The sequence below is a fragment of the Streptomyces sp. NRRL B-3229 genome (genome assembly GCF_000719505.1).
Taxonomy (GTDB): Bacteria; Actinomycetota; Actinomycetes; order Streptomycetales; family Streptomycetaceae; genus Streptomyces; species Streptomyces griseorubiginosus.
Window position 1 is genome coordinate 1 of sequence record NZ_JOGP01000002.1, and the last position, 57,671, is coordinate 57,671.

The 57,671-nt window shown below is 69.8% G+C and carries 46 protein-coding genes and 1 tRNA gene (1 of these 47 running past the window's edge); 20 read left to right on the forward strand and 27 right to left on the reverse strand.

Annotation, left to right across the window (positions count from 1 at the left end; genetic code table 11):
- Positions 1 to 108 precede the first annotated feature (108 nt).
- Positions 109 to 1,422 (forward strand): glycoside hydrolase family 36 protein, encoded by a 1,314-nt coding sequence (locus tag IF54_RS0103030; protein WP_030314168.1) that lies wholly within the window; start codon positions 109 to 111, stop codon positions 1,420 to 1,422.
- Positions 1,423 to 1,582: 160 nt separating this feature from the next.
- Here IF54_RS0103030 and IF54_RS0103035 read toward each other — a convergent pair whose 3' ends face one another.
- The 4 genes from IF54_RS0103035 to IF54_RS0103050 all read right to left on the reverse strand — a co-directional run bounded on the left by IF54_RS0103035 (position 1,583) and on the right by IF54_RS0103050 (position 6,402).
- Positions 1,583 to 3,028, reverse strand: coding sequence for a GH1 family beta-glucosidase (locus IF54_RS0103035; RefSeq protein ID WP_030314169.1), 1,446 nt, complete (start codon positions 3,026 to 3,028; stop codon positions 1,583 to 1,585).
- Positions 3,029 to 3,140: 112 nt separating this feature from the next.
- Positions 3,141 to 4,049: a carbohydrate ABC transporter permease gene (locus tag IF54_RS0103040; protein ID WP_020140908.1), complete on the reverse strand. Its 909-nt coding sequence runs from the start codon at positions 4,047 to 4,049 to the stop codon at positions 3,141 to 3,143.
- 11 nt (positions 4,050 to 4,060) lie between these two features.
- Positions 4,061 to 5,077 carry a carbohydrate ABC transporter permease gene (locus tag IF54_RS0103045; protein WP_030314172.1) on the reverse strand — a complete coding sequence of 339 codons (1,017 nt, stop codon included), beginning with the start codon at positions 5,075 to 5,077 and terminating at the stop codon, positions 4,061 to 4,063.
- Positions 5,078 to 5,082: 5 nt separating this feature from the next.
- The gene (locus IF54_RS0103050) at positions 5,083 to 6,402 is read right to left on the reverse strand and encodes an ABC transporter substrate-binding protein (protein WP_030314174.1); all 1,320 of its coding nucleotides are present in this window, start codon (positions 6,400 to 6,402) and stop codon (positions 5,083 to 5,085) included.
- Between the two features lie 363 nt (positions 6,403 to 6,765).
- Between IF54_RS0103050 and IF54_RS0103055 the strand changes: the two genes are divergently transcribed.
- Positions 6,766 to 7,821, forward strand: coding sequence for a LacI family DNA-binding transcriptional regulator (locus IF54_RS0103055; protein WP_030314181.1), 1,056 nt, complete (start codon positions 6,766 to 6,768; stop codon positions 7,819 to 7,821).
- Positions 7,822 to 7,992: 171 nt separating this feature from the next.
- Here the strand turns inward: IF54_RS0103055 and IF54_RS0103060 are convergent, their stop codons facing one another.
- Entirely contained in the window at positions 7,993 to 8,889 is an 897-nt protein-coding gene (locus IF54_RS0103060) for an SDR family oxidoreductase (protein WP_030314183.1), read from the reverse strand.
- A 169-nt stretch (positions 8,890 to 9,058) separates the two neighbouring features.
- Here IF54_RS0103060 and IF54_RS0103065 point away from each other — a divergent pair, with 169 nt between their 5' ends.
- Complete coding sequence (locus IF54_RS0103065; protein ID WP_037819207.1) at positions 9,059 to 9,934, forward strand: LysR family transcriptional regulator; 876 nt, start codon at positions 9,059 to 9,061, stop codon at positions 9,932 to 9,934.
- A gap of 52 nt (positions 9,935 to 9,986) precedes the next feature.
- Here the strand turns inward: IF54_RS0103065 and IF54_RS0103070 are convergent.
- The 4 genes from IF54_RS0103070 to IF54_RS0103085 all read right to left on the reverse strand — a co-directional run bounded on the left by IF54_RS0103070 (position 9,987) and on the right by IF54_RS0103085 (position 12,862).
- Positions 9,987 to 10,059, reverse strand: a tRNA-His gene (locus tag IF54_RS0103070).
- A 120-nt stretch (positions 10,060 to 10,179) separates the two neighbouring features.
- On the reverse strand, positions 10,180 to 10,782 hold the full coding sequence (orn, locus tag IF54_RS0103075) for an oligoribonuclease (RefSeq protein WP_037819210.1): 603 nt from the start codon (positions 10,780 to 10,782) through the stop codon (positions 10,180 to 10,182).
- Positions 10,783 to 10,934: 152 nt separating this feature from the next.
- On the reverse strand, positions 10,935 to 12,161 hold the full coding sequence (locus tag IF54_RS0103080; protein ID WP_030314187.1) for a helix-turn-helix domain-containing protein: 1,227 nt from the start codon (positions 12,159 to 12,161) through the stop codon (positions 10,935 to 10,937).
- A gap of 386 nt (positions 12,162 to 12,547) precedes the next feature.
- Positions 12,548 to 12,862 (reverse strand): hypothetical protein, encoded by a 315-nt coding sequence (locus tag IF54_RS0103085; RefSeq protein WP_030314188.1) that lies wholly within the window; start codon positions 12,860 to 12,862, stop codon positions 12,548 to 12,550.
- A gap of 344 nt (positions 12,863 to 13,206) precedes the next feature.
- Between IF54_RS0103085 and IF54_RS0103090 the strand changes: the two genes are divergently transcribed.
- Positions 13,207 to 13,734, forward strand: a complete 528-nt coding sequence (locus tag IF54_RS0103090; protein WP_030314189.1) for a universal stress protein — start codon at positions 13,207 to 13,209, stop codon at positions 13,732 to 13,734.
- Positions 13,735 to 13,954: 220 nt separating this feature from the next.
- Here IF54_RS0103090 and glmS read toward each other — a convergent pair whose 3' ends face one another.
- Positions 13,955 to 15,772, reverse strand: a complete 1,818-nt coding sequence (gene glmS / locus IF54_RS0103095) for a glutamine--fructose-6-phosphate transaminase (isomerizing) (RefSeq protein WP_020140898.1) — start codon at positions 15,770 to 15,772, stop codon at positions 13,955 to 13,957.
- A gap of 14 nt (positions 15,773 to 15,786) precedes the next feature.
- Complete coding sequence (locus tag IF54_RS0103100; RefSeq protein ID WP_030314191.1) at positions 15,787 to 16,044, reverse strand: hypothetical protein; 258 nt, start codon at positions 16,042 to 16,044, stop codon at positions 15,787 to 15,789.
- 165 nt (positions 16,045 to 16,209) lie between these two features.
- Here IF54_RS0103100 and IF54_RS0103105 point away from each other — a divergent pair, with 165 nt between their 5' ends.
- A complete protein-coding gene (locus IF54_RS0103105) occupies positions 16,210 to 17,772 on the forward strand; it encodes a purple acid phosphatase family protein (protein ID WP_030314193.1) in 1,563 nt (520 codons plus the stop codon).
- 135 nt (positions 17,773 to 17,907) lie between these two features.
- Here IF54_RS0103105 and IF54_RS0103110 read toward each other — a convergent pair whose 3' ends face one another.
- The 10 genes from IF54_RS0103110 to IF54_RS0103155 form a co-directional block, all read right to left on the reverse strand.
- Positions 17,908 to 19,680, reverse strand: coding sequence for an IucA/IucC family protein (locus tag IF54_RS0103110; RefSeq protein ID WP_030314195.1), 1,773 nt, complete (start codon positions 19,678 to 19,680; stop codon positions 17,908 to 17,910).
- A complete protein-coding gene (locus IF54_RS0103115) occupies positions 19,677 to 20,249 on the reverse strand; it encodes a GNAT family N-acetyltransferase (protein WP_030314197.1) in 573 nt (190 codons plus the stop codon). The genes IF54_RS0103110 and IF54_RS0103115 overlap by 4 nt, the downstream gene beginning before the upstream one ends.
- Positions 20,246 to 21,523, reverse strand: a complete 1,278-nt coding sequence (locus IF54_RS0103120) for a lysine N(6)-hydroxylase/L-ornithine N(5)-oxygenase family protein (RefSeq protein WP_030314198.1) — start codon at positions 21,521 to 21,523, stop codon at positions 20,246 to 20,248. Before IF54_RS0103120 ends, IF54_RS0103115 begins: the two co-directional genes overlap by 4 nt.
- Positions 21,507 to 22,949, reverse strand: a complete 1,443-nt coding sequence (gene desA / locus IF54_RS0103125) for a lysine decarboxylase DesA (protein ID WP_030314199.1) — start codon at positions 22,947 to 22,949, stop codon at positions 21,507 to 21,509. The genes IF54_RS0103120 and desA overlap by 17 nt, the downstream gene beginning before the upstream one ends.
- Before the next feature lie 142 nt (positions 22,950 to 23,091).
- On the reverse strand, positions 23,092 to 23,901 hold the full coding sequence (locus tag IF54_RS0103130; protein ID WP_030314201.1) for a siderophore-interacting protein: 810 nt from the start codon (positions 23,899 to 23,901) through the stop codon (positions 23,092 to 23,094).
- A gap of 92 nt (positions 23,902 to 23,993) precedes the next feature.
- Entirely contained in the window at positions 23,994 to 25,040 is a 1,047-nt protein-coding gene (locus IF54_RS0103135; protein ID WP_030314203.1) for an ABC transporter substrate-binding protein, read from the reverse strand.
- Between the two features lie 131 nt (positions 25,041 to 25,171).
- Entirely contained in the window at positions 25,172 to 26,332 is a 1,161-nt protein-coding gene (locus tag IF54_RS0103140; protein ID WP_030314205.1) for an acyl-CoA dehydrogenase family protein, read from the reverse strand.
- Between the two features lie 7 nt (positions 26,333 to 26,339).
- A complete protein-coding gene (locus IF54_RS0103145) occupies positions 26,340 to 27,260 on the reverse strand; it encodes a hydroxymethylglutaryl-CoA lyase (RefSeq protein WP_030314207.1) in 921 nt (306 codons plus the stop codon).
- The gene (locus tag IF54_RS0103150; protein ID WP_030314210.1) at positions 27,260 to 29,185 is read right to left on the reverse strand and encodes an acetyl/propionyl/methylcrotonyl-CoA carboxylase subunit alpha; all 1,926 of its coding nucleotides are present in this window, start codon (positions 29,183 to 29,185) and stop codon (positions 27,260 to 27,262) included. Before IF54_RS0103150 ends, IF54_RS0103145 begins: the two co-directional genes overlap by 1 nt.
- 6 nt (positions 29,186 to 29,191) lie before the next feature.
- Positions 29,192 to 30,823, reverse strand: a complete 1,632-nt coding sequence (locus IF54_RS0103155) for a carboxyl transferase domain-containing protein (RefSeq protein WP_030314212.1) — start codon at positions 30,821 to 30,823, stop codon at positions 29,192 to 29,194.
- Positions 30,824 to 30,920: 97 nt separating this feature from the next.
- On the opposite strand from IF54_RS0103155, the gene IF54_RS0103160 reads away from it, so the two are divergent.
- From IF54_RS0103160 to IF54_RS0103170, 3 genes are all read left to right on the forward strand, one after another.
- Entirely contained in the window at positions 30,921 to 31,514 is a 594-nt protein-coding gene (locus tag IF54_RS0103160) for a TetR/AcrR family transcriptional regulator (protein ID WP_030314213.1), read from the forward strand.
- A gap of 106 nt (positions 31,515 to 31,620) precedes the next feature.
- Positions 31,621 to 32,778, forward strand: a complete 1,158-nt coding sequence (locus tag IF54_RS0103165; RefSeq protein WP_030314215.1) for an acyl-CoA dehydrogenase family protein — start codon at positions 31,621 to 31,623, stop codon at positions 32,776 to 32,778.
- A gap of 34 nt (positions 32,779 to 32,812) precedes the next feature.
- Positions 32,813 to 33,679, forward strand: a complete 867-nt coding sequence (locus IF54_RS0103170) for an acyl-CoA thioesterase (protein WP_030314217.1) — start codon at positions 32,813 to 32,815, stop codon at positions 33,677 to 33,679.
- A gap of 48 nt (positions 33,680 to 33,727) precedes the next feature.
- Here the strand turns inward: IF54_RS0103170 and IF54_RS0103175 are convergent, their stop codons facing one another.
- Together IF54_RS0103175 and IF54_RS0103180 are read right to left on the reverse strand one after the other, a co-directional pair.
- Positions 33,728 to 34,516: a phosphatase gene (locus IF54_RS0103175; protein ID WP_030314219.1), complete on the reverse strand. Its 789-nt coding sequence runs from the start codon at positions 34,514 to 34,516 to the stop codon at positions 33,728 to 33,730.
- A 70-nt stretch (positions 34,517 to 34,586) separates the two neighbouring features.
- The gene (locus IF54_RS0103180) at positions 34,587 to 36,245 is read right to left on the reverse strand and encodes a PucR family transcriptional regulator (RefSeq protein WP_199821173.1); all 1,659 of its coding nucleotides are present in this window, start codon (positions 36,243 to 36,245) and stop codon (positions 34,587 to 34,589) included.
- Between the two features lie 121 nt (positions 36,246 to 36,366).
- Between IF54_RS0103180 and IF54_RS0103185 the strand changes: the two genes are divergently transcribed.
- The 7 genes from IF54_RS0103185 to IF54_RS40880 all read left to right on the forward strand — a co-directional run bounded on the left by IF54_RS0103185 (position 36,367) and on the right by IF54_RS40880 (position 46,537).
- Positions 36,367 to 37,812: a sodium:solute symporter gene (locus IF54_RS0103185; RefSeq protein ID WP_030314225.1), complete on the forward strand. Its 1,446-nt coding sequence runs from the start codon at positions 36,367 to 36,369 to the stop codon at positions 37,810 to 37,812.
- Between the two features lie 34 nt (positions 37,813 to 37,846).
- Complete coding sequence (gene speB, locus IF54_RS0103190) at positions 37,847 to 38,815, forward strand: agmatinase (RefSeq protein ID WP_030314227.1); 969 nt, start codon at positions 37,847 to 37,849, stop codon at positions 38,813 to 38,815.
- Entirely contained in the window at positions 38,812 to 40,503 is a 1,692-nt protein-coding gene (locus tag IF54_RS0103195) for a thiamine pyrophosphate-binding protein (RefSeq protein WP_030314229.1), read from the forward strand. The genes speB and IF54_RS0103195 overlap by 4 nt, the downstream gene beginning before the upstream one ends.
- Positions 40,504 to 40,621: 118 nt before the next feature.
- Complete coding sequence (locus IF54_RS0103200) at positions 40,622 to 41,899, forward strand: AAA family ATPase (protein WP_030314232.1); 1,278 nt, start codon at positions 40,622 to 40,624, stop codon at positions 41,897 to 41,899.
- A complete protein-coding gene (locus tag IF54_RS0103205; protein WP_030314234.1) occupies positions 41,899 to 42,579 on the forward strand; it encodes an RloB family protein in 681 nt (226 codons plus the stop codon). The genes IF54_RS0103200 and IF54_RS0103205 overlap by 1 nt, the downstream gene beginning before the upstream one ends.
- A gap of 96 nt (positions 42,580 to 42,675) precedes the next feature.
- Positions 42,676 to 45,297, forward strand: a complete 2,622-nt coding sequence (locus IF54_RS0103210) for a type I restriction-modification system subunit M (protein ID WP_030314236.1) — start codon at positions 42,676 to 42,678, stop codon at positions 45,295 to 45,297.
- On the forward strand, positions 45,287 to 46,537 hold the full coding sequence (locus IF54_RS40880) for a restriction endonuclease subunit S (RefSeq protein ID WP_078851866.1): 1,251 nt from the start codon (positions 45,287 to 45,289) through the stop codon (positions 46,535 to 46,537). Before IF54_RS0103210 ends, IF54_RS40880 begins: the two co-directional genes overlap by 11 nt.
- Positions 46,538 to 46,596: 59 nt before the next feature.
- Here the strand turns inward: IF54_RS40880 and IF54_RS0103220 are convergent, their stop codons facing one another.
- Entirely contained in the window at positions 46,597 to 46,818 is a 222-nt protein-coding gene (locus IF54_RS0103220) for a DUF397 domain-containing protein (protein WP_037819287.1), read from the reverse strand.
- Complete coding sequence (locus IF54_RS0103225) at positions 46,811 to 47,605, reverse strand: helix-turn-helix domain-containing protein (RefSeq protein WP_030314243.1); 795 nt, start codon at positions 47,603 to 47,605, stop codon at positions 46,811 to 46,813. Before IF54_RS0103225 ends, IF54_RS0103220 begins: the two co-directional genes overlap by 8 nt.
- Before the next feature lie 553 nt (positions 47,606 to 48,158).
- Between IF54_RS0103225 and IF54_RS0103235 the strand changes: the two genes are divergently transcribed.
- The 3 genes from IF54_RS0103235 to IF54_RS0103245 all read left to right on the forward strand — a co-directional run bounded on the left by IF54_RS0103235 (position 48,159) and on the right by IF54_RS0103245 (position 53,028).
- On the forward strand, positions 48,159 to 48,512 hold the full coding sequence (locus IF54_RS0103235) for a hypothetical protein (protein WP_030314246.1): 354 nt from the start codon (positions 48,159 to 48,161) through the stop codon (positions 48,510 to 48,512).
- 159 nt (positions 48,513 to 48,671) lie between these two features.
- The gene (locus IF54_RS0103240) at positions 48,672 to 52,244 is read left to right on the forward strand and encodes a type I restriction endonuclease subunit R (RefSeq protein WP_030314247.1); all 3,573 of its coding nucleotides are present in this window, start codon (positions 48,672 to 48,674) and stop codon (positions 52,242 to 52,244) included.
- A 58-nt stretch (positions 52,245 to 52,302) separates the two neighbouring features.
- Positions 52,303 to 53,028 carry a M48 family metallopeptidase gene (locus tag IF54_RS0103245; RefSeq protein WP_234438907.1) on the forward strand — a complete coding sequence of 242 codons (726 nt, stop codon included), beginning with the start codon at positions 52,303 to 52,305 and terminating at the stop codon, positions 53,026 to 53,028.
- 49 nt (positions 53,029 to 53,077) lie between these two features.
- On the opposite strand, the gene IF54_RS0103250 is transcribed toward IF54_RS0103245, so the two are convergent.
- The gene (locus IF54_RS0103250; protein ID WP_030314249.1) at positions 53,078 to 53,884 is read right to left on the reverse strand and encodes an endonuclease I family protein; all 807 of its coding nucleotides are present in this window, start codon (positions 53,882 to 53,884) and stop codon (positions 53,078 to 53,080) included.
- Between the two features lie 200 nt (positions 53,885 to 54,084).
- Entirely contained in the window at positions 54,085 to 56,301 is a 2,217-nt protein-coding gene (locus tag IF54_RS0103255; RefSeq protein ID WP_030314250.1) for an ArnT family glycosyltransferase, read from the reverse strand.
- A 143-nt stretch (positions 56,302 to 56,444) separates the two neighbouring features.
- Here IF54_RS0103255 and IF54_RS0103260 point away from each other — a divergent pair, with 143 nt between their 5' ends.
- Entirely contained in the window at positions 56,445 to 57,287 is an 843-nt protein-coding gene (locus tag IF54_RS0103260; protein WP_030314251.1) for a serine hydrolase, read from the forward strand.
- Between the two features lie 157 nt (positions 57,288 to 57,444).
- A protein-coding gene (locus IF54_RS0103265) for an esterase-like activity of phytase family protein (protein WP_030314254.1) crosses the window boundary here: on the forward strand, positions 57,445 to 57,671 show its 5' portion. The gene runs 802 nt beyond the window's last position; only the first 227 of its 1,029 coding nucleotides appear in the window; the start codon lies at positions 57,445 to 57,447; the stop codon falls past the right edge of the window.

Sequence of the window (57,671 nt, forward strand, 5' to 3'; positions counted from 1 at the left end):
CGATCCCCACCCTGATCGTCTACTTCGTCCTCCAACGCCAGTTCGTCAGCGGACTGACCCTCGGCGCCAACAAGGGCTGACCACCACCCCGTTCGAAAGAGAACCACCGTGCCCCACCCCTTCACTCCGGTCGCCTCCGTGCCCGTCGACCCGCGCGGGGCCCGCGTCCACGAGGAGGGCTGGCAGTCCTGGAGCCCCAGTGGCGCGTACGCCCTCGGCGACAAGCCGTACCGCCCGACGAACGACAACTGGGCGACGGTCTGCTACCGGCCGGGCGTCACCGTCCCGGAGGGCGTCTTCCAGGGCGAGGGGCTGCTGGCGCTCGACCCGGGCGACGGGTCGCCGGTACGGCTGTGGGCGGCGCCGGAACCGACCCGTGCGGTTCCGTCGATCCGCCTGACCGTCGACGGCAGCCACGCCGAGGTCACCGCCGACGGCCCGGTCAAGGAGTTCACGGGCACGGACGTCCAGGCGACGCTGGCCGAGTGGGCCGCCGGGCTCGGGGTCGAGGCCCTCCGTCCGGCGCCCACCGTCTGGTGCTCCTGGTACGAGTACTTCACGGAGGTCACCGAGGACGACATCCACGAGAACCTGCGTGCGATGGACACCCTCGACCTGCCGATCGACGTCGTCCAGATCGACGACGGCTACCAGAAGGCCCTCGGTGACTGGCTCACCCTCTCGGGCCGCTTCCGCTCCCGCGAGGGCATCGCCGACGCGATCCGGGCGCGGGGCCGCAGGGCCGGCATCTGGACCGCGCCCTTCCTCGTCGACCCGGCGAGCGACCTGGCCGCCGAGCACCCCGACTGGCTGGTCGAGGACCTCAGCGGCGGCTTCCTGCATGCCGGCCGCAACTGGGGCCACGACCTGTGCGTCCTGGACACGACCCACCCGGAGGCCGCGGCCTACCTGGCGGACGTCTTCCGGACGCTGCGGTCCGAGGGCTACGACTACTTCAAGGTCGACTTCCTCTACGCGGGCGCCCTGGAGGGCGTACGGCACACCGACGCGGACGGTCTCACCGCGTACCGCGACGGCATCCGGCTGATCCGCGAGGCCATCGGCCCGGACGCCTACCTGCTCGGCTGCGGTGCGCCGATCCTGCCCTCCGTCGGCCTGTTCGACGCGATGCGGGTCAGCCCCGACACGGCCCCGCACCGCCGCCCCGAGGCCGGTGACTTCAGCCAGCCCGGCCAGGACCCGGCCGAGTTCACCGGCGTCGGCCGCCAGTGGCAGCACGGCGTCCTGTGGGTCAACGACCCCGACTGCCTGATGGCCCGCCCGGCCGTGGAGACCCGCGAGCGCTGGGCCGCCCACGTGCAGGCGACCGGCGGACTGATGGCCTCCAGCGACCGGCTGCTGTCGCTGGACCAGTGGGGCGTGGAGACGACCCGCCGGCTGCTCGGAGGGGACGGGCGATGACCCCCGCGGGCATCGCCCACGGCGGCGACCAGAACCCCGAGCCGTAGCCCGAGGACGTCCGTCACGGGAGGAGGCGAGCCGCTGTCGCGGCTCGCCGAATGCGCCGGGGCGCGGCACCCCCCTCGGCTGCCGCGCCCCGGCTCCCCCGGCTCCGTGGTGGCTAGACGCCCTGGGTCTCCTCCACCTCCGGGAGGGTGCCCGTGCGGGCTGCCCGGCCGTACCACAGGGCACTGGACTTGGGTGTCCGTTCCAGCGTCGTGTAGTCCACGTAGATCGCGCCGAAGCGCTTCTCGTAGCCGTACGCCCACTCGAAGTTGTCCATCAACGACCAGAGGTAGTAGCCGCGGACGTCCGCGCCGTCGGTGATCGCGCGGCGGACCGCGGCGAGGTGGCCGTGCAGGTAGGCGATCCGCTCCGGGTCGTGGACGCGGCCGTCGGGGTCGGGCTTGTCGTCGTAGGCCGCGCCGTTCTCGGTGATGTAGAGGGGGAGACCGGGGGCCTCGCGGGTGTAGCGCATGATCAGGTCGTGCAGCCCGGTCGGGTCGATCGTCCAGCCCATCTCCGTACGCTCGCCCGGCGTCTGGTGGAACGTGACGTCGTCCGCGCCCGGCCACGGGGAGTGGTCGCTGCTGCCGTGGCCGTCGGCGCGCGGCCCGCTGGCCGTCGGGTCGGCGGCCGACACCAGCGCGGGCGTGTAGTAGTTGAGGCCCAGGGCGTCGAGCGGCTGGTTGATCAGCTCCAGATCGCCGGCCTCCACGAACGACCAGTCGGTGATCGACTCCGTCGCCGCGAACAGCGTCTGCGGGTACGCCCCGTGCAGGATGGGGCCGTGGAAGATCCCGCTGGCGAGGTCGTCGATCTTCCGCGCCGCGGCCAGGTCCGCCGGGTCCTGCGAGAAGGGCCTGACCGCCGCGGAGTTGAGGCTCAGCGCCACCGAGTTGCGGGCCGGCATGGAGGCGCGCAGGGCCGAAGTGCCCAGGCCGTGCGCGAGGTTGAGCGTGTGCGCGGCCCTCAGCGAGGCCGCCGGGTCGGTACGGCCCGGTGCGTGCACCCCGGAGGCATAGCCCAGGAAGGCCGCGCACCAGGGCTCGTTGACGGTGATCCACTGCTCCACCCGGTCACCGAGCGCCTCGCCCATGATCTGCGCGTACTCGGCGAAGCGGTACGCGGTGTCGCGCTCCGGCCAGCCGCCCGCGTCCTCCAGCTCCTGCGGCAGGTCCCAGTGGTAGAGCGTCACGGCCGGCTTGATGCCGTGCGCGAGCAGCTCGTCCACCAGCCGCCGGTAGAAGTCCAGCCCCCGCTGGATCGCCGGGCCCCGGCCGGTCGGCTGCACCCGGGACCAGGAGACCGAGAAGCGGTACGCCGTCAGGCCCAGGTCGGCCATGAGCGCCACGTCGTCGCGGTAGCGGTGGTAGTGGTCGACAGCGATGTCACCGTGGTCGCCGCCGGCGGTCTTGCCGGGCGTGTGGCTGAAGGTGTCCCAGATGGAGGGCGTACGGCCGTCCTCCCGCACCGCCCCCTCGATCTGGTACGAGGAGGTCGCGGCACCCCAGAGAAAGGAGGGGGGGAAGGTCACCGGGGTCTCCGGAGATGCGGAATCGGGCATGGAAGCGCTCCCATCGGAGGTCGTGAGACCGACTGGTAGAGGGCGAGGAGGAGAGGAGAAGAGAGGGGCGGGGGCCGGAGCGGCGTCGGTCCGGCCCCCGGGGAAGCCGAGGTCAGCCCTTCACGGCACCCTGCATGATGCCGCCCACGATCTGCTTGCCGAAGATCGCGAAGACGATCAGCAGCGGCAGCGTGCCCAGCAGCGCGCCCGCCATGATCAGGGACTGGTCCGGGGTGTAGCCCCGGCCGAGCTGCGCGACCGCGACCTGCACGGTCGGGTTGCCGTTCTGCGTCAGCACCAGGAACGGCCACAGGAAGTCGTTCCAGGTCTGCACGAACATCAGCATGCCGAGGACGGCCATCGCAGGCCGGGCGGCGGGGAACACGACGTGCCACACCACCCGCCAGCTGCTCGCGCCGTCCACCCGGGCCGCCTCGATGATCTCGTCCGGCAGCGCCTGGATCAGGTACTGCCGCATGAAGAACACCCCGAACGCGCTCACCAGCGACGGCAGGATCACCGCCTGGAGCTGGTCCGTCCAGTCGAGCTTGGCGACCATCATGTACAGCGGGATCACGCTCAGCTGCGGCGGCACCATCATCGTGCCGATGACGATCAGCATCATCGCGCCGCGGCCCCGGAAGCGCAGCTTGGCGAAGGCGAACCCGGCGATCGTGGACAGGAAGACGATGGTCAGCGCCGACACACCGGCCACGAACGTGGTGTTGATGAACGCCTCGCCCAGATTGGCGTCGTTCCAGGCGATGTCGAGGTTGTGGAAGAGGTTGCCGCCGAACCAGAACGGCGGCGGGGTCTGCGCCAGCCGCTGGTTGTCTCGCGAGGCGGCGATCGCCGTCCATACCAGCGGCAGCAGCGAGCCGATGGTGAACAGGGCGAGGATGACGTACGCGATGGGTCCCGCGTGCATCTGCCCGCCCGCACGCGCCGACTTGGGCCGGCGCACCCGCTTCGGGGGCGGGGAACCCGCGTCCGCCGCGGGTTTCGTCAGGGTCGTCGTCACGGCCGGTCTCCTTAACTACTGGCGCGCAGCCGGCGCGAGATGACGTAGTTGACGATCCCGATCACGATGAGGATCAGGAACATCGTCCAGGCGATCGCGGAGGCGCGGCCCAGGTGCATGTTCACCCAGCCCTGCTCGTACAGGTACAGGCCGAGCGTCTGGAACTGGTGCTCCGCGCCGCCGGACGCACCCTTGTTGGCGTCGAACAGCAGTGGCTCGCCGAACACCTGGCTCGCCCCGATCGTCGAGACGACGACGGTGAACAGGATCGTCGGCCGCAGCGAGGGCAGGGTGACGTGCAGGAACTGCTTCCAGCGGCTGGCCCCGTCGAGGGCCGCCGACTCGTACAGGTCCTGCGGGATCGCCTGCATCGCCGCCAGGTAGATCAGCGCGTTGTAGCCGGTCCAGCGCCAGATGACGATCGACGAAACCGCGATCTGCGAGGGCCACTTGTCGTTCTGCCAGTCGATGGCGTCGACCCCGACGAAGTGCAGAGCCCAGTTGATCATGCCGTAGTCGCGGCCGAAGAGCAGCACGAACACCAGCGAGGCGGCGGCGATCGAGGTCGCGTACGGCGCCAGCATCACGACCCGGTAGAAGGTCGACGCGCGCAACTTGTAGTTGAGGATGTGCGCCAGGCCCATGGCCATCGCCAGCTGCGGGACGGTGGAGATGATGCCGATGGTCAGGGTGTTCTTCGCCGCGTTCCAGAAGAAGTCGTCGTCGAAGATGCGCGTGTAGTTGCGCATGCCCGCCCACTGCATGTCCGTGGGATCGGTCAGCTCGACCGTGTGCAGCGAGGCCCAGCCCGTGTAGATCAGCGGGAACAGACCGAAGGCGAGGAACAGCAGGAAGAACGGCGAGACGAACGCGTACGGGCTCCAGCGCATGTCCCGCTGCCAGCGGCGGGACAGCCGGGCCCGGCGCCGCTGCTCCTTCTCGTCGGGTACGGCGTCCGCGGGCGGGCGGCCCGGGGCCGCGCCCCCCTCCTCGAGGGGGAGCGCGGCGGTGTCGTGCCGGGTGGCCATACCGGTCACTTCTCCAGGTTGTTGTCGATGGTCTTGGTGGCCGTCTCCCAGGCTTCCTTGGCCGACTTGCCCTTCGTGACGAGGATGACGCCGTTGTCGGTCAGACCCTGCTGGATGATCTGGTCCTTCGGGCCGATCACCTGCGTCGGAATGGCCTTGGCGGCCTCGGCGAAGATCTTGCCGATGGGCGCGTCACCGGTCATCGTGTTCTTGGCGCCGGTGACCTGGGGCAGGTCGTAGGCGGCGGTCGAGCTCGGGAAGCTGCCCTGCACGCTGAACAGCTTGGCCTGCTGCTCCGGCGCGGTCAGCCAGGTGATCAGCTTCTCCGCCTCCTTCACGTGCTTGCCGTTCTTGGGCACGGACAGGAAGGTGCCGCCCCAGTTGCCGGACTTGGGCGCGGCGGCCACGTCCCACTTGCCGGCGGAGTCGGGCGACGACTTGCCCTTGAGGTAGCCGAGCATCCACGGCGGGCACGCGATCGCGGCGAACTTGCTCTTGGCGATCGTGGTGTCCCAGGCCGGCTGGAACTGCGTCTGCGCTCCGACCAGCCCCTCCTTGGCGGCCTTCGCGGTCAGGTCGAAGGCGTTCTTGATCGCCGGGTTGGTCTTGTAGATGACCTCGCCGGAGGCGTCGTAGTACTTGTCCTTCTCACTGCTGACGATCGCGTTGAGCAGACCGCCGGGCGAGTCCATGAAGGTGGTGCCCGCGGGGGCCTTCTTCTTGTAGGTCTCGCCCGCGGCGACGAGCTTGTTCCAGTCGCCCGCCCACAGCTTGCCGACCGCCTCGCGGTCGCTGGGCAGACCGGCCTGCTCGAAGAGGTCCTTGCGGTAGCAGATCGCCATCGGGCCGATGTCGGTGCCGAGGCCGATGGTCTGGCCGTCCTTGGTGGTGGCCTGCTGCCACTTCCAGTCAACCCACTTGCTCTTGTCCACCCCGGCGACCTTGGACATGTCCACCAGCTTGTCCGCGTTGGTGGAGACGACCTCGGCGATGTTGCCGACCTCGATGGCCTGGACGTCCTGGAGACCGCTGTTGGTGGTGAGGTGGTTGACGAGAGCGGGGTAGTAGTTCTCGTTCCGCTCGACCACGTTCTCCTGGATCTTGATGTTCGGGTTGAGCTTCTCGTACTCCTTGTAGAGTCCGGCCTCCTTGAAGCCCTGCGTGCCGAACAGACCGAGGGTGATCGTGGTCTTGCCGCCGCCCGACGACGAGCCGTCGTCGTCGCCGCCGTCGTCGGCACAGCCGGCCAGCAGCCCGGCGCCCAGCGATGCGACAGCCGCGAGGACTACCGCCCTGTTGCGGGCGGATCGGGTATGTGCTCGCATTGCGTCCTCCTGTTGCCCTGACGTGCCGACCCCCCGGCCAACTGCGTTGTTGGGCCCGTTCGTTCTAGCTGCGGCTCGGGCGGGGAACGTGCGGGAAATGTATGTGTCAGGTACCGTGGGAGCGCTCCCATCGGTGATGTGTTGAAGGTTCGCGGGTCCGGGCGGGGGTGTCAAGGGAGTCGACGCGGAGAGATGCGTTCAGTTATCAGCCTGTTAACTGGACCGGCCCGACCCGCCCGGCGCTCAGGGGCGGGCACTTCGGCCCGGACCTGGGCCGGGGGCTGAGCCCCCGCGACCGTCACTGGAGCAGGCGGGGCTGTTAAATTCCAGGCCAGCGCAAGACAACGGCGGAAGGCGGAGCCCATGGCAAGCCACGGAGCGCGGAGCCGGAGCGGGGGCCGGCCCACCCTCGAGGAGGTCGCCGCGCGCGCCGGCGTCGGCCGGGGCACCGTTTCCCGGGTGATCAACGGTTCGCCCCGGGTCAGTGACGCCACCCGTGCCGCGGTCGAGGCGGCGGTGGCGGAGCTCGGGTACGTCCCGAACACGGCCGCGCGCGCCCTGGCGGCCAACCGTACGGACGCGATCGCGCTGGTGGTGCCCGAGCCGGAGACCCGGTTCTTCGCCGAGCCGTACTTCTCGGACATGCTCAAGGGCGTCGGCGCGGAGATCTCGGACACCGAGATGCAGCTCCTGCTGATCTTCGCGGGTAGCGACCGCGAACGCCAACGGCTGGCCCAGTACCTCGCCGCGCACCGGGTCGACGGCGTCCTGCTGGTCTCGGTCCACGCCGACGACCCGCTCCCCGACCTGCTGTCCCAGCTGGAGATCCCCGCGGTGATCAGCGGCCCGCGCTCGGCGGGGGAGACGCTGCCCTCGGTGGACTCCGACAACTACGGAGGGGGCCGCTCCGCCGTGGAGCACCTGCTCGCGGGCGGCCGCCGCGCGATCGCCCACATCACCGGCCGCCTCGACGTGTACGGCGCCCAGCGCCGCGTCGACGGCTACCGCGACGCGCTGCTCGACGCGGGCCACGAGGTGGACGAGCGCCTGATCGAGCCCGGTGACTTCACGGAGGAGGGCGGCCGCCGCGCGATGACGAAGCTGCTGGCCCGCCGCCCCGACCTGGACGCCGTCTTCGCCGGCTCCGACGTCATGGCGGCGGGCGCCCGCCAGGTGCTGCGCGAGGAGGGCCGCAGCATCCCCTCGGACGTGGCATTGATCGGCTACGACGACTCCGCCATAGCGCGCCACATGGACCCGCCGCTCACCAGTGTCCGCCAGCCCATCGAGGAGATGGGCCGCCGCATGATCGACCTGCTCCTCTCGGAGATCGCCGACCGCCGCCCGGCGGTGTCCCGGGGCCTGGAGCGCAGGCAGGTCGTCCTGGCGACGGAACTGATCCACCGGACGTCGTCCTGACACGGGCCAGGCCGCCCCGAGCCGCCTAAAGAGGTTGAACGCAAGGATCACTCAGGTCCGGACGCGGGCGGGGTCCGGCGTTCCGTCCGCGAACGGGCACGCCGGCTCTTTCGCGAACGGTACGGCGGTGTGCGGGAGTTGACCGGGGTGTCGCGGCCGGTGTCGTGGTGCTCAGCTCGTCCTGAAGTAGTGGCCCGCCTCCAGGTCCGGGATCAGGGCGGGGTGCTCCGGCTGCCAGCCCAGCAGCTTGCGGGTGAGTGCGGCCGAGGCGCGCATGTCGATCGCGGCGAAGCGGCCGAGCCAGCCGAAGTGGTCCGTCGCGTTCTCGGCGGCCACCTTCGCGACCGGCACGTCGAGCCCCCGCCCGATGGTCTCGGCGATCTCCCGGAACGGCACCCCCTCGTCGCCGATCGCGTGCAGCCGTACGCCGGCCGGCGCCTGCTCCAGGGCGAGCCGGAACAACCGGGCCGCGTCCAGGCGGTGGACGGCCGCCCACTGGTTGGTGCCGTCGCCCACCATGGCCGAGACACCCTTCTGCCGTGCGACGTCGATGAACATGGGCACGAAGCCGTAGTCGCCCTCGCCGTGCACGCTCGGCGGAAGCCGCAGCACCGACGAACTCACCCCGCGTCCGGCCAGTGCGAGCGTCGCGGACTCCGAGGCGTGCCGGTGCTTGGCGGGGGAGTCCGGGTCGGCCGGGTCCTCCTCGGTGCCGACGTGCCCCGGCGCGGTCAGCAGTCCCGAGGTGACCACGAGAGCCTTCCCGGTGCCTGCGAGCACCTCGCCCATGGCCTCTATCGCCCGCAGATCGGCCTCACCGGAGGCGGCGAGGTTCGTGAAGTCGTGGATGAAGGCCAGGTGGGCGACGGCGTCGGCCGCCTCGGCGCCCCGGCGGAGACTGTCGAGGTCGTCCAGATCGCCGCGGTGCACCTCCGCCCCGGCGGCCCTCACCGCCTCGGCCGACCGGTCCGAACGGGCCAGGCCGAGAACCTCGTGCCCGGCGTCGAGGAGTTCGCGGGTGACGGCGGAACCGATGAATCCGGAGGCGCCGGTGACGAATACACGCATGAGGGTCCTTCGCGGTGACGAGTGATGTTTCCAGCGCCTCCAGCGTGCGAAGGAGAGCCAGGGCCGGTCCAAAGCCTGTTTCGCATCGCGCAATACACATCAGGCATCACCCCAGGTGAGATGCCCTGCAAGGCGCCGGACGCCGTCGAGGCGGGCGTACGCTTCCGGCATGACCGACCTCGATCTGCGCCTGGTCCGGTACTTCACCGCCGTCGCCGAGCACCGGCACTTCGGCCGGGCCGCCGAAGCGCTGCACATCACCCAGCCGTCCCTGAGCCGGCAGGTCCGCCGTCTGGAGCAGCAGCTGGGCGCGCGGCTGCTGGAGCGGACCCCGCAGGGCAGCCGGCTCACCGAGGCGGGGGAGGTCTTCCTGCCCCGGGCGAAAGCGCTGCTGCGGTCGGCCGGACAGGCGGCCGCGCTGACCCGGGCGGCGGCCGAGCCGAGCCGGATCACCGTGGGCTACACGGCGGGGATCATCGTCACCCCGGCAGTGCGCGAACTGCGGGTACGTTTCCCGGAGGCCGACGTCTCCAGCGTGCACGTCGACTGGGGCGACCGCCGGACGGCCCTGGCCGACCACAAGGTCGACGCGCTGGTGACCCGGCTGCCCTTCCCGACGGACGGGGCCCATGTGACGGTCCTCTACGACGAGCCCAGGGTGCTGCTGCTCCCGGTCGGCCACCGTCTGGCCGGCAAGGAGTCCGTCACGCTCGACGACATCGCGGACGAGCCGATGATCAGGGTGGCCGACCCGGACTGGAACGCGTACTGGCGCATCGACCCCCGCCCGGACGGCAGCCCGGCACCCGACGGCCCTCTGGTCACGGCGCTGGAGGACAAGTTCGAACTCGTGGCCTCCGGACAGGCCCTGGCCATCATGGCCTCACCTCGCCCGGGCGCCCTTCGCCCCGATCTGACGGTGGTCCCGCTGGAGGGCGTCGACCCGGCCCACGTCGTCCTGGCGACCCGGGCCGGCGACCGAGGCCGACTGCTCACGGCGTTCCGCAGGGCGGCCCGGACCCGTCTTGAGGCGACTGGCTTCTGAAACGGCCTCAGCCGGTGACCCTGTCTCCAGGATCACCGGCTGAGGTGATGAGGGTGAGTGACGGGACTCGAACCCGCGGCCACCTGGACCACAACCAGGTGCTCTACCAACTGAGCTACACCCACCATGTTCGGCTGTCCGGGTTTCCCCGACCGGCCGAGAAAAAGTGTACAGGGTCCGAAGGGGTGCTCGCGCCCGCGTTAATCGCGCAGGCCGCGGGCCTCCACTGAGCAGGCCGCGCGCCTCTACTGCGCAGGCAGGACGTGCTTCGCGGCGATCGTCTTGGCGGTGTCGGAGTCCGGCCCGGGCTGCGGGACGAAGATCGCCTCGCGGTAGTAGCGGAGCTCCGCGATGGACTCGCGGATGTCGGCGAGGGCGCGGTGGTTGCCGTTCTTCTCCGGGCTGTTGAAGTAGGCCCGGGGGTACCAGCGGCGGGCGAGCTCCTTGACGGAGCTGACGTCCACGATGCGGTAGTGGAGGTAGTCCTCCAGGGTGGGCATGTCCCGGAGCAGGAAACCGCGGTCGGTGCCGACGGAGTTGCCGCACAGGGGGGCCTTGCCGGGCTCCTTGACGTGCTCGCGGACGTAGGCGAGGACCTGCTCCTCGGCGTCGGCGAGCGTGGTGCCGCCGGACAGCTCGTCGAGCAGCCCGGACGCGGTGTGCATCTGACGCACCACCTCCGGCATCGTCTCCAGCGCCTGGTCCGGCGGGCGGATGACGATGTCCACACCGTCGCCGAGGATGTTCAGCTCGGAGTCGGTGACGAGGGCGGCAACCTCGATGAGCGCGTCGTCGGACAGCGAGAGGCCGGTCATCTCGCAGTCGATCCACACCATGCGATCGTTCATGCGACCACCCTAAAGCTGAGGTCGGCTTTTGGGATGCCCGGTGTCGGGGTCGGCGTACCAGGGGGCTGCCGCCCCCTGGACCCCCGCTTCGGCCTGAACGGCCTCGTCCTCAAACGCCGGACGGGCTGAAGTGCCCGCCCGGCGCCGAGAAGTCACGCTCCGCTGCGCTGCCCCGGCAGGCTCGCCCGGCCGCCGACGTACAGCTCGCGGCCGTTCTCCGACGGCGGGCCCACGGAGGCCGGGGTACGCCGGGTCTGGAGCGGTACCGGGCCGCCCTCCGGGTGCAGCTGCACCGGCGGACCGGGCGGGGGACCCGTGGGTCCTCCCACCGGACCGTCGCTGTCCACGGGCCGCTCGCCCTGCGGCCGGCGCGCCCGGTACGCGGCCCGGTAGGCCGCCGGGGACGAGCCCAGCTGCCGCCGGAAGTGCCCGCGCAGCGCCACCGGGGAGCGGAAACCGCAGCGCCCCGCGACCTCGTCCACCGAGTAGTCCGAGGTCTCGAGCAGCCGCTGCGCCTGGAGCACCCGCTGGGTGATCAGCCACTGGAGAGGGGCCGAACCCGTCAGGGAGCGGAAGCGGCGGTCGAACGTACGACGGCTCATGTACGCGCGCGCGGCGAGCGTCTCCACGTCGAACTGCTCGTGGAGGTGCTCCAGCGCCCAGGCGACGACCTCGGCGAGCGGGTCGGCGCCGATCTCCTCCGGTAAAGACCTGTCGAGGTAGCGCTCCTGACCGCCCGAGCGGCGCGGCGGGACCACCAGTCGGCGGGCCAGCGCGCCGGCCGCCTCGTTGCCGTGGTCCGTCCGCACGATGTGGAGGCAGAGGTCGATGCCGGCCGCGGTACCGGCCGAGGTCAGTACGTCGCCGTCGTCCACGAAGAGTTCTCGTGGGTCCACGTGCACCGACGGGTAGCGCTTGGCCAGCGTCGGCGCGTACATCCAGTGGGTGGTCGCGGGGCGGCCGTCCAGCAGGCCCGCTGCGGCCAGCACGAACGCGCCGGTGCACAGGCCCACGATGCGGGCACCCTCCTCGTGCGCCCGGCGCAGTGCGTCGAGTGCCTCCTCCGGAGGCGGTGAGGTGATCGAGCGCCAGGCCGGCACGACGACCGTGCCCGCGCGGGAGATCGCCTCCAGGCCATGTGGCGCGGTGAGTTCCAGGCCCCCTGTGGTCCGCAGCGGGCCTTCTTCACCGCCGCACACCAAAAGTCGGTAGCGCGGTACGCCGGCGTCCTGGCGGTCAATCCCGAACACCGACAACGGTATGGAACTCTCGAAAATGGGGCCGCCGCTGAACAGCAGCACCGCGACGATCTCCTTGCGGCGTCGCCCGGAGAGCTTCCGGGCCGCGGCTTCCGGCGCGGCAGTGGAGTCGTGGCTCATCCTGCTAAGCCCCCCTTGGTGGTCGCGGCGCCCCTAACTTGTCGGGCATGTCGCTCCAGCACGTTTCCCCTCGGTCCGGCACGAGTCCCCCGCCGTAAGACGTCAAGATCGAATCTACTGTGTCCCGTGGTGCCGGGGTGACCAGTTCGTCATCCGGCACATTGTCGACTTGGCAACTTGGCGTAAAGCATTCGATCACGAAGCGTTGCACTCAGGGGCCGTGCAGGGAAGTGCGCCTTGTGGCAGTGGCTAATCCACGTAGGGTGCGCGGGACCCCCGAGACCCTATTCGTGCAGGTGGAACGGGGGTTGGAGGGTGGTGGAGGCACGGGACACGCCCAACGCGGAAGTTGGCTGAAAAGAATCGTCCCGGTGCATGGAAACCGGTCAGCCGACCGGTGTGCTTCCGCCGGTGTGACGACCGCCTCGGTGGGACCCGGCGCCACCCCGGTGCCGGCGGCCGCGCTGCGGCGCCCCCTCCTCCGTGTGCAGACGGGCCGCGCCGCGTTCCGACTGGCGCAGGAGGATACGGCAGACGGCTGTCACGGCGGCGAGGCCGAGCGCGGTGCCGGCGGCTCCGGCGAGCGAGGTGCCGTACCAGAGCAGCACCACGGGGACGAGGGCGCAGCTGAAGACCGCCCAGCGGACCACGTCCGTGCTGGAGTCCCTGGAGTCCTCGGAGGGCGTTCGGTGTCCGGTCATCGCATGCTCCCTGTGGCGTCTCCCCCTGGCGTGGCTCATGGGTTCAACGCGTGTTCGACCCGTCGGTCACTGTGTCGAGGGGCCGTCCGGTGGGTACGTCCGGGGGCGGGTGGGCGACGGGCGCTTGAATCCTGTGCAAACCGCCTGTACAGCGCAGCAACCATTGCGTTACGGGCGCCCCCTCGTGCATGCTCCCTGGAACCCCACAGCGCGAGGGCGGGATCTGGGCTTAGGAAGCGTGGCGCCGTACCCTTGGGGGTATGGGCCGGGAAAGACGATTCCCGGACACAGCTCCGCCGCACAGGCCGTCCCTCCCATACAAGGATCACAACGCCGAGACAGCCATGGCCGGTCACGAATTCTCCGAACCAGCGGACCGCAAGCGGCCCGTCGCCGATCCCACGGCGGCCGAGCCCCTGGCGGCGGAAGAGCCACGCCACTCCTGCGACCCCGCCTTCAAGCACGGCGTCGTCGTCGGGTTCGACGGCTCCACATCGAGCGAGCGCGCCCTCGCGTACGCGATCGGCATGGCCCATCGCTCCGGCTCGGGCCTGATCATCGTGCATGTCGCCAACCGGCTGCCCACCACGGTGTGGGCCGGCTGCGAGCCACCGGTCTTCGTCGACGTGCCGGACCACCGCACCGAGGTGCTCGGCCTGGAGCTCGCCTGCGCGGACTACCTGGCCGAGGTGCCCTGGATCCTGGTCGAGCGCGGTGGCGACATCTGCCATGAACTCGAAGAGGTCGGGCGGGAGTACGAGGCGGACGCGATCGTCGTCGGCTCCACCCACGGCATCGTCGGGCGCATCTTCGGCTCCGTCGCCGGGCGGCTCGCCAAGCGGGCGAAGCGGCCCGTCATCGTCATTCCGTAACGCCCGGTACTCCCTGGTGAGATGGGTGAATCCGCCCCCGCGCAGAGGTGTTTGTGCCTTTGTGAAGGGCATATAGCCGTCATGGGCTGCCGGCCGGGGCGTGACGGTCACCGGCCAAGTGGCAGTCGGCGCCGGGGCATTGGGCGGCCCCGGCGCGATCGAACGGACCCCCCGTGCACGGTGGCGTCACGAGGGGTCCGTCCCTTTGCGGGGTGAGCGTCTACTCGACCGTCACCGACTTCGCGAGGTTCCGCGGCTTGTCGATGTCCCGGCCCAGCGCCAACGCCGTGTGGTAGGCGAGGAGTTGGAGCGGGATGCCCATCAGGATCGGATCCAGCTCGTCCTCGTTCTTCGGCACGACGATCGTCTCGTCGGCCTTCTCCTGGTGCTGGTGGGCCACCGCCAGGATCCTGCCGCTGCGGGCCTTGATCTCCTCCAGGGCGGCGCGGTTCTTCTCCAGCAGGTCGTCGTCGGGGACGATCGCGACCGTGGGGAGGGCGGGCTCGATCAGGGCCAGCGGGCCGTGCTTCAGCTCCGACGCCGGGTAGGCCTCGGCGTGGATGTACGAGACCTCCTTGAGCTTCAGGGAGGCCTCGCGGGCCACCGGGTAGCCCCGGACCCGGCCGATGAAGAGCATCGAGCGGGCCTCGGCGTACTGCTCGGCCAGCTTCTTGATGTGCTCCTCCTGCTCCAGCATCTCGGTGATCTGCGCGGGCAGCTTGCGCAGGCCCTCGATGATCCGCTTGCCGTCCCGGACGGACAGGTCACGGGTGCGGCCCAGGTGCAGGGCGAGCAGCGCGAAGGCCACCGTGGTGTTGGTGAAGCACTTGGTGGAGACCACGCAGACCTCCGGGCCCGCGTGCACGTACACGCCGCCGTCGGCCTCGCGGGCGATCGCCGAGCCGACCACGTTCACCACGCCGAGCACCCGCGCGCCCTTGCGCTTGAGCTCCTGGACGGCCGCGAGGACGTCGTAGGTCTCGCCGGACTGGGAGACCGCGATGTAGAGGGTGTCGGGGTCGACGACCGCGTTGCGGTAGCGGAACTCCGAGGCCGGCTCGGCGTCCGCGGGGATGCGGGCCAGCTCCTCGATCATCTGGGCGCCGATCATGCCCGCGTGGTACGAGGTGCCGCAGCCGAGGATCTTCACCCGGCGGATCTGGCGGGCCTCGCGGGCGTCCAGGTTGAGGCCGCCGAGGTGCACGGTGGAGAAACGGTCGTCGATGCGGCCGCGCAGCACGCGGTCCACGGCGTCGGCCTGCTCGTGGATCTCCTTGTGCATGTAGGTGTCGTGGCCGCCCATGTCGTAGGAGGCGGCCTCCCACTCGACGGTGGTGGGCTCGGCCGTCGTACGGGTGCCCTCGGTGGTGTACGTGCGGAAGTCGTCGGCCTTGAGGGTGGCCATCTCGCCGTCGTCCAGCGTCACTATCTGCCGGGTGTGGGCGACCAGGGCGGCGATGTCCGAGGCGACGAACATCTCCTTCTCGCCGATGCCCAGGACGACCGGGGAGCCGTTGCGGGCCACCACGATGCGGTCGGAGAAGTCGGCGTGCATCACGGCGATGCCGTAGGTGCCCTCGATCACCCGCAGGGTGTCGCGCACCTTGTCCTCCAGCTTCTCGGCCTGGGAGCGCGCGATGAGGTGGACGAGGACCTCGGTGTCCGTCTCGGAGAGGAACTCGACACCGTCCGCCTCCAGCTTGCGGCGCAGGTCGGAGGCGTTGTCGATGATGCCGTTGTGGACGACCGCCACCTTGAGGTCGGCCGACATGTGCGGGTGGGCGTTCACGTCGGAGGGGGCGCCGTGGGTGGCCCAGCGGGTGTGGGCGATGCCGGTGGTGCCCTTGAAGCGGGCCGGGACCTTGGCCTCCAGGTCACGTACCCGGCCCTTGGCCTTGACCATCTTCAGGCCCGCCGTCTTCGGCGAGGTGACGACGATGCCCGCCGAGTCGTACCCGCGGTACTCCAGGCGCTGCAAGCCCTCCAGGAGGAGGGGGGCGACGTCACGCTTGCCGATGTAACCGACGATTCCGCACATATAGCTTGTGTCCCCTAGCCGTAGACCATGCGGCGCAGCTGCCTCAGTGTCAGCTCCGGCGGCGCCACCGCTCGATATTTCAGGTCCGCCTCGATCCGTCCGAAGATCTCCGCGTTCACCAGGCCCTGGGCCTGGAGTTCGCGGTGGCGGCGACGGACGTACTCCTCGGTCGTCTCGTCGAAGAACGCGAGCACGTCCTGGATCACCCGTAGCGCCTCGCCCCGGCTGAGGGGCGTGGACCGCGTCAGATGATCAACAAGTTCGTCGTGCACCCGGTAGATCCTGGGGGACCGGGAGCCGTTTCGCAAGAATCCTGCCCGATATCGGGCAGATGGCTGTTGATGTTCTTATGAACGTCTGTTCGCAAGCTGTCCATCCTCCGTCCCACACCCCGTTGCCCGCGGAGACGAGTTTCAGACGCCATGGACATTCCTCGCATGGGAGTACCGGACCAGCTCGCCGAGCGCATGAGCATGGCCGAACAGCACGAGTACCTGCGCGCCAGATTCTCCCGGCGCACCATGATCAGGGGCGGCGCCGTCACGCTCGGCGCCGTCACCGGTGGCGCGTTCGTGCCGGGCGCCGTCGCCCAGGCCGCCACGCCCACCCGGACCTTCGCCTCCGCCGCGACCGTCGACGGCTCCCTGGTCGCCCCCTTCGGCCGGCACCTCGCCTACGGCGCCGATGCCCGCACCGAGATGACGATCTCCTGGCAGGTCCCGGTCGCCGTCAAGAAGCCCTTCGTCCGCATCGGCGCCCACCCCTGGGACCTCTCCCGCAAGATCGAGGCCGAGGTGCGCACCCTGTACACCCCGGCCGGTGTCGGTGCCAGTGGCGACCACACCCAGTACTACGTCCACGCCAAGCTGAGCCACCTCAAGCCGGGCCGGACCTACTACTACGGCGTCGGCCACCAGGGCTTCGACCCGGCCGAGGCACACCTCGCGGGCACCCTGGGCACCTTCACCACCGCCCCCGCGCACAAGAAGCCGTTCACCTTCACGGCCTTCGGCGACCAGGGCGTCAGCTACCACGGCCTCGCCAACGACAGCCTCATCCTCGGCCAGAACCCGGCCTTCCACCTGCACGCCGGCGACATCGCCTACGCCGACCCGGCCGGCCAGGGCAAGTCCGCCGACACCGGCTTCGACTCGCGGGTGTGGGACCAGTTCCTCGCCCAGACCGAGTCGGTCGCCAAGTCCGTGCCGTGGATGGTCAGTTACGGCAACCACGACATGGAGGCCTGGTACTCGCCCAACGGCTACGGCGGCGAGGAGGCCCGCTTCACGCTCCCCGACAACGGGCCGGACAAGAAGAACCTCCCGGGCGTCTACTCCTTCGTCCACGGCAACACGGCGATCATCTCGCTGGACCCGAACGACGTCTCCTTCGAGATCCCGGCCAACCTCGGCATCTCCGGCGGCACCCAGACCAAGTGGTTCGAGGCCCAGCTGAAGAAGTACCGCGCGGCGAAGGACATCGACTTCATCGTGGTGTTCTTCCACCACTGCGCGTACTGCACCTCCACCGCGCACGCCTCGGAGGGGGGCGTGCGCCAGGAGTGGGTGCCGCTGTTCGAGAAGTACACGGTGGACCTGGTCATCAACGGCCACAACCACCAGTACGAGCGCACCGACGTCATCAAGGGCGACAAGGTCGTCAAGAAGCTCCCGATCGGCGAGACCGCGTACCCCGAGACCGAGGGTGTCGTCTACGTGACGGCGGGCGCGGCCGGCCGCAGCCTCTACGCGTTCACCGCGCCGGACTCCTACGAGGGGCACCTGAACGAGGTCGACTCGGTCGCCTCCTTCATCAACACCAAGGACGGCAAGGTCAGCGAGACCGTCGCCTGGTCCCGGGTGCGCTACCTCAACTACTCCTTCCTGCGCGTGGACGTGGAGCCCGCCGCCCGCGGCCACTACGCCAAGCTGAAGGTGTCGGGCATCGCCGAGACCGGCGACCGCATCGACCACTTCACGGTGGCACGCAAGGCGAAGTAGCCCGCTTCGGCGGGGGTGACCGGAGAGGAAGGCGTCTTCGGTCGTAGGCCGTACGTCCTTCGGACACACGTCGAGGGTGGCGGGCAGAGCTGGCTCTGCCCGCCACCCTTCGACCGTCTTCGGCGGTGCGCGGTCCTACAGGCCCGCGATGGGGTTGGTCAGCGTGCCGACCAGCTGGAGGGCGCCCGAGGGGTCCGCCAGGTCCACCATCTGCCGGTTGTTGCGCAGCTGGAGGCGGTTGAGGCAGGAGAGGGCGAACTCGGGCGCGAACATGTCGTACTGCCGGAACTTGTCAGCCAGTTCGGGCACCGAGCGCTGGTAGTCGCGGGTGACCTCGGCGACCGTGCGCCAGAAGTCCTCCTCCTCCAGGATCCCCTCGGTGGCGAGGATCGCGGCGAGGAAGCGGAAGAAGCAGTCGAAGACGTCGGTGAAGATCGACAGGAGCTTCTTGTCGTCCGGGACCTCGACCCGCAGCCGTTCGACCGCCGGCGGCAGCACCGCCTCCGGGTCCATGACGGCGATCTCCTCGGCGATGTCCTTGTAGACCGCCCGCTCGACCACGCCGTTCCTCAGGACCAGGATCACGTTCTCGCCGTGCGGCATGAACACCAGGTCGTAGGCGTAGAAGCTGTGCAGGAGCGGGGTGTAGTAGGCGCGCAGGTAGCGGCGCAGCCAGTCCGCCGGGGTCAGGCCGGAGCGCTCGATGAGCGCGCCCGCGAAGGAGCGGCCCTCGTGGTCGACGTGGACCAGCGAGGCCATGGTGGCCAGGGACTCGCCGTCCTGGAGGGAGGGCACCGGGCTCTCCCGCCACAGCGCGGCGAGCATCTTGCGGTACGGCGAGTAGCGGTCCGTGGCGGCCTCGTACTCCAGGTGCCGGTAGCCCACCGCGGCCCGCTCGCGGATGATCGACAGACCGGTGGACTTGAGCACCGGGTCGCCCTCGACGAGCCCGGCGAGCCAGTCGTTGATGGCCGGGGTCGCCTCCATGTACGCGGCCGAGAGTCCGCGCATGAAGCCCATGTTGAGGACGGACAGGGCCGTCTTCACGTAGTGCTTCTCGGGGTGCGAGCGGTTGAAGAAGGTCCGGATGGACTGCTGGGCCAGGTACTCGTCGTCGCCCTCGCCCAGGCACACCAGGAGGTCACGGGCGACCTCGGCGGCGAAGGTGACGGAGAGCTTGTTCCACCACTGCCAGGGGTGGACCGGGATGAGCAGGTAGTCGGCCGGGTCGAGACCCTTGTCGCGCAGGACGCCGTAGAAGCGCTCGACGGTCTCCTCGCCCAGCTCCTGGCGTACGAAGGACTCGTACTCGATGCCGACCCCGGCCGTGAAGGCGGCGCGGGAGCGGTGGGCGGCGAGCCAGACCAGGCGGACCGGGCTCGCGGTCTCGGGGGCGTACGAGAGGTACTCGTGGACGCCGAAGCCGAGCCGGCCGTTGTTGGCGACGAAGCAGGGGTGGCCCTCGGTCATGCCGGTCTCGATGTCCTGGAAGTCGGCCTTCACCAACTCGGTGACCGGGACCTGGGGCTTGGTGAGCTTGTAGCAGGTACCGGAGAGGGTGGAGGAGATCTCCTCCAGGTAGACCGGCAGGATCTCGTCGCTCAGGCCGAGGGTGTCCTTGAGCTCGATGAAGAAGTCCAGGGCGGCGAGGGGGAGTTCGGTGCCGTCGCGGTGCCGGGTGATCGAGTCGGCGTCGACCTGCCAGTGGTCGAGGGAACGCCGGACCGCGGTGAAGTCGTAGCGGGTCTTGCCGTCGTCGCTGCGGACGACGTACTGGTCCTTGTCGGTCTCCTCGGGCTCGATCAGCCGCTCGTGCGCGAACTCGGCGAGGCCCTTGCGGATCAGCAGACGGTTGGCGGTGTCCCAGCGCTCGGGGGAGAGGTGGGCGACGGCGTCGGTGAGGCTCACGCGTCCACCCCCGTCGCGGCCAGGAACTGATCCCGGGTGCAGAAGCTCAACAGGGCCTTCTTCTCCGGCTTCTGGATCTCGCGCTCGGGCACGAACCCGACCGCCGCGTTCAGGGCGTGGACGGCCTTGTTGCCGACATCGGGTTCCACGACGACCCGCTGGACGGCAGGGTCCTCGAACAGGTGGGCCATGACGGCGGTGATGACGGACCGGGTGAAGCCGTGGACGGGCGTGTCGGTGGCCGGGGTGAGGAAGTGCATCCCGATGTCACCGGGCCGCGGCTCGTACAGGCCGACCAGCTCGCGGTGGGCGGGGTCGTACTTCTCCATCAGGAACGCCGGCTCGCCGTCCGGGCCGAGGCCGAGCAGCGCGTGGTGGTGCTCGTCGGCCGCGATGTCGAGGTAGGCCCGCTCGACGTCCTCCAGTGTCGCGTCCTGCATCATCCAGAACGCGGCCTTGGGGTGCGTGACCCACCCGTGCAGCAACTCGGCGTCCTTCAGGGGGTCGAGGGGGCGGAAGGCGAAGGGGCCCACTGCGGGGGTGAAGGGGCCCACTGCGGGGGTGCTCATACGGAAAACTCCTGGAACGCGATCGTCTTCTCGACCGGGTAGTACTCGGTGCCGAGCAGCTCTCGGATGATGCAGCTGTTGCGGTAGGCACCCATGCCCAGGTCGGGGCTGGTGATGCTATGGGTGTGGACTCCGCCGTTCTGGAGGAAGACGCCTCTGCCCGTCACGTCGATCGCGTAGGTGCGGGAGACGTCGAAGTTGCCGTGCGCGTCGTACACCAGACGGTCCCTGACCGGGGCGAGGAACTCCGGCTCGGCGTACTTGTAGCCGGTGGCGAGGACCAGGCCCTGCGTCTCGATCTCGAAGTCCTTCTCCTGCTCCTCCTGGCGGAAGCCGAGCGTGTACGTGCCGTTGTCGTGACGGGCGCTGCGCAGCGAGGAGTTGGTGAGCAGCCGGGTGGGGACCGGGCCGCCGAGGTTCTTCTGGTAGAGCAGGTCGAAGATCTCGTTGATCAGATCGCCGTCGATGCCCTTGAACAGGCCCTTCTGCTCGGCGGTGAGCCGGTAGCGGGTGGCCTCGGGCAGCTCGCGGTAGTAGTCGATGTACTCCGGGGAGGTCATCTCCAGCGTGAGCTTGGTGTATTCGAGGGGGAAGAAGCGCGGGGAGCGGGTGACCCAGTTCAGCCGGTACCCGTGCACGTCGATCTCGGAGAGCAGGTCGTAGTAGATCTCGGCGGCGGACTGCCCGGAGCCGACGATCGTGATCGACTCCTTCTTCTGGAGCTCCGCCTTGTGCTGCATGTAGCGGGAGTTGTGGAAGAAGTCGCCGCCCAGACCGCGCAAGGCCTCCGGGTGGTGCGGGGAGGTGCCGGTGCCGAGGACCAGGTGGCGGGCGCGGAACTCGTCACCGGTGTCGGTGCGTACGACGTACACCTCGTCCTCGTACGTCACCTCGGTGACCCTCGTGCCGAAGCGGACGTTGCTCAGCTTGTTCGCGGCCCAGCGGCAGTAGTCGTCGTACTCCACCCGCAGCGGGTAGAAGTTCTCGCGGATGTAGAACGAGTACAGCCGCCCTTTCTCCTTCAAGTAGTTGAGGAAGGAGTACGGCGAGGTCGGGTCGGCGAGGGTGACCAGGTCCGACATGAACGGGGTCTGGAGGTGGGCGCCGTCCAGGAACATGCCGGCGTGCCACTCGAAGTCGGGCTTCGACTCCAGGAGGATCCCGTCGAGTTCGTCGATGGGCTCGGTGAGGCAGGCGAGGCCGAGGTTGAACGGGCCGAGCCCGATCCCCACGAAGTCGTAGGTCTTGGTCGGGACTTCAGGACGCGCGGTCAAGGGACTCTCCCAGGTACTGCTCGGCGTGGCCGGCGATCAGGTCGAGGACGACGGACATGTCCTCGACCGTCGTCTCGGGGTTGAGCAGGGTGAACTTCAGGTAGTGGCGGCCGCCCACCTTGGTGCCCGCGACCACCGCGTCACCGGAGGCGAACAGGGCCTTGCGGGCGTACAGGTTGGCGCGGTCGATCTCGGCCGGGTCGGTGACGGCGGCCGGGATGTAGCGGAAGACCAGGGTGGAGAGACTGGGTTCGACCACGACGTCGAAGCGCGGGTCGGCGGCCAGCAGCCGCCAGCCCTCGGCGGCCAGGTCGCAGACCTCGTCGAAGAGTTCGCCGATGCCGTCGGCGCCCATCACGCGCAGGGTCATCCACAGCTTGAGGGCGTCGAAGCGGCGGGTGGTCTGGAGGGACTTGTCCACCTGGTTGGGGATGCGTTCCTGCACCATCCGGCGCGGGTTCAGATATTCGGCGTGGTAGGTGGCGTGCCGCAGGGTGGCCGCGTCGCGCACCAGCACGGCGGACGAACTCACCGGCTGGAAGAAGGACTTGTGGTAGTCCACGGTGACGGAGTCGGCGCGCTCGATGCCCTCGATGCGGTCCCGGTACTTCAGGGAGGCCAGCAGTCCGCAGCCGTAGGCCGCGTCGACGTGCATCCAGGCGCCGTACTGCTCGCACAGTTCGGCGATCTCGGGCAGCGGGTCGATGGAGCCGAAGTCGGTGGTGCCGGCGGTGGCGACGACGGCCATCGGGACGAGGCCCTCCCGCTCGCAGCGCTCCAGCTCGCGGGCGAGCGCGACGGTCTGCATCCGCTTGTCGGCGCCCACGGGGACGGAGACGACCGAATCGGCGCCCAGGCCGAGGAGTTTGGCGGACTTCTTGACGCTGAAGTGGCTGACCTCGGAGGCGAAGATCCGCAGGTCGGCCAGGTTGTCGGCCTTGGCCTCCTCGCGGGCCAGCAGCAGGGCCTGGAGGTTGGACTGGGTGCCGCCCGAGGTGAACACGCCGTCGGCGACCGGGCCCAGACCGATGCGCGCGGTCGTCCAGTCGATCAGCTTGCGCTCGATGAGGGTGCCGCCGGCCGACTGGTCCCAGGTGTCCAGGGAGGAGTTGACGGCGGAGAGGACCGCCTCGCCGAGTACCGCCGGGATGACGACCGGGCAGTTGAGGTGGGCGAGGTAGCGGGGGTGGTGGAAGTAGACCGCGTCCCGGAGGTAGACGTCCTCCAGCTCGTCGAGCACCGCCGTCGTGTCCAGCAGGGGCTTGTCGAGGTCGATCGCGTCGATGCGGGGGGAGAGGGCGTCGACGCCGACGCCGGTGAACGGCTTGGTGGTGGTGGCGAGTTTGGCCGCCACCCGCTCGATTCCTTCGGTCACGGAGCGGCGGTACGTCTCCGCGGTCGTGTCATTGAGCAGGTGCGAGCGCATGCTGGGGTCCTCCGGTGGGGACGATCCGTGCGGGACGGGGCAGGAGCGGGGTGATGATCCCGGCTTCAACTTAGGTAAGCCTAACCTAACTAGTCACGGGTGAAACCCGCCCCTGCCGTGACCGCCGTCACGTCGACGGCGGTCATTCGGCCGCGCGCAGCTGCTCCTCGGTCATGCCGAGCCGCCAGTACCCCACGAACGTGACCCGGCGCCGGTCGACCCCGCGCTCGCGCACGAAGTGCCGTCGCAGCTCCTTCACGCACCCGGACTCCCCGGCGATCCAGGCGTACGGGTGCGCGGCGGGCGGCAGTTCGGCCTCCCGGATGACGTCGAGCGCACTCTCCCCGACGAGCCAGGTGATCTCGGCGTCCGCGTCGGTCGCCAGATCCTGGATGTCCCCGGCGTCGTGCACCTCCAGCCAGACCCGGGCCCGCTGCCCGGCGGGCAGCGCTTCGAGGATCGCGGAGACGGCGGGCAGCGCGGTCTCGTCGCCCCACAGCAGCACGAGATCGGTGTCCGCGGGCGGCCGGAACCGGATGGCCCGGTTGTCGGCGATCGCGGGCCCGAGCAGCTGCACCCGGTCACCGGCGACCGCACGTGCGGCCCAGCGGGACGCGGGCCCGGCGGGCTCGTGCAGCACGAAGTCGATGTCGATCTCGTCGGGTTCGCGGCGCAGGCTCCGCAGGGTGTAGGACCGCATCACCGCCCGCACGTCATCGGACTGCTCCCGCCAGGCCTGCCACCACCCGTCCCCGAGCTCCACGGGCACCCCGGGCTCGGTCCGCCCTTCTGCGGGGAGGAACAGGGACAGGGACTGGTCGTGCCCGTGCGAGTGGAACTCGCTGAGGCTGTCTCCGGTGAAGGTGACGCGGACCAAGGACGGACCAAGCCGCCTCGTCCGTACTACCTGGAGTGAGAAGAAACGGAACGGAGCGGCTACGGCCGTAGTCATCGGTCAACTCCTGAATCGACGTCAGGTGCGCCCACCTGGGGGCGCGGGGAACTGCGCGACCAGCCACAACGGACCGGCAGCCAAGTACGCGCCTAACTGACCTTCTTCGCGCTCTCGATCGCCTTCGCCAGGTTCTCCACCATCGCCACGCACTTGTCGTACGACGGAATCGGCTCAGGAGACCGCGAGATGACCTGCCCCGCCTTCACCGCAGGCAGCTTCTTCCAGGTCGCCTCGGTGATGTCGGCCGGCTGGATCGTCGCCGTACGGTCGTCCATCATGATGATGTCGGCCTTGTACTTGTCGACGTTCTCCCAGCTCAGCGACTCGTACCAGCCGCCGGAAGCCTTCAGCACGGACGCCGACGGCTCCAAGAAGTTCACCCCGAGCGCCTTGAAGTACTCGAGGTCGACGGAGAGGTTGGAGCCGGAGACGTAGAAGACGTCCTGCGCGGCGGACCCGGCGAGCACCTTGATGTCGGGGTGGGCCTTGGCGGCCGCCCGCAGTCGCTCCGACGCCGCTTCGAACCGCTTCTTCGCGTCGGTGACCTTGGCCGCCGTCATGTCCGCGCCGAGGGACTCGGCCAGCTCCCACACCTTCTGGAGCGGAGCGGTGAGCTGACGGTCGTACACGGAGATGCCGACGCTCGGCGCGAGCTTCGCGATCTTGGAGGCGGAGGCGGCCGGGACGTACCAGAGCGTGCCGGCGCTGTCGAACATCGTGGTGATGAGGACCTCGGGCGCGAAGGCCGCGTACTGCTCGACGTTGAACTGGTCCCAGACGTTGCCGAAGACCGTCAGCTTGCTGACGTCCATGTCGCCGGCCTGGACATCGGCCTTGCCGTCCTTGGTCTTGGTGGGGCCGAAGACACCCTTGACCTCGATGCCGTAGTCGTACAGCGCGGCCGCGACCCCGGTGAAGGCGACGATCCTCGTGGGGACCTTGTCCAGCTTCACGGTGGTGCCGCGGTCGTCCTTGAAGGACCAGGGGCCGGACTTGGCGGCCGTGGTCCCCTTGTCGCTGCCCGTCGCGCTGGAGTCGTCGTCTCCGCAGGCTGCGAGCACGGCGCCGAGGCCGAGGGCGCCACCCGCGGCGAGGATGCCGCGGCGGGTGAGGTGGGCGACTCTTGCGTGGGACATGTGTGGCTGCTTTCGAACGGGGCGAAGCGCCCGCCGGACAAGTTCCAAGGTAGGTTAGCCTAACCTCATCAGTTGTCCAGAGGGTGGGTGCGTCGCCCCGTCCGGGCCGAGGGTGCCCTGCCGCCCCCGGTCTAACCGGCCAGCCCCAACTCCCTTGCGATCAGCATCCGCTGGACCTCGCTCGTGCCCTCGCCGATCTCCAGGATCTTGGAGTCGCGCCACATGCGGGCCACCGGGTACTCGTTCATGAAGCCGTAGCCGCCGTGGATCTGGGTGGCGTCCCGGGCGTTGTCCACGGCGACCGTGGAGGAGTACAGCTTGGCGAGGGCCGCCTCCTTCTTGAAGGGCTCGCCGACGACCAGGCGGGAGGCCGCGTCGCGCCAGGCGAGCCGGGCCGTGTGGGCCTTCATCTCCATGTCGGCGATCTTGAACTGGATGGCCTGGTTGGCGCCGATGGGCCTCCCGAACGCCTCCCGTTCCTTCGCGTACTTCACCGACTCGTCCACACAGCCCTGGGCGAGCCCGGTACCGAGGGCCGCGATGGCGATCCGGCCCTCGTCGAGGATGCGCAGGAACTGGGCGTAGCCGCGGCCCTGTTCGCCCAGCAGGTTCGCCGCCGGGACCCGGACGTCCGCGAAGGACAGCTCACGGGTGTCGGAGGCGTTCCAGCCGACCTTCGAGTACGGCGCCGCGACCGTGAAGCCGGGCGTGCCCGAGGGGACGATGATCGAGGAGATCAGGGGCTTGCCGTCGGGCTTGCGGCCGGTGACCGCGGTGACGGTGACCAACCCCGTGATGTCGGTGCCGGAGTTGGTGATGAAGCACTTGGTGCCGTTGATGACCCACTCGTCGGTGTCGGGGTCCAGGCGGGCCGTGGTCCGGGTCGCCCCGGCGTCGCTGCCGCCGTCCGGCTCGGTGAGGCCGAAGGCGCCCAGGATCTCGCCCGAGCACAGCCGGGGCAGCCACTCGCGCTTCTGCTCCTCGGTGCCGAACAGGTGCAGCGGCATGGCCCCCAGGGAGACGCCGGCCTCCAGGGTGATCGCCACCGACGAGTCCACGCGCGCGAGTTCCTCGAGGGCGAGGCCGAGCGCCAGGTAGTCGCCGCCCATGCCGCCGTACTCCTCGGGGAACGGCAGCCCGAACAGGCCCATGCGGCCCATCTCGCGGACGATCTCGTACGGGAACTCGTGGTGCTCGTAGTACTCGCCGATCTTGGGCGCCACTACGTCATGGGCGAACTCCTCGACGGTACGGCGGAGTTCTTCCAGCTCGGGGGAGAGGCGGTGGTCCATGGGCGGTTCACTCCTGGTGGGAGAGGGCGCGGACGGTGCGGGACGGGCTGGGTCGGCCCAGGTGTTCGGCCATCCAGGCGCTGGTGGCGACGAGACGGCCGAGGTCGACACCGGTGTCGATGCCGAGGCCCTGAAGCATCCACACGAGGTCTTCGGTGGCGAGGTTGCCGGTGGCGGACTTGGCGTAGGGGCAGCCGCCGAGGCCGCCCGCGGAGGCGTCCACAGTGGTGACGCCGTGCTGGAGGGCCGCGTAGGTGTTGGCGAGCGCCTGGCCGTAGGTGTCGTGGAAGTGCACGCCCACCTTCTCGACGGGGACGTCGAGTGCGGTCAGCAGCGCGCGGACGTGGCCCGGGGTCGCCACCCCGATGGTGTCGCCGAGGCTCAGTTCGTCGCAGCCCATGTCGAGCAGCGCGCGGCACACGCGCACGACCTGGGGGACCGGGACCGCGCCCTCCCAGGGGTCGCCGAAGCACATCGACAGGTAGCCGCGCACGTGCACACTCTCGGCCTTGGCCCGGCCGACGACCGGCTCGAACATCGCCAGCGCCTCGTCGACCGTGCGGTTGAGGTTGGCCTTGGCGAAGGACTCGGTGGCGCTGGCGAACACGGCCACGCGGCTCGCGCCCAGCGCGAGGGCACGGTCCAGGCCGCGTTCGTTCGGCACCAGCACCGGCAGATCCACGGGAAGGCCGCTGACCTGCGGGAACAGCTGTTCGGCGTCGGCCAGTTGGGGCACCCACTTCGGGTGCACGAAGCTGGTCGCCTCGATGGTCGTCAGCCCGGCCTCGGCGAGGCGGCGCACGAACTCCGCCTTCACCTCGGTCGGTACGGTCGACTTCTCGTTCTGGAGGCCGTCGCGGGCGCCGACCTCGTGGATGCGGACGCGGGCGGGGAGGCCGGGTTCGGGGACCGTCATGGGCAGGGTCATCACGACACCTCCTCTTGGGGTGCGATCACGGCCAGCACCTGGTCCATGGCGACCGTGGTGCCGGGCCTGACGTCCAGTTCGGCGACGGTGCCGGCGTGCGGGGCGGAGATGACGTGCTCCATCTTCATCGCCTCGACGACCAGCAGGCTCTGCCCCGCGGCCACCTCGTCCCCGACCGCCACCTTCACCACCGTCACCGTGCCGGGCATGGGCGCGGTGAGGGAGTCGGCGCCGGCGTGGGCGGCCCGGGTGAGGGACGCGGCCACCGGGTCGTGGTCCCGGACCTGCCAGGCGTCACCGTCCCGGCCGATCCAGTCGGCGGCGCGGTGGAAGGTGTGCCGGACGCCGTCGAGGGTGACGGTGACCTGGTCGTCGGTGAGGGTGTGGGTGCCGCGGTTCCGGTGAGTGACGGGTTCGAGTCCCGGCACCCTCAGCGGGAAGCCAACGGCCTTCGTGAAACCAGAGCCGCCCATCCGCCACCCGCTCGGCAGCGAAAACGGATCGGTCCAGCCCCCTTCACGAGGTCGCAGCCCGTCGAGCCGTACGGCCGCCGCCGCCTCGTACACCTCCTCCGGTACGTCCGTGCGGACCAGGTCGTCCACCACCCGCTCCACGAGCCCGGTGTCCAACTCGCCCTTCACCACGTCCGGATGGGCGAGCAGCCGCCGCAGGAACCCCGCGTTGGTCTGCACGCCCAGCGTCACCGTCTCCGCGAGGGCCGCCCGGAGCTTCCTGAGCGCGGTCTCCCGGTCGGGGCCGTACGCGATGACCTTGGACAGCATCGGGTCGTACAGGCTGCCGACCTCCGTGCCCTCGCTGAGCCCGGAGTCGGTGCGCACGCCGTCGCCCTGGGGTTCGCGCAGCCTCACCACGGTGCCGCCGGAGGGGAGGAACCCGCGCGCGGGGTCCTCCGCGCAGATCCGGGCCTCGACGGCGTGGCCGGTCAGCCGGACGCCCTCCTGCCCGTACGGCAGCGGCTCGCCCGCCGCGACCCGCAGCTGCCACTCCACCAGGTCGAGGCCGGTGACCAGTTCGGTGACCGGGTGTTCCACCTGGAGGCGGGTGTTCATCTCCATGAAGTAGTACGAGGACGGGTTGTCGCCGGGCACGATGAACTCCACGGTGCCCGCGCCCCGGTAGCCGCAGGAGCGGGCCGCCTGGACCGCCGCCTCGCCCATGGACGCGCGCGTGGCCTCGTCCAGGAGGACGCTGGGCGCCTCCTCGACGATCTTCTGGTGGCGGCGCTGAAGGGAGCACTCGCGCTCGCCGAGGTGGATCACGTTGCCGTGGCCGTCGGCGAGGACCTGGATCTCGATGTGCCGGGGCCGGTCCACCCAGCGCTCCACGAGCAGGGTGTCGTCGCCGAAGGAGGAGCGGGCCTCGCGGCGGGCGGCGGCGATCTCCTCCTCCAGGACGGTGAGGTCCCGGACCAGCCGCATGCCCTTGCCGCCCCCGCCCGCGCTGGGCTTGAGGAGCACGGGGGCGCCCAACGCGCGCGCGGCTTCGGCGAGTTCGGGGTCACGGCCGCCGGGGACGACCGGTACTCCGGCCGCCTGGACGGTCTCCTTGGCGCGGATCTTGTCGCCCATCAGCGCGATGGCGTCCGCGGGCGGGCCGATGAAGACCAGGCCCGCGTCGACGCACGCGCGCGCGAAGGCCGCGTTCTCCGCGAGGAAGCCGTAGCCGGGGTGGACGGCCTGGGCGCCGCTGCGGGCGGCCGCCTCCAGGAGCCGCTCCACGGACAGATAGCTCTCCGATGCCGGTGCCGGTCCCAGCCGTACGGCGGTGTCGGCCTCCCGGACGTGCCGGGCGTCGGCGTCCGCGTCGGAGAAGACGGCGACGGAGCGTACGCCCAGGGACCTGAGCGTGCGGATGACGCGGACCGCGATCTCGCCCCGGTTGGCGACAAGCACTGTGTCAAACATGGGTCCTCACATCCGGAAGACGCCGAACTGGGGGGCGTCGTAGTCCCTTTGGGAAAGTGGCGCGTTGGCGCATGCGGTCAGGGCCAGGCCGAGCACCTGACGGGTGTCGAGCGGGTCGATGACCCCGTCGTCCCACAGGCGGGCGGTGGCGTAGTAGGCGTTGCCCTGGCGCTCGTACTGGGCGCGGATCGGGTCCTTGAAGGACTCCTCGTCCTCGGCGGCCCAGGCCTCCCCGCGGGCTTCCAGCTGGTCCCGCTTGACGGTCGCGAGGACGGAGGCGGCCTGCTCGCCGCCCATCACGGAGATCTTGGCGTTGGGCCACATCCACAGGAAGCGGGGGGAGTAGGCGCGGCCGCACATCGAGTAGTTCCCGGCGCCGTAGGAGCCGCCGACGACCACGGTCAGCTTGGGCACGCGTGTGCAGGCGACCGCGGTCACCATCTTGGCGCCGTGCTTGGCGATGCCGCCTGCCTCGTAGTCCTTGCCGACCATGAAGCCGGAGATGTTCTGGAGGAACAGCAGCGGGATGCCGCGCTGGTCGCACAGCTCGATGAAGTGGGCGCCCTTCTGGGCGGACTCGGAGAACAGGATGCCGTTGTTGCCGATGATCCCGACCGGGTGGCCGTGGATGCGGGCGAACCCGGTGACCAGGGTCTGCCCGAACTCGGCCTTGAACTCGGCGAACCGGGAGCCGTCGGTGATGCGCGCGATGATCTCGCGGACGTCGTAGGGGGTGCGGGAGTCCACCGGCACCGCGCCGTACAGGCTGTAGGGGTCGACCTTGGGCTCCGCCACGGGCTCGACGGACCAGGGCAGCGGTCCGCGCGCGGGCAGGGTCGCGGCGATGTTCCGCACGATCCGCAGGGCGTGGGCGTCGTCCTCGGCGAGGTGGTCGGTGACGCCGGACACACGCGCGTGCACCTCGCCGCCGCCGAGCTCCTCCGCGGTGACGACCTCGCCGGTGGCGGCCTTCACCAGGGGAGGGCCGCCGAGGAAGATCGTGCCCTGGTTGCGGACGATCACGGCCTCGTCGCTCATGGCCGGGACGTAGGCGCCACCTGCCGTGCACGACCCGAGGACCGCGGCGATCTGCGGGATGCCCGCGCCGGACATCCGGGCCTGGTTGTAGAAGATCCGCCCGAAGTGCTCGCGGTCCGGGAAGACCTCGTCCTGCATGGGCAGGAAGGCACCGCCGGAGTCCACCAGGTAGATGCAGGGGAGCCGGTTGTCGAGCGCCACCTCCTGGGCCCGCAGGTGCTTCTTCACCGTCATCGGGTAGTACGTGCCGCCCTTGACGGTGGCGTCGTTGGCGACGACCACGCACTCGCGCCCGCTCACCCGCCCGATCCCGGCGATGACCCCGGCGGCCGGGGCCTGTCCGTCGTACATCCCGTCGGCCGCGAGCGGAGCCAGCTCCAGGAAGGGCGAGCCCGGGTCCAGAAGGGTGTCGACGCGGTCCCGGGGCAGCAGCTTGCCCCGCGCGGTGTGCCGCTCACGCGCCCGCTCCCCGCCGCCCAGCGCGGCAGCGGCGAGCTTGCCGCGCAGCTCGTCCACGAGGGCCCGGTGGGCTTCCTCGTTGGCCTTCCAGGCCGCCGACGCGGGGTCTGCCGCGCTCGTCAGCTCCGGTGCCTGATCCATGTCCGGTGGTCCCCTCACCCAGTGATCGCCTGTTAATGAGCGTTAACCATTTCCTTCAGGTTAACGACCGCTAACCTCCCTGTCTAGAATTGCTCGCATGGCCACGAGAACCGACGCCCCCACCCGTCGCGAGCAGATCCTCAAGGAAGCCGCGCGGCTCTTCGCCGAGCGCGGGTTCCACGGTGTCGGCGTGGACGAGATAGGCGCCGCGGTCGGCATCAGCGGCCCCGGCCTCTACCGCCACTTCGCGGGCAAGGACGCGATGCTCGCCGAGCTGCTGGTGGGCATCAGCGGCCAGCTCCTGACCGGCGGGAAGCGGCGGGTGGCCGAGTCGGACGGCGGCGACCCCGAGACGCTGCTCGACTCCCTGATCGAGGGCCACATCGACTTCGCGCTCGACGACCGCCCCCTGATCACCCTGCACGACCGTGAGCTGGACCGCTTGCGCGACAGCGACCGCAAGCTGGTCCGCCAGCTCCAGCGCCAGTACGTCGAGCTGTGGGTGGAGGTCCTGCGCGAGGTCTACCCCGGCCTCCTGGAGCCCGCGGCCCGCTCCGCCGTGCACTCCGTCTTCGGCCTCCTGAACTCCACCCCGCACCTGGGCCGCCCGGGTTCGCTCCCGGGCCGCGCGGCGACGGCCGCCCTGCTGCACCGGATGGCGCGCGGCGCCTTCGCGGCCGCCGGGGCGTGACGAGCGTTACGGGATCACCTCTGGACGCCCCTTCGTACTCGCCGGTACGGTTGATCTGAGCAAGCGCTTAGACATGCACTCTTTCAGTCAGGTGGAGGTGGCGGCGGTGCGCCGTACTGTGTTCAACGAGGACCACGAGGCGTTCCGGGAGACCCTGCGCGCCTTCATCGAGGCCGAGGTCGTGCCCGTCTACGACGAGTGGTTCGCGGCCGGCCAGGCCCCCCGCGACTTCTACTACAAGCTCGCCGAGCTCGGCGTCTTCGGCATCCGCGTGGACGAGGAGTACGGCGGCGCCGGCATCGACTCGTACAAGTTCGAGGCCGTCATGTACGAGGAGACCGCGCGCGCGGGCGTGCAGTTCGGCGGCTCCGGTGTGCACGTACTGCTGGGCCTGCCGTACATCAAGATGCTCGCCACCGACGAGCAGAAGAAGCGCTTCCTGCCGAAGTTCGTCTCCGCCGAGGAGATGTGGGCCCTCGCGATGACCGAGCCGGGCACCGGCTCCGACCTCGCGGGCATGAAGACCACCGCCAAGCTCTCCGAGGACGGCACGCACTACGTCCTCAACGGCGCCAAGACCTTCATCACCGGTGGCGTGCACGCCGACCGTGTGATCGTCTGCGCCCGCACCTCCGCGCCGACCGCCGAGGACCGCCGCTTCGGCATCTCCCTGTTCGCCGTGGACACCAAGTCCGAGGGCTACTCCGTCGGCCGCAAGCTGGACAAGCTCGGCCTGAAGACGTCCGACACCGCCGAGCTGGCGTTCGTCGACGTCAAGGTGCCCGTCGAGGACCTCCTCGGCGAGGAGAACAAGGGCTTCTACTACCTCGGCCACAACCTCGCCTCCGAGCGCTGGGGCATCGCCTTCGGCGCCTACGCGCAGGCCAAGGCCGCGGTCCGGTTCGCCCAGCAGTACGTCCAGGAGCGCACCGTCTTCGGCAAGCCGGTCGCGTCCTTCCAGAACACCAAGTTCGAGCTGGCCGCCTGCAAGGCCGAGGTCGACGCGGCCGAGGCCGTCGTGGACCGCGCCCTGGAGGCCCTCGACGCGGGCGAGCTGACCCCCGCCGAGGCCGCCAGCGCCAAGCTGTTCGCCACCGAGGTCGCGCACCGCGTCATCGACCGCTGCCTCCAGCTGCACGGCGGCTACGGCTTCATGAACGAGTACCCGATCGCCCGCCTGTACGCGGACAACCGCGTCAACCGCATCTACGGCGGCACCAGCGAGATCATGAAGTCGATCATCGCGAAGGACATGGGCCTGTAGTCGGCGCGGAATCAGCGACCGGTACAACAGCTCCATGAGCCAGGCACTTCAGGACCTCCTCGATCTGCTCGACCTCGAGCAGATCGAGGAGAACATCTTCCGCGGCGCCTCCCGCCCCGCCGTCGTCCCCCGGGTCTTCGGCGGGCAGGTCGCCGCGCAGGCGCTGGTCGCCGCCGGGCGGACGGTGCCCGAGGACCGGCTCGCCCACTCCCTGCACGCGTACTTCCTGCGCGCGGGCGACCCCGGCGCGCCGATCGTCTACACCGTCGACCGCATGAACGACGGCCGGTCCTTCACCGCCCGCCGGGTCCTCGCGGTCCAGCACGGCCAGCCGATCTTCGCCCTCTCCGCCTCCTTCCAGCGGTACGAGGAGGGCTTCGAGCACCAGGCCGCCATGCCGGCCGCTCCCGACCCGGCCACGCTCCCCACCTCGCAGGAGCGGCTGCGCGGCTACGACCACCTGGACCCGGCGGTCGTGGAGCGGTTCCTGGAGGCCCGTGAGGCCATCGACCTGCGCTACGCCGAGGAGCCGCCGTACGGGAAGTTCGGCGAGGCGCGCGAACCGCACTCGCAGGTGTGGTTCCGCACCAACGGGAAGCTCGCCGACGACCCACTTCTGCACGTCGTCCTCGCCACGTACGTCTCCGACATGACGCTCCTCGACTCGGTGCTCCTCGCGCACGGCCGCGGCGGCTGGGCCACCGGAGACGTCGTCGGTGCCTCGCTGGACCACGCGATGTGGTTCCACCGCCCCTTCCGGGCCGACGAATGGCTCCTGTACGACCAGGAGTCCCCGTCGGCCTCCGCCGGGCGCGGCCTCGGCCAGGCCCGCATCTGGACCCAGGACGGCCGCCTGGCCATCTCCGTGATCCAGGAGGGCGTGGTCCGGGCCCCCAGGTGACCCCGGGCCCGGCACAGGCGGGCCTCGGCGGCCAGGTGAGCCGGAGGTCTAGCGCAGGCCGGCCTCGCTCAGCAGGTACGCCGTCATCGGGTCGTAGTGGCGCGGGCTCACCACGTGGTCGTCGAGCGGGACCGTGACCTGGACCGTGCCCTCCGACTCGCCCACGAAGAGCGCCGGGTCGTTGCAGTCGGCGTACCCGACGGAGTCCACGCCGTGCTGGGCGGCGTACCCCGCCCAGCCGTGGTCGGCGACGACCAGGTCCGGCAGCGGGCGGCCCTCGCGCTCCAGGGCCGTGAGGATGGCCTTCATCGGGTCGCCGGAGTGGGTGTGCCAGAGCGTGGCGCCGTGCTCCAGGACCGCCACGTCCGCGAACTGCATGACGTACCCCTCGTCCGTCTGGAGCCCGTCCGGGATGACCACGATCTCGCAGCCGGCCGAGCGCAGCGCGGCGGCGGTGGCGTGGTGGACGTCGAGGAGGCCGCCGGGGTGGCCGGTCGCGAACAGCACCGCCTGCTGCCCGTCCGCCGCCTTGCGCAGCCGCGCCGCCATCCGCTCCAGACCGCCGACGGTCAGCTCCGGGTCGATGGTGTCCTGCCCGTACCGGTACTCCGGGTCGTCGTTGACCCCCACCCGCTCCGCCATCACCGCGAGCACGTCCTGCTCGTCGCTCCAGCGGTCACCCAGCTCCAGCCCGAGCCAGTAGTGGCGGTTGCCGTTCGCCAGCTGGCGGTAGTGCGAGAGGTTGTTCTCCCGCGGGGTGGCGACCTCGCCCGCGATACGGGTTCTCACAAGGTGGTCGACGAGCTCGGCGCGGCTGGGTGTCCCGGGTATCGGCATGTCTCCCATTCTGATGCACGCCTTCACACCGCCGCCGCGCATCCCGCACGCTGGGACGCGGGTCACGCGATCACGGCCGCCGCAGCGCGAACCACAGCTCCATCCGTACGTCCGGGTCGTCCAGGTCCAGCTCCAGCAGCGCCGCGCACTTCGCGATCCGCTGCCGCACGGTGTTGCGGTGCACGTCCAGGGCGACCGCCGTACGGTCCCAGCCGCCGTGCAGGGACAGCCAGGTGCGCAGGGTCTCGGCGAGGGCGGGGGTCAGCGGTGCCAGGAGGGCCCGGGCGTGCGCCTCGGCGTCTGCCGGCGGCACCAGGTCCGCGAGTGCCGGGCGGTCCCCGTACCGCACCAGCCCGGCGCGCACGGCCCGGGCGCGGGCCAGCGCCCGGCCCGCCTGGACGTCGGCACCGGCCCACTCGGCGGGACCGGCGACGGCACTGACCCCGAGCGTCCACCCCGGCTGCGGGCCCGGCTCCCGCTCGGCGGGCAGCAGCACCCGTACGACGTCCCCGGCCACGTCGACCAGCGGCGACCCGAGCGCGGCACCGAGGGCGGAGGCGGACACGGGGTCGGGAGGGGCCGCGTCGGGCCGGCCGTGCACGACGACCCAGCGGCCGTCACCGAGCAGCGGGGCCACGTCCTCGGCCGGCGCGCCCAGCAGCAGCCGTACCAGAGCGGACGACCGCGCGGCCCCCGACCCGCTCTGATGCTCACCGGTGAGCAGGGACAGCAGCACGGCGGCGACGGAGGCGATGGTGTGGTCCCCGGGCTCACGGCGGGGACTGACGACCCCGAGCACGAACCCGCGCCCGGCGCCGAGGGACCAGGCGGCGAGGTGGAGGCCGGAGACGGTGTCGGTGGCGGAGGCGGGGGCCGAGGAGGGGGTGTTGTGTGCGGCGGTCGGGGAGGTGGGGCTGCCCGGCCCGGCCCCGGCCCCGGCGCCCGCCCCGGCGCCCGCCCCGGCCCCGGCGCCCGGCCCGGCCCCGGCGGCCGGCCCGGCCCCGGCGCCCGGCCCGGCCGCTGCCGGTGCCGGTCCGGCGGGCGGGACCGGGGCCGTCGGCCGTACGACGCGCGCCAGCGCGGCCAACGCGTCCCGCACCTGCCGGCCGTCGAAGCCCCCTGCGGCCTGCGCCCGCTCGGCACCCCGCCCCGCCGCCGCGACCTCCGCCCCGTCCGGTCCGAACAGCACCGCCCGGCCGCCCACCCGCTGGGCCAGCTGTCGCAGCACGGACGGCACCGGGTCCGGGCGGGACGCGGCGGCGGCCAGGCTCTGCTGGGCCTCCGTCACACGGCGGAGTTCGGCGTGCCGGGCCTGGGCCATCAGCTGCCAGACCGCGCGGGCCACACCGGAGAAGGTGGTCCGGGGCGGCACCTCGATCAGGGGCAGTTCATAGATGTCGCAGGCCGCGACCAGGGCCCGGGGGACGGTGTCGTGCACGGGCGCCAGGCCGAAGCCGAGCGCCACGCCGCCCGCCGTGACGATCCGGGAGACGTAGTCGTCGAAGTAGGTGCCCGAGCCCGCCGCCTCCGGGATGTGCACCCCCGCCGTCAGCAGCAGCTCCCCGCCCAGCAGATACGGGTACGGGTCCGCCATCTCCGAGGTGTGCGCCCAGTGGATCACCGTGTCCGGATCCGAAGGCCCCGCGATCTGGCGCAGCCCCAGGTCCTCGCGGGCCAGCAGCGCGGCCAGCGGGACCGGTGGGGTGGGTGGGACAGCCGGGTCCGGCATGGTGGACGTTCCCTCCATCCAGGGCGGCTCGAATGGATGAAACGTACACTTCGCAGTCGCTATCCGGCCACCTACTGTCGACGCAGACCGGCAGGCTCAGACCGGCAGGAGGAGGGCTCTCATGGCCGTCGACTACACCGTCATCGTCGTCTATCTGGCCGGCATGCTGGCCATGGGCTGGTGGGGCATGCGCCGCGCCAGGTCCAAGAGCGACTTCCTGGTCGCCGGGCGCCGCCTCGGCCCCGCGATGTACTCCGGCACCATGGCGGCGATCGTCCTCGGCGGCGCCTCCACCATCGGCGGGGTCGGCCTCGGCTACCGGTACGGCCTCTCCGGCGCCTGGATGGTCTTCACCATCGGCCTCGGCCTGCTGGCCCTGTCCGTCTTCTTCTCCGCCCGCATCGCCCGCCTCAAGGTCTACACCGTCTCCGAGATGCTGGACCTCCGGTACGGCGGCCGGGCCGGGGTCATCTCCGGTGTGGTCATGTGGGCGTACACCCTGATGCTCGCGGTGACCTCGACCATCGCGTACGCCACGATCTTCGACGTCCTCTTCGACATGAACCGGACCCTCGCGATCGTCCTCGGCGGCTCGATCGTCGTCACCTACTCGACCCTCGGCGGCATGTGGTCCATCACCCTCACCGACATGGTGCAGTTCGTGGTGAAGACCATCGGCGTCCTGCTGCTGCTCCTGCCCATCGCCGTCGTCAAGGCGGGCGGCTTCGGCGAGATGAAGGCGAAGCTGCCCACCGAGTACTTCGACCCGCTGGGCATCGGCGGCGAGACGATCTTCACCTACGTGCTGATCTACACCTTCGGCATGCTCATCGGTCAGGACATCTGGCAGCGCGTCTTCACCGCCCGCAGCGACACCACCGCGAAGTGGGGCGGCACGGTCGCCGGCACCTACTGCCTCGCCTACGCCCTCGCAGGCGCCGTCATCGGCACCGCCGCCAAGGTCCTCTACCCGAACCTCGCCAACGCGGACGACGCCTTCGCGACCATCGTCAAGGACGAACTCCCCGTCGGCGTACGGGGTCTGGTGCTGGCCGCGGCCCTCGCCGCGGTGATGTCGACGTCCTCCGGCGCGCTGATCGCCTGCGCGACCGTCGCCAACAACGACATCTGGTCGCGGCTGCGCGGAAGGACCGCCGAGGGCGAACACGACGAGGTGCAGGGCAACCGCGCCTTCATCCTCGTCATGGGCATCGCCGTCATCGCCACGGCCATCGCTCTCAACAACGTCGTCGAGGCGCTGACGGTGGCGTACAACCTCCTCGTCGGCGGCCTCCTCGTCCCCATCCTCGGCGGCCTGCTGTGGAAGCGCGGCACCGCCCAGGGCGCCCTCGCGTCCGTGGCCATCGGCGGTCTCGCCGTGATCGGCCTCATGGCGGGCTACGGCATCCTCGCCAACGAGCCCGTGTACTACGGCCTGCTGGCCTCCCTGGTCGTCTACGTCGCCGTATCCCTGGCGACCCCGGCGACCGACACCGCGGTCCTCGCGGCCTGGCGGGAACGACTCGCCGGGCGTGAGGTCCCCGAACCGGTTCCGGCACCCCGGTAGACCGAACACAGCACCACAAGGAAGGCATACGACCATGAGCTCCCCCGAGACCCCCCGCGGCCCCGTCGACTCCTCCCGCGTCCCGCGCTACGCCGGGCCCGCGACCTTCGCCCGGCTGCCGCGCCTCGACGAGGTCGGCCGGGCCGACGTCGCCGTGGTCGGCGTCCCGTTCGACTCGGGTGTCTCCTACCGGCCCGGCGCCCGCTTCGGCGGCAACGCGATCCGCGAGGCCTCCCGGCTGCTCCGCCCGTACAACCCGGCGCAGGACGCCTCCCCGTTCGCCCTCGCACAGGTCGCGGACGCCGGCGACATCGCCGTGAACCCGTTCAACATCAACGAGGCCGTCGACACCGTCGAGGCGGCGGCGGACGACCTGCTCGGCACCGGCGCCCGGCTCATGACCCTCGGCGGCGACCACACCATCGCGCTCCCGCTGCTCAGGTCCGTCGCGAAGAAGCACGGCCCGGTCGCCCTGCTCCACTTCGACGCCCACCTCGACACCTGGGACACCTACTTCGGCGCCGAGTACACGCACGGCACGCCGTTCCGGCGGGCGGTGGAGGAGGGCATCCTCGACACCTCCGCGCTCTCCCACGTCGGCACCCGCGGCCCGCTGTACGGCAAGCAGGACCTCACCGACGATGAGAAGATGGGCTTCGGCATCGTCACCTCGGCGGACATCTACCGCCGGGGCGCCGACGAGGTCGCCGACCAGCTGCGCCAGCGCATCGGGGACCGCCCGCTCTACATCTCCATCGACATCGACTGCCTGGACCCGGCCCACGCGCCCGGCACCGGCACCCCCGAGGCGGGCGGCATGACCTCCCGCGAGCTGCTGGAGATCCTGCGGGGTCTGGCATCGTGCAACCTGGTGTCGGCGGACGTCGTCGAGGTGGCCCCCGCGTACGACCACGCGGAGATCACCTCGGTGGCGGCCTCCCACACCGCCTACGAACTGACCACGATCATGTCCCGCCAGATTGCAGAGGCCCGCGCGCAGTGACTCACGACCACGACCTGGTGCTCCGTCCGACGGAGGCGCAGATTTCCGCTGCTCTCAACCCTCCTCCCGGCCGCAACGGCGGAGACCTGGTCGTGGAGACACTGGCGGCGCTCGGCGCGACGACCGTCTTCGGCCTGCCCGGCCAGCACGCGCTCGGCATGTTCGACGCGCTGCGCCGCTCCGACCTGCGCTACATCGGTCTGCGGGTGGAGAACAACGCGGGCTTCGCGGCGGACGCGTACGGCAGGATCACCGGGGAGGCGGCCCCGCTGCTGCTGTCGACGGGCCCGGGGGCGCTGACGTCGCTCGCCGCGCTCCAGGAGGCGGCCGCCGCGTCGGCCCCCGTCCTGGCGATCAGCAGCCAGATCCCCACCGCCGGTCTGGGCGGCGGCCGGCACGGCTATCTGCACGAACTCCCGGACCAGTCGGCCTCGTTCCGGGGCGTGGTCAAGTCGGTCCACACCGTCCGCGCCCAGTCCCAGATCCCCTCCGCGGTCGAGGCGGCCTGGAAGTCGGCGCTGACGGCCCCGCACGGCCCGGTGTGGGTGGAGATCCCGCAGGACGTGCTGCTCGCCGAGACGCCGATCCCGGTGGTGACGGGCGGCGACGCCTTCCCGGAGGAACTGCCCCCGCGCCCCGAACTGACGGCGGTGGCGGCCGACCTGCTGTCCCGCTCCGAGCGCCCGGCGATCATCGCGGGCGGGGGAGTCGTACGGGCCGACGCGGCCGGGAAACTGCGGCAGCTGGCCGAGGCCGTGCAGGCGCCCGTCGTCACGACCCCCGGCGGCAAGGGGGCGTTCCCCTGGAGGCACCCCCTGTCGTTGCGGTCCTGGATCGAGGACCGGCACACGACGGACTTCCTGGAGGACGCGGACGTGCTCCTGGTCGTCGGCTCCGGGCTGGGTGAACTGTCGTCCAACTACCACACGTTCAAGCCGCGCGGCCGGGTGATCCAGATCGAGGCGGACCTCGGCAAGCTGGAGGCCAACCACCCGGCGCTGGGCATCCACGCGGACGCGCGTCTGGCGTTGCAGGCGCTGCTGGAGACGGTGTCGCCGAGGGAGGACGCGCAGGCGCCGGACCGGGTCCGGGAGGTGCTGGCGCGCGTCTCGGAGCGCATCGCCGCACAGGAACTCACCCTGGAACAGGACCTGTTGGCGTCCGTCCGCCGGGCCCTGCCCGCCACCTCCCCGTCCTTCTGGGACATGACGATCCTCGCGTACTGGGCCTGGTCGGCGTTCGACGCCAAGGGCTCCAACCTGTTCCACTCCGCCCAGGGCGCCGGCGGTCTGGGCTACGGCTTCCCGGCGGCGCTGGGCGCGGCGGTGGCCGACCCCTCGCACCCGGTCCTGGCGGTCTCGGGGGACGGCGGCGCCCTGTACTCGATCGCCGAGCTGGCCACGGCCCGCCAGTACGACCTGAACGTCACCTGGCTGATCGTCGACGACGGCGGTTACGGCATCCTGCGCGAGTACATGACCGACGCCTTCGGCCAGGCCACGGCGACGGAACTGTCCCGCCCCGACTACGTGGCACTGGCCGAGTCCTTCGGCGTCCCCGGGGTCCGTACGACCCCTCAGGCCCTGGCGGACGACCTGGCGAAGGCGCTGGCCGCACCGGGGCCCTCGGTGGTCGTCCTCCCGGCGGTGCTGCGGATGTTCGCACCCACGCATCTGGGCTCCGACTGATCAACCGATCGGCTGTTCGCGATGACCTTGACGGGATATGTTCCGTGAGGTCGCTGGCATCCCCAGCCGGGCCGATGTCAGATGCGGCCACTAGTCTGAGCCAGGAGAGGAGGACAGCGTGCTGCTGAGGTTCCGCGTCGCGAACGTACGGTCCCTGCGAGACGAGCAGGAGCTGTCCTTCGTCGCACCTGGCGGGGACCCGGGCGGGTCGGCGAGCCCGGTGGATTTTGCAGGTGGCGGATCCCTCTCCGTACTCCCACTGATCGGCATCTTCGGGGCCAACGCCTCCGGCAAGTCGAACGTGCTGACCGCGATGACGGACATGCGCAACGCGGTCCTCAATTCGTATGCACGCTGGGCCTCTTACGACGGCATCCCGCGCCAGGTTTTCGCCCTCAGTCCCAAAAGTGAGGACGAACCCTCCTTCTTCGAGGTCGACGTCGTCATCGACTCGGTCCGCTGGACGTACGGCTTCGAGCTCGGCGCCACCCGTGTCGAGTCCGAATGGCTGTACAGCTATCCGAAGGGCCACCGTCAGGGGTGGCTCGACCGCGACGCCTCCCGGGCGGACGTCTTCAAATGGCCCGGCAGCCGCGTCAGGGACCGGGCTCAGCTCGTACGGCGTACACGGCCGAACGCCCTGCTGCTCTCCACGGCCGGCACGGACAACCACCCGCAGCTCTCTCCGCTCTTCCACTGGTTCCGCCGCAACTTCTGGATGATCAGCCCGGAGGTCGAGCGGGACGAGCGCGCGCGGTACACCACGAAGGAACTGTCCGGTCCGAGGGCCACCAGGATCCAGGAACTGTTGAGGGTCGCCGACCTCGGCATCACCGGAGCGACGGTCGTCCAGGACGGCCCGGGCCAGGACACGGTGAAGCTGACGCACCACTCGGCTGCCGGGGACGTCTCCTTCGACTGGCAGGAGGAGTCCTACGGCACCCGGTCCTGGTACGCCCTCCTGGGTCCACTGCTCCTCGCCCTTGACGAAGGCGCGGTCCTCCTCGTCGACGAACTCGACGCCAGCCTGCACTCCCGTTTCGCGGCCGAGGTCGTCCGGCTCTTCCACGACCCGTACGCGAACCCCAAGGGCGCCCAGCTGGTCTTCACGTCGCACGACGCGACGGTGCTCACCACCCCGAGCGGCGAACGGCTCCTCGACCCGGCGCAGGTGTGGCTGACGGAGAAGGACAAGGGCGGGGCGACCGCGCTTTATCCCCTCACCGATGCGGAGCCGGGTGAGGACGAGGACCTCACACAGTCCTATCTCGCGGGAGCCTTCGGTGGGGTTCCGGCCCTCCTGGAGGGGCAGATCGCGCGGCGGCTGCTGGTGGCGCGCGAGGCCGGCACGTACGACGAGACAGGCGAGCGAGCGGACGGGGCGGGGCGCGACTGATGGGGCGGGCGCAAAAGGGCAGGGACTCGTGGGAGCGTCCGGCCCGACGGGGCGGACAGCGCAAGCGCCAGGTTTTCATCTTCACCGAGGGCAAGGTGACCGAGCCCTCGTATCTCGACATCCTCAAGGACCAGGGCGTTCCGCTCGCAGACATGGTCCCGGTGGAGATGCACATCGCCAACCGCAGGGCCGACAGCGGGCGCAAGCCGCTCGACTTGGTCGAGCAGGCGATCAGGCTGAAGCGCGAAGAGGACCGCAAGGCGAAGCGGGCCAAACTGGAGGAGAAGTACCTCCCTCAGGTCTGGTGCCTCTTCGACCACGACAACTACAAGTACGTCCGCGACGCGCTGGACCAGGCGGAGAAGGCAGGCATCGGTGTCGCCTTCTCACATCCGTGCTTCGAGGTGTGGCGCCTCGCCCACTACAAGCCGGTCAGCGGCTCGTTCGCCGGGGTGTGTGACGGGGCGGCCGGGCGGCTCCCGTTCCAGCGGGGCTCCCAGGATGCCAAGACTCCCAAGGTCGTCCTGCCGCACCAGATCCTGGGGAGCTACAAGACGGCCCGGAAGAACGCCGAGCGGATGAACGGCCAGCATCCGGCCCATGTGGGCAAGTGGGACAGGGACCCTTACACGGACGTACACGAGTTCGTGGAGAAGGCGCTGCACATCGACAGCTACTGACCTTTCTCGGCCATGATCATGCGTTGATTTCGGTATGGCCCGAGCGGGGTCATAGGGTCTCTCCGTCATCACAGGTCGGGTCGTAGGGAGTCGTACGTGGCCAAGCTGACGCTCGCCCAGCTGGAACGGCATCTGTGGGCCGCCGCGGACATTCTGCGCGGCTCGATGGACGCCTCCGAGTACAAGGACTACATCTTCGGACTGCTCTTCCTGAAGCGGGCCAACGACGAGTTCGAGGCGGCCAGGGACAGGCTCAGGCAGTACGCCACAGAGGAGCTGAAGCTCGCCGACGAGGACCTTCCCGGCTATCTGGAGCAGCCGGGTCCGTACCGCAAGCGCGATGTGCTGTACGTGCCGGAGGACGCTCGCTGGGCCGAGGTCTCCGCCGCCACCCACAACATCAACGAGATGACCCTGCGTCCCGCCCTACAAGCGCTTGAGGGGCAGAACAGCAAGCTCAAGGGCCTCTTCGACCACCTGGACTTCAACCGCATCGGCGGGTCGGGTGCCGCGTCCGGCGCGGCCAAGCTCGCCGACCAGCGCCTGAAACTCCTCATCGCGCACTTCGGGCGGATCCGGCTGCGCACGGAGGACTTCGAGTTCCCCGATCTGATCGGTGCCGCGTACGAGTACCTGATCAAGGAGTTCGCGGACTCGGCCGGGCGCAAGGGCGGCGAGTTCTACACCCCGCGCGCCGTGGTCCGCATGATGGTCGAACTCCTCGCTCCCACCGAGAACATGAGGATCTACGACCCGTGCGTCGGCTCGGGCGGCATGCTGATCCACGCGGCGGAGTACGTGGAGGAGCACGGCGGCGACACGTCGTCGATGTTCTTCGCAGGTCAGGACGCCAACTCTGGCTCCTGGATCATGTCGACGATGAACATGGTCCTGCACGGGGTGCGCCGCTTCGACCTGGCCACCGGGGACACGCTCTCGCAGCCGGCGCACGTCCCGCGCTCGGACGAGGACCGGTTCGACGGGGTGCTCAGCAATCCCCCGTTCTCCTTGGACTACACCCTCGCGGACCTGGCACACCCGGCCGAGCGTGCCAAGTACGGGGCGACGAGCGAGCGCGGCAAGGCTGACCTGATGTTCCTCCAGCACATGCTGTGGGAGGCCAAGCGGGAGGGCTCCCGCGGCGGCATGGTGATCACGGTCATGCCGCACGGGGTGCTGTTCCGGGGTGGCGGTGAGCAGGCCATCCGTAGGGAGCTGCTGGAGAAGGACGCCATCGAGGCGGTCATCGGCCTCGCGCCGAACCTCTTCTACGGGACGGGTATCCCGGCTTGCATCTTGGTGCTGCGCCCGCCAGGGCGGAAGGACAGGGACCGGGAGCGGAAGGTGCTGTTCATCAACGCCGATCGCGAGTTCCACGCGGAGCGGGCGCAGAACATCCTGCTCCCCGAGCACGCCGAGAAGATCGTCTCGACGTTCCACGCGTACGAGGAGGTACCCGGCTTCTCGCGGATTGTGACCCGCGAGGAACTCGCCGCCAACGACGACAACCTGAACATCCGCCGGTACGTCGACAACACGCCGCCGCCCGAGCCGCAGGACGTGCGGGCCCACCTGGTGGGCGGGGTGCCGCGTGCGGAGATCGAGGCGAAGAAGCCGCTGCTCGACTCGTACGGGATCGGGGTGACCGACCTGTTCGTGGAGCGGGAGCCGGCGGACCCGGCGTACGTCGACTTCCGTGACGAGGCGGCGGGCGGCCGTCCCGAGCTGGGCGAGCTGGCCCGGCCTCGGGAGGAGGCGCTGCGGGCGGAGTTCGGCAAGTGGTGGGAGGAGGAGGCCGCCCTGCGATTGGAGGCGGTGGCGGCTACGCCTGAGACTCTCGCTTCCTCCACATCCTCCGAGCGCAAGGCCGCGTTGATGGCGGTGCGGGGGCAGTTGATGGGGTCGTTCGTGGAACGGCTGTGTCGGGTTGAGTTGCTGGATCGGTATGCGTTGTCCGGCGCGGTCGCGGGATGGTGGTGGGACGCGAAATACGACCTGCTCGCCCTGTCGGAGAACGGGTTCGGGGGTGTCGTCGACGGGTGGGTCGAGAACGTCGACACGTTGCTCTCGCCCGAACAGGACGCGCGGACGAAGAAGCTGCGGACGCGGACGGCGGCGGAGCGGCGTCAGGCGTACGACCACAAGGTGGTTGCCGCGATCGCTCCCCGGTTCTTGGAGGAGCTGGCGGAGGCTGACGCGCGCAAGGCGGAGGCGGACGCGCGGTTCAAGGAGCTTAGTGCGCGTCTTTCTGGGGGCGGGGACGAGCCGGAGGCCGACGGTGAGTCAGCCGACGGTGAGGGAGACTCGGCGGAAGTCGCTTTGAGCGTTGAGGAGTTGGACCGGCTCACGGCTGAGCTTGCGAAGGTGAAGAAGGCACGCACGAAGGCGGGCGCGGAAATCAAACGCCTTGAGGCGGACTTCCACCGGCATCCGTACCCGAGCGATCCGCCGATGCTGGGGGAGGAGCCGCCGCGCTTGTTCCGGGCGCGGAAGGAATTGGACGCGGAGGGGGAGCGCCGGGTCGTGCTCGATCTGTTGCGGGACGACTTGGCGGCGAAGCTGGGCGGGCATGTGGTGCGGTGGCAGCGGGAGTTGGCGGCGTCTTACGAGACGTGGGAGCAGAAGTACGCCGTCTCGTTGAGGGAGATTCGGGCGGGGCGGGAGCGTTCAGTCAATCGGCTGGATGGTTTTCTGAAGGAGCTGGGATATGCCGAATAGAGGGTGGAATTCGGTTCAGCTAGAGGATGTCCTTGATTCAGTCTTTGCAGGAGCTTGGGGCGAGAGTCCGACAGATTTTCGGAAACCCAATGTGCGCGTCCTGAGGGCCACGAATATCGATTCGGAAGGGCGAGTTGACTATAGCCATCCGGCCCTTAGGGTTCTGGAGACTCGCGAGATCTCGCGCAAGCGACTTCATCCCGGTGATCTCCTACTGGAAGCATCTGGTGGAGGTCCGGGAACTCCAGTTGGTAGGGTGGCTGTTCATAACGTCCAGTCTGACGAGTTGGATTACATCTGCTCAAACTTCTTTCGTGTGCTTCGCCCGAATGCTGATCTAGTGCATCCAGCATATCTGGCCCATCTTCTGGTGGCTGCTTACCGTTCGCCTCGCATTTGGCGGTATCAGCAGCAGACTACGGGCCTAGTCAACCTGAAGCTCGGGGACTACCTGAAGCAGTCGCTGTGGATTCCGCCCATGCATGAGCAGGCGAGAATCGTGGAGATTCTTGCTGGTTTCGAGGCAGCGGAGCAGGGGATCGATGCGTCCATCAGTAAATTCCGTAACGTGCGGCATGGCGCTCTGCTGACCTCCATGGCTTCTGTCGGCAGTGAAAATCCGGCGTCAGGATGGGCGCGCGTACCGTTGAAAAGTATTGTTCCGTCAGCTGAATACGGGGTCTCTGAGGCTCTCGACAGGGATGCTCGCGGTGTGCCGGTTCTGCGTATGAACAATATTCAGAGTGGCAGGATTGATGCGGATGACCTCCGGTACTGTCCGGTGCCAGTTCCTGCGAAGTTGTTTCTCCGGAGTGGGGACGTCCTATTCAACAGGACGAACAGTATGGAACATATTGGCAAAGCGGCCATGTGGCGTGATGAACTGCCGAGCGCGACCTTCGCGTCGTATTTGGTTCGCCTCGTCCCGGACCTGCAACGTGTGACACCGGAGTACCTTGTCGAATGGCTGATGCACCCTCTCGTTCGCCAACGGGTGCGATCGATTTCGACGGTTGCCGTGCAGCAGGTAAATGTCAATCCAACCCGCTTGAGGGAGTTGGAGATTGATCTCCCGGTCGACCTGGCTGAACAGCGTCGCATCGTAGCCATGCTGGAGGCCTGTGACGAGCAGATCGAGCATGAGAACGAAGAGCTGAACAAGCTCCGTGAGCTTAAGCGAGGGCTTGTGGACGATCTGTTGTCGGGGCGGCGAGTCACAGCTTCTGGCGTGGCTGCCTGAGGGAACGGTGTCCGGCCCGCCCAAGGGATGCGGGCCGGATGAATCGTGGCGGTGAGCAGTCAGGCGGACTGGTATCCGTCCTTGACTGCTGTGACGAACGATGTCCAGCTGGCTGATGGGAAGACCAGCGCGGGCCCTTGAGGGACCTTGGAGTCGCGTACCGGGACGCCGGTCGGGTAGCCGTCCAGGACCTCGATGCAGCTGCCGCCTTCGTTGCCGCTGTACGTCGACTTGCGCCAGCCGTGTTGGGACGAGGCGTTGGGGATGGTGGGTTCATTCACGATGTTCATAGTCCTTTGCTGTCGCCCTCATCAGGGTCAGTGATTCCTTGAGCGGCATTGCGTCACCTAGCGCGAGATCGTAGGTGCCTTCAAGGCGGTCGACCATGGCGGGGGAGTCGTGAATCTTGCCCACTTGGATGCCTTCGGAGTACGCCACCGGCGGCTGATCCTCGAACCTGAGTAGGGTGAGCATGCTCTGCATGAGGGGGTGGACTCCCAGCCCGAAGGGCAACACGTGGATGCGTACGCGTCCTGATTCCACCAGTTTCACGATGTGGCGGAGTTGTTCCGCCATAACCTCCGGCCCGCCCACCACCCGCCGCAGCACGGCCTCATCCAGTAGCGCCCACACTACGGGCGTCACCGGGTCCTCCAGGATCTTCGCCCGCTCAAGGCGTGTGACAACGAGCCTGTCACATTCCACTTCACCCACCGGAGGGAACGACGTGCTCAGAACCGCACGTGCGTACCTTTCCGTCTGGAGGATGCCGGGGACGAACGACAGGGCGAACTCCCGGATCATCGTCGCCTGTTGTTCGAGCTGAAGGGCTGCCTCGAAGTACCCCGCGACAGCGGTGTCGTCGTCCGGCAGGAAGCTGCTGAGCACATCGCCCGTGTTCAGCGCCCTGTCGAGCCGTCTCGCGTCCTCCTTCGACGGGGTGCGTCGGCCCGCCTCGATGTGCGCGATGTGCGAACGCGTCATGACAGCGGCCGTCGCCAGCTCCTGCTGTGTCAGCCGGGCCGCCTCGCGCTGAGCCTTCAACCACTCCCCATAGATGTTGCTCATCGTCAACTCCCGTGTGACAGATGCGTTGTCACATCCAGCCCTCTGGCGAGCCTAGTCCGACTCATCTCACTCTGTGAGTGGATCGCTACACAGCGACGTTCATGCATGTCGACCTGCCCTCGGGTACGGAAGACCCCCGCGACCGCTACCGACGGCCCGGGGGCATGGCCCTCAACCGCAACGGAGTTGAAGACGTGTTAAACCTTATTGCCTGCCTCCTTGAGCCGCTGCTGCGGCTCCTGTTGCCCGCCTCCGGGTGCCACCGGCACCAGAACCGGCACCGTGCCGAGGGAAGGGTGCGGCCCGCCCCTGCACCGGGAGCCGCCGCCCCCAGCCGTGACCCCTCCCCGCACGAAGCCCTCATCCGTGGCGAGGACTCCCCGCTCGTCCGCCCCTACCTCCTCACCCACGAACAGCGTGTGCAGGCCAGGCAGCAGCGCGCCCGTCGTCGAACCCTCTGGCTCGCTGTGCACGGCATCGATGTAGGGCCACGGCACATCCACGGTGTGGAGGTCGGCTCGCGCCGGACCCGGAGCACCGAGGTGGCCGCCGCATGATCTACATGAGCCACGACGCCGCCTCCACAGCCACGCGCCCCCGCCTCCTCCCGTGGTCCAGCCCCGACGGCAACCCCTGCTACCTCGTAGCCGACGCCTCCGGTACCGGTCCTCTCTCCCGTGTGGCCGACAATGTCGAGGCCGTCCAGCTCGGCATGGCCGGCGACCTTCTCGACCATGCCGCCGATCTCCTTGCCGACATCAAGGCCACTGCGCCTCAACTCCGTTGTATCGCAGCCCGATTGACCGAATCTCTGCACGACGTGCACCGCATCGCTCGTAGCCGGGGCGCCCGCCTCCCTGTCCCGGACGATGACGACGAAGCTCGTGAGGAGGACCCCGGCACCTGACCCACCCGCCTCCGCCGATGGTGCGGACGTACCGGCGTAAAGCCCCCCTACGTCCGCACGATCTGCCACGTACTCCCTGCATCCCTTTCCCTCAGCCCACCCCCTCGGCGCAGAATGGATCTCCGGGGAACAGCGGGACGTACGGAGAGGCGCGGGGCTGTGGTGGTGCACGTCGAGCGGGACGAGGTGGAGCGGCCGTTAGTGGCCCAACTGGAGGCCATGGGGTGGACGCACGTCCCGGGCTTGGAGCTGGACACGCTCGACGCGGCCGTGCCGCTGCTCGTCGACCAACTCGGGCCGGCGCTGCGGCGGATCAACCTCCGGGGCAGTGACGGCCAGCCCTGGATGGGTGAGGACGACATCCGGCGGGCGGTCGGCGAGCTCGCCTCTCTCTCCCTCGGCAGCGGCGTCGTGCAGGCGAACCTTGCCGCCACCGACATGCTGCTCCACGGCTGGACGCTTCCCTCGCCCTCAGCCGCGCACGGCGGCCCGTCCGCCACCGTGCAGTACGTCGAGTGGCATCCGGACCTCGTCGCGCGCAACACCTTCACCGTCGTCGACCAGCTCCGCGTGCGCAGCCGTTCCGGCGAGCTGTCGATACTCGACGTCGTCCTCTTCGTGAACGGCATCCCGCTCGTTGCCGTCGAGTGCAAGAGCCCCGATCTTGCCGAGCCCGTCCGCAGTGCCGTGCTCGACCTTCGGCACTACGCAGGGAATCCCGTTCTGGACCTCGACGCCACCGGTACTCCGGTCCCCGCCGGTGTGCCGGAACTGTTCCGGACCGTGCAGCTCCTCGTCGCCGCGGCCGGGGAAACCGCCTACCTGGGTACCGTCACCTCCGAGCCCGAGCACTTCCATCCGTGGCGCAGCGTCGAACCGGAGGAGGAGAGCACGCTGCGGCGGGAGCTGCGTTCCGCCGGCCTGCTCGCGGACGGCGCCGACCCGGCCGCGCCCCCGCCGCTCGGGGAGCAGCAGAAGCTCGTCGGCGTGGTGCTGCGCCCGACCGCCCTGCTCAACGTCGTACGGCACTACGTGATCCCGATGGCCGTCGAGTCGGATGCGGACGGCGGTGCCGTGCGGACCGTGAAGGCCGTCGCCCGGCACCAGCAGTACCGGGCCGCCGAGAAGGCCGTACGCAGGCTGCTGACCGGGCGGGCCCGCGCCGGGCGTGACACCGAGGACGAGCGTGGCGGTGTCATCTGGCACACGCAGGGCTCCGGCAAGTCGTTGACCATGACCTTCCTGGTGCGGCGGGTGCACCTGCACCATGAACTCAGTGAGTTCATGGTGGTCGTGGTCACCGACCGCACCCAGTTGCAGACCCAGCTCTCACGGACGCTGAAGCTCAGCGAGTCGGACGTCGAGACGGCGAAGACCCGGACGCAGATGGAGGGGCTGCTGCGCGACGGTGGGCGGCGCGTCGTCTTCGGCATGATCCAGAAGTACGGGACCGGGTTCACCTTCGCCGGGGAGGCGGAAGGCAGCGGGGACGACCGGGATCTGACGGGAGAGGGAACGGGCGGGGGCGAGGACGAAAGCCCCGGACCCGTACCGGACTTCCCCGAGTGCAACAGGTCGCCGGACATCCTCGTCCTCGTCGACGAAGCGCATCGTTCCCACACCAGCGTCCTGCACGCGGCCCTGCGCAAGGCGATCCCGAACGCCGCCAAGATCGGGTTCACGGGGACGCCGATCATCACCGGGCGCGAGGAGGACACGCGCCGGATCTTCGGGCGGGGCGACTCACCGCGTGGCTTCCTCGACGAGTACCGGATGGAGGACGCCGAGCACGACGGCGTCGTCGTCCGCATCCGCTACGAGGGACGGACGGGGGAGGGTGAGGTCCGTGACGGGGAGGTCCTCGACAGGGGGTTCGACGACCTCGTCCGGGACCGCACCCCCGAGGAGCGGGCCGCGCTCCTCAAGCGGTGGCCCACCGAGCGGGACGTCGCCGAGTCCGTTCCCATGATCGAGGCGAAGGCCGAGGACATGCTGGAGCACTGGGTGACCACGGTGCTGCCCGGCGGTTTCAAGGCACAGGTCGCCGCCGTCAGCCGGAAGGCGGCCGTGCAGTACCACCACGCCCTGCGCAAGGCCCGTGACGAACTGCTGGCGCAGTTGGCCGAGTTCAATCCGGAGTCGGTGGCGGGGACACCGCTGGAGAAGCTGTCCGCCAGACAGCGCTATCTCCACCAGGCTTACCAGTTCCGGGCGTTGCTGCGGCGGATCGACTTCGTTCCCGTCATCTCCCCGGGTTCCGGCCACAAGCGGGGGGAATGGAGGGAGTGGACCGACTCCGGTCGCCAGGAGGCGTACACCGAGCGCTTCCAGAAGGCCTTCCCCGAGCTGGCGCCCGACTCGGAGTGGGTCGCGGTGACCCCCTTCAGCCTGCCGCAGGCCCCGACCCCTCCCACCGGTCCCGTCGGCGGTATGAACGCCCCGTGGTCCGAGGCCGCGAACAGCGAACCGTCGCCGCTCCCCACCTCGGTCCCCGACCCCGTGCACCCCGACAGCCCCATCGCCTTCCTGATCGTGAAGTCCATGCTGCTCACGGGATTTGATGCCCCGCGCGAGCAGGTGCTCTATCTGGACCGGCCCATCCGTGATGCCGAGCTGCTCCAGGCCGTCGCGCGCGTCAACCGCACCTCGCCCGGCAAGGAAGTCGGCTACGTCGTGGACTACTACGGCGTCTTCGAGCACCTCTCCAGCGCACTCGCCGGGTACCGGAACGCCGACGTCACCGACACCATGCGCGATCTGTCCTACGAGGTGGGCAAACTCGGGCCCGCCGCCCAGGAGGTCCGCGACTTCCTGCGGCGCAACGGCATCGACGACGCGCAGCTCGACCAGCTCGCCAAGCTGGGACCCGCGGCCCTTGCACTCCAACCCGAAGACCTGCGGTTCGACTTCGACGAGGTGCTGCACGAGTTCCTCGCCACCCTTGAACGTGTCCTTCCGCACGAGGACGCCCTGGACTACGTCGCGGACGCCCGGCGCTGGAGCCTGCTCCAGAAGCGGGTGCGGCGGCTGTGCCGGGACGCCGAGGGCGGCACGTTCACCCTGCGCCGGTACGGGCGCAAGGTCCGGGCGATGATCGCCGACCACCTCGAAGGGCCGGAGATCGACCAGGTCATCCCACCCGTCTCGCTCACCGCCCTCACCTTCGACGACGCCGTGCGGCGGCTGCCGCCGCAGGAGGCTGCGGCGGAGATGGGCCATGCGCTCCGCTTCCACCTGGAGGAGCGGACTAAGCGGGAGGACCCCGCGAAGTACGAGCGGCTCTCCAAGCGCCTGGAAGAGATCCTGCGCACGATGCCGGGCCGCTTCGAGGAGCAGATCGAGGAGTTCGGCCCGCTGATCGAGGAGGCCCGGCAGGAACAGGAGGAGTCCCCGGAACTCGCCGGACTCACGCCGCTCGAACAGCGGGTGTACCGGCTGGTGGAGCAGATCCTGGAGGACACCCCCGGAATCAGGCTCGCCGGTGACGGAGACGTCAGGCGGCTCACGGGCAGGGTGTGCGACGTGGCTACCAGAGCCATGGCCAGGGCGTCGTACCAGGGGCAGCACCAGGACATCAGCGCGCTGGCCGGGGACCTCCAGGACGTCCTGCTTGGTAACGATGTCCGGCCCGTGGACGGGGACTGGGCGTCGTTGGGGAACGCGGCGGAGCGCCTGGCGTCCTTCGCACAGAACAACCTGCGGCAGTTCCGGAGCAGGGCGAGGGGAGAATAGGCGGGTGACCGCTCCGGCCGACCCCTCGACGTGTTCCGCCCCCGAAGCCCTCCTCACTGTGGATGGACTGTCTCTGCGGGTACGTGTCAGCGCCCGCAGGAAACGGTTCGCCCTGACCGTCGAGACCGACGCGACCCTCACCCTGCACACCCCAACCGGGCGCTCGACGGCCGAGGCGGAGCAGTTCGTCCGCGCGCACCGGGACTGGTTGCTGACCAAGCGGCGGGAGCGGGAACGCACCCGCCCGCTCAGCCCCGTCAAGCAGCTCGCCGACGGAGAGGTCTTCCGCTATCTGGGGAGGACGTACCGGCTGACTGTGTCGGGTGAGGAGGGGACGGGCGGAGGGGTCCGGTTGATCGCGGGGCGCCTCGTCATGGGCCCGGATCTGGCGGTGGAGCCGCAGGCGGGTCGGGCGGCGCTGGTGGACTGGTACTGCCGGGCCGGCCTGAGGTGGACGGGACAGCGGCTTCAGCCGTGGGCGGCCCGTATGGGGGTGACCGAGCCGGAACTCGACGTGCGGGACTTGGGGGACCGATGGGGTTCGTACCGGCCGCCACAGGCTGGGGCGGGTGCCAAGGGTCTGATGAGTCTCGGGTGGCCGCTCTTCCAGCTGCCCATGCATCTGATCGACTACGTCATCGCCCATGAACTGGCCCACGTGAAGGTGTCCGGGCACCGGGAGGACTTCTGGCGGCTGCTGCGGGTAGCGCTGCCTGAGTACGAGGAGCGGCGGGCGGACCTCGACGAGCTGGGGCGACGGCTCTGGATGGGCGACATTCGGTAGGGCGGGCTGGACTCCCTTCATCGAGACAGGAGCCCAGCCACGGCAATGGCTACCAGATCGCCTCGACCCACTCCGGGTGGTCGATGAACGGGTTGCGGTTGTGCTGGTAGGTGTCGTAGATGACCTGGTTGCGCTTCTCCTCGAAGGCGCTGGGCGGGTCCGCCTCGTTCCACGCCTTGAGGACGGAGAGCTTGCCCATGAACGGGTCGGAGCCGTTGCCCACCTTCTCGTTGGGCTCCAGGTCGGCGAAGCCGTCGCCGCCGTCGTAACGCACCGCCATGTAGAGGATCATGCGGGCCACGTCCCCCCGGTCCGCGGCGCGCGGCGCGAAGGAGTCGGAGTCGACGGTGGAGCCGCCGCCGCCCGTGACGGCGCTGCCGCCGTTGTCGAAGTCCAGGTTGCCGCGGATGCTGTTGACCTGGACGTCGGCCGGACGCAGGTGGTGCAGGTCGGTGCCGGGGCCGGTGACCTCGCCGAAGTCGCCGTGGGACTTGGCCCACACGTGCTCGCGGTTCCAGTCGCCGACGTCCCCGCCGTTGAGGGACTTGGCGCGGGACACACCGCTGTACAGCAGGATCACGTTGTTGCTGTTGTTCGGGTCCTGGTCGGTCACCTTGAGGGCGTTCCAGACCGCGGAGTACGAGATCTTCGTGACGTTGGCGCTGATGATGGTGTGCAGGGACGACTTGAGGGTCGTCCCCGTCTTGCCGATCGCGTTCTTGTAGTACGTCGAGTCGTACGCCGTCGTCGTGGCGGCGGCCGGGGTCGTGGTCACGACCGGCGCGGCCAGACCGACCAGCACGGCTGCGGTGGTCAGCGCCACCGACTTCCAGCTGCGGATGCGTGTCGCCAGCATAAAGGGGGTCCCATCTACGCGGGTTGAACGGAGGCGGCAGTTGGGAGCGTGACATGTGCATGCGGCCCTGTAAATGGATTGCACGTGTCCATTGAGTGTCGCGAAACGGCAAATCGGGGTGTGTCTACGCGAGTTGACACGCGCAGCGGCCCCCGACGCGTGATCGGGGGCCGTTGACCGGGACTTGACCGGCTCTTGGGTCAGCTGACGTCGGACGGGTCCAGGCGGTAGATCGTCGAGGTGGTCGTCTCCGATGCGGAGCCGCTGCTCGCGCTCGTGCCGTAGTCGCTCGCCTTCACCGCCGTGCCGTTCTTCTGGACCCAGCTGGTGATCTCCTGGTTGAGGCTGCTGTTGCCGCCCATGCCTCCGCCGCCGAGCTGGATGTAGTGCAGCTCGCCCTTCTTCACCAGCTCCTTGAGCCTGGCCAGGGTCATCGCGCGGTCGCTGCCGGTGAAGCCCCACATGGAGATGACCGGCTTGTGGGTGCTGAGGATCAGCTGGCCCGCGCTCTGTGAATTGGACACCGCGAGCAGCCACTTGGCGCCGTCCTGGTGCTTCTCCAGGTAGGAGATCAGCGCGCTGTCGAGGCTGCCGCCCATGCCACCGCCTGGGGCACCGCTCATGCCGCCGGTGCCGCCGGGGGCCGTACCGGAGGCACCGGACTCGCCGTTCCGGCTGCCGGGAGCCGTGCCGCCGCCCGGGAGCTCCCCGTTCGTGCCGCCGGGTGCGCCGCCGCTCTGCGGAAGCTCGACGTTGCCGCCACCGGGCCGGCCGTTGGCACCGCCCGGGAACTCCCCGTTCGCCTGGCCGCCCTGTCGCGTACCGCCCTGCTGCCCGCCCGGCCCGCCGCCGAAGCCGCCCCGGCCGCCCCCGCCACCGGGGCCGCCCATGCCGCCCCCGGTCGGCGGACCCGCCGTCGGGTTGGTGCCGCCCATGCCGCCGCCCGTGGCGGAGAAGGCCGGCGAGACGGCATACGCCGTCGGGCCCGCGAGGGCCGCCACGAACGCCGCCGCCACAGACACGGCCAGTAGCCGGGCCTTCGTCCCCGAGGTCGCCGTACGGAAGACGAACAGTCCTACGACCGCGAGGACCGTCAGCACGGCGACCGTGGGCCACAGCCAGGTGTTCCAGTCGGTGGCCCGGCGCAGCAGCATGACCGCCCAGACCCCGGTGACCGCGAGACCGGTCGGCAGCACCCAGGACCAGCGCCCGTCACCGCCGCGGAAGGCACGCCACAGCAACTCCCCGCCGCCACCGCACAGCGCCGCGATACCGGGGGCCAGGGCGGTCGTGTAGTACGGGTGCATGGTGCCCTCGGCCATCGCGAAGGTCAGGTAGTGCAGCACCAGCCAGCCGCCCCACAGGACGAGCGCGGCCCGCGTCGGGTCGGTGCGCGGGGCGCGGCCGCACAGCACCAGACCGGCGGCGAGCGCGAGGAAGGCGAAGGGGATCAGCCAGGAGATCTGGCCGCCGAGGACGTCGTTGAACATCCGGCCGATGCCCGCGGTGCCGGCGAAGCTTGCGCCTCCGCCCCCACCGCCGCCGTTGCCCTCGCCGCCGAGGACCCGGCCCAGGCCGTTGTAGCCCATGATCAGGTTCCAGGCGGAGCCGTCGGTCGAACCGCCGATGTAGGGGCGGTCGTCGGCCGGGACGAGGGAGACCGCGGTCGCCCACCAGAAGCTGGAGACCGCCAACGCCACTGCCGCGAGGGCCAGATTGACGGCCTTCTTCCGCCAGCCGAGCTTCGAGGCGTAGACGTAGACCGCGAAGACGGCGGGCAGGGCGATCCAGCCCTGGAGCATCTTGGTGTTGAAGGCGAGCCCGAACAGGACGGCGGAGCCGATCAGCGGGAGCAGCCGGTCGGTGCGCACCGCGCGCAGGGCGAGGGCCGCGCCGCCGACCATCAGCAGGACCAGGAGGGTGTCCGGGTTGTTGTCCCGGTTGATCGCGACGGTGATCGGGGTGAGCGCGAGGACCAGCGCGGCGACGGTGGCCGCCACGTGTCCGAACACCCGCTTCACGGAGGAGTGCAGGACCCAGATCGTGCCGAGGGCGGCCGCGATCTCGGGGGCCATCATCTGCCAGGTGCCGAAGCCGAGGACCCGGCAGGACAGGCCCATGACCATGAGGGCGAACGGCGGCTTGTCGACGGTGAGGAAGTTCCCCGCGTCGAGCGACCCGAAGAACCAGGCCTTCCAGCTCTGCGTGCCGCTGTAGATCGCGGCGCTGTAGAAGCTGTTGAGGCTGCTGCCGCTCAGGTTCCAGCCGTACAGGACGCCGGCCAGGACCAGGATCGCGAGCAGCGCGGGCAGGGACCAGCGGGGGGCCTTGTCCGAGGGCGCGGCGGACGGGGCCGGCGGCGGCCAGTCAGCGGAGACGGTCTCGGTGTGGGGATGGGGATCGGTGGCAGATGTCACCCCGGCATCGTGCGGAGGCGGCTTGGGCGGGAGCTGTGACGTACCTGGCGCCATCCTGTGAATTCGCAACGGGTCAGGTAACGACTCGCACAACCATTCCCCATGCGTACAACCGTTTCCCCGTGCCCGAGAGTCAACTGGGCATGACACGGGGGATATTCAGACACACGAAATGGGTCGCGGCCGGTGCGCTGGCCGCCTGCGTCGCCGCCGCCACTCCGGCTGCCGCGGCCACCGCACCGACCGTCAGCTGCACGTCCGCCAAGGCGGGCCTCGCCGACAAACTCAAGCGGGACATCACGTCCGCCGTCTCCAACCGCTCCGGCACGATCGCCGTCGGCCTCTACGACCGTACGACCAACACCACGTGCACCCTGCGCTCCTCCACGGCGTACGACTCCGCGAGCGTGGTCAAGGTGACCGTGCTCGCCACGCTGCTGTGGGACGCGAAGAAGCACAACCGGTATCTGACCGACCGTGAGACCACTCTCGCCAAGGCCATGATCACCAAGTCGGACAACGACGCCACCAGCAAGCTGTGGAAGCAGCTCGGGCTGACGAAGATCAAGGGGTTCCTCTCCGCGGCGGGCATGACCCAGACCAAGCCGGGGGCGAACAACTACTGGGGCCTGACCCAGATCACCGTCACCGACGAGCAGAAGCTGCTCAAGCTGATCACCGCGAAGAACAGCGTCCTGAGCGACAACTCCCGGGCCTACATCCTGAAGTTGATGGGCCAGGTCATCTCCTCGCAGCGCTGGGGGACCCCGTACGGCGTCGGGTCGAACATCTCCTGGCACGTCAAGAACGGCTGGCTCCAGCGCTCCACGCACGGCTGGCGGGTCCACAGCGTGGGCACCTTCACGGGCGGCGGCCACGACTACATGATCACCGTGCTCACCCACGGCAACAGCACCATGAACTACGGCATCACCACGATCCAGGGCGTAGCCAAGGTCATCCACAAGGACCTGGCAGCAAGCTGACCCACCCGACCGCCCGGGCGACGCCTGGGCGGTCGCCGGTGTCTCGTCCCCGTACGGATACGGACGTGACGGCACGGGCTCCCGTGTCTCACCGGCCCGCCCCGTCCTTCACCACCGCGCCTCCCAGGCGTCACGCAGCCGTCCTACCGTGGCGCGCATGCAGCTGAGAACCGTACTCGCGACCGTCACCGCGGCCCTCGCCACGGCGGCCTGTCCCACCGCGGCCGGGCCCGCCGTCGCCTCGGTCCCGAACCGTCACGCCTGCTCCCCCTCCGTCTCCCTCGACCGTTTCTCCGACGCGCTCGACAAGACGACGTTCGACGGCACCTTCGTCGGCAACCTCTCCGCGCTCGCGCTGGACCGGGACGGCACCCTCGCCGCCCT

What these genes read in the sequence shown, in the direction of transcription:
- IF54_RS0103035 (WP_030314169.1), bottom strand. Translation starts at nt 3,028, where the DNA reads ATGCCCGATTCCGCATCTCCGGAGACCCCGGTGACCTTCCCCCCCTCC.
- IF54_RS0103045 (WP_030314172.1), bottom strand. Translation starts at nt 5,077, where the DNA reads ATGGCCACCCGGCACGACACCGCCGCGCTCCCCCTCGAGGAGGGGGGC.
- IF54_RS0103050 (WP_030314174.1), bottom strand. Translation starts at nt 6,402, where the DNA reads ATGCGAGCACATACCCGATCCGCCCGCAACAGGGCGGTAGTCCTCGCG.
- IF54_RS0103055 (WP_030314181.1), top strand. Translation starts at nt 6,766, where the DNA reads ATGGCAAGCCACGGAGCGCGGAGCCGGAGCGGGGGCCGGCCCACCCTC.
- IF54_RS0103060 (WP_030314183.1), bottom strand. Translation starts at nt 8,889, where the DNA reads ATGCGTGTATTCGTCACCGGCGCCTCCGGATTCATCGGTTCCGCCGTC.
- IF54_RS0103065 (WP_037819207.1), top strand. Translation starts at nt 9,059, where the DNA reads ATGACCGACCTCGATCTGCGCCTGGTCCGGTACTTCACCGCCGTCGCC.
- orn (WP_037819210.1), bottom strand. Translation starts at nt 10,782, where the DNA reads ATGAACGATCGCATGGTGTGGATCGACTGCGAGATGACCGGCCTCTCG.
- IF54_RS0103080 (WP_030314187.1), bottom strand. Translation starts at nt 12,161, where the DNA reads ATGAGCCACGACTCCACTGCCGCGCCGGAAGCCGCGGCCCGGAAGCTC.
- IF54_RS0103085 (WP_030314188.1), bottom strand. Translation starts at nt 12,862, where the DNA reads ATGACCGGACACCGAACGCCCTCCGAGGACTCCAGGGACTCCAGCACG.
- IF54_RS0103090 (WP_030314189.1), top strand. Translation starts at nt 13,207, where the DNA reads ATGGCCGGTCACGAATTCTCCGAACCAGCGGACCGCAAGCGGCCCGTC.
- glmS (WP_020140898.1), bottom strand. Translation starts at nt 15,772, where the DNA reads ATGTGCGGAATCGTCGGTTACATCGGCAAGCGTGACGTCGCCCCCCTC.
- IF54_RS0103105 (WP_030314193.1), top strand. Translation starts at nt 16,210, where the DNA reads ATGGGAGTACCGGACCAGCTCGCCGAGCGCATGAGCATGGCCGAACAG.
- IF54_RS0103115 (WP_030314197.1), bottom strand. Translation starts at nt 20,249, where the DNA reads ATGAGCACCCCCGCAGTGGGCCCCTTCACCCCCGCAGTGGGCCCCTTC.
- desA (WP_030314199.1), bottom strand. Translation starts at nt 22,949, where the DNA reads ATGCGCTCGCACCTGCTCAATGACACGACCGCGGAGACGTACCGCCGC.
- IF54_RS0103130 (WP_030314201.1), bottom strand. Translation starts at nt 23,901, where the DNA reads ATGACTACGGCCGTAGCCGCTCCGTTCCGTTTCTTCTCACTCCAGGTA.
- IF54_RS0103135 (WP_030314203.1), bottom strand. Translation starts at nt 25,040, where the DNA reads ATGTCCCACGCAAGAGTCGCCCACCTCACCCGCCGCGGCATCCTCGCC.
- IF54_RS0103140 (WP_030314205.1), bottom strand. Translation starts at nt 26,332, where the DNA reads ATGGACCACCGCCTCTCCCCCGAGCTGGAAGAACTCCGCCGTACCGTC.
- IF54_RS0103145 (WP_030314207.1), bottom strand. Translation starts at nt 27,260, where the DNA reads ATGACCCTGCCCATGACGGTCCCCGAACCCGGCCTCCCCGCCCGCGTC.
- IF54_RS0103150 (WP_030314210.1), bottom strand. Translation starts at nt 29,185, where the DNA reads ATGTTTGACACAGTGCTTGTCGCCAACCGGGGCGAGATCGCGGTCCGC.
- IF54_RS0103155 (WP_030314212.1), bottom strand. Translation starts at nt 30,823, where the DNA reads ATGGATCAGGCACCGGAGCTGACGAGCGCGGCAGACCCCGCGTCGGCG.
- IF54_RS0103160 (WP_030314213.1), top strand. Translation starts at nt 30,921, where the DNA reads ATGGCCACGAGAACCGACGCCCCCACCCGTCGCGAGCAGATCCTCAAG.
- IF54_RS0103170 (WP_030314217.1), top strand. Translation starts at nt 32,813, where the DNA reads ATGAGCCAGGCACTTCAGGACCTCCTCGATCTGCTCGACCTCGAGCAG.
- IF54_RS0103175 (WP_030314219.1), bottom strand. Translation starts at nt 34,516, where the DNA reads ATGCCGATACCCGGGACACCCAGCCGCGCCGAGCTCGTCGACCACCTT.
- IF54_RS0103180 (WP_199821173.1), bottom strand. Translation starts at nt 36,245, where the DNA reads ATGCCGGACCCGGCTGTCCCACCCACCCCACCGGTCCCGCTGGCCGCG.
- IF54_RS0103185 (WP_030314225.1), top strand. Translation starts at nt 36,367, where the DNA reads ATGGCCGTCGACTACACCGTCATCGTCGTCTATCTGGCCGGCATGCTG.
- speB (WP_030314227.1), top strand. Translation starts at nt 37,847, where the DNA reads ATGAGCTCCCCCGAGACCCCCCGCGGCCCCGTCGACTCCTCCCGCGTC.
- IF54_RS0103205 (WP_030314234.1), top strand. Translation starts at nt 41,899, where the DNA reads ATGGGGCGGGCGCAAAAGGGCAGGGACTCGTGGGAGCGTCCGGCCCGA.
- IF54_RS40880 (WP_078851866.1), top strand. Translation starts at nt 45,287, where the DNA reads ATGCCGAATAGAGGGTGGAATTCGGTTCAGCTAGAGGATGTCCTTGAT.
- IF54_RS0103225 (WP_030314243.1), bottom strand. Translation starts at nt 47,605, where the DNA reads ATGAGCAACATCTATGGGGAGTGGTTGAAGGCTCAGCGCGAGGCGGCC.
- IF54_RS0103235 (WP_030314246.1), top strand. Translation starts at nt 48,159, where the DNA reads ATGATCTACATGAGCCACGACGCCGCCTCCACAGCCACGCGCCCCCGC.
- IF54_RS0103250 (WP_030314249.1), bottom strand. Translation starts at nt 53,884, where the DNA reads ATGCTGGCGACACGCATCCGCAGCTGGAAGTCGGTGGCGCTGACCACC.
- IF54_RS0103260 (WP_030314251.1), top strand. Translation starts at nt 56,445, where the DNA reads ATGACACGGGGGATATTCAGACACACGAAATGGGTCGCGGCCGGTGCG.